General features: G+C 69.2%; 48 protein-coding genes, 1 tRNA gene and 2 pseudogenes. 31 read left to right on the forward strand and 20 right to left on the reverse strand.

Translation table 11 applies throughout. From position 1 onward, the window contains the following. Positions 1-321 precede the first annotated feature (321 nt). From GT354_RS24945 to GT354_RS24955, 3 genes are all read left to right on the forward strand, one after another. Positions 322-954, forward strand: a complete 633-nt coding sequence (locus GT354_RS24945; protein WP_161358609.1) for a hypothetical protein — start codon at positions 322-324, stop codon at positions 952-954. Positions 955-1941: 987 nt separating this feature from the next. Then, a complete protein-coding gene (locus GT354_RS24950; RefSeq protein WP_161358610.1) occupies positions 1942-3072 on the forward strand; it encodes a hypothetical protein in 1131 nt (376 codons plus the stop codon). 184 nt (positions 3073-3256) lie between these two features. Beyond that, positions 3257-4174, forward strand: coding sequence for an aminoglycoside phosphotransferase family protein (locus GT354_RS24955; protein WP_161358611.1), 918 nt, complete (start codon positions 3257-3259; stop codon positions 4172-4174). Between the two features lie 8 nt (positions 4175-4182). Here GT354_RS24955 and GT354_RS24960 read toward each other — a convergent pair whose 3' ends face one another. Beyond that, entirely contained in the window at positions 4183-5562 is a 1380-nt protein-coding gene (locus GT354_RS24960) for a hypothetical protein (RefSeq protein WP_161358612.1), read from the reverse strand. 218 nt (positions 5563-5780) lie between these two features. Here GT354_RS24960 and GT354_RS24965 point away from each other — a divergent pair, with 218 nt between their 5' ends. The 4 genes and pseudogenes from GT354_RS24965 to GT354_RS24980 all read left to right on the forward strand — a co-directional run. After that, entirely contained in the window at positions 5781-6275 is a 495-nt protein-coding gene (locus GT354_RS24965; protein ID WP_161358613.1) for a hypothetical protein, read from the forward strand. Further along, complete coding sequence (locus tag GT354_RS24970) at positions 6265-6510, forward strand: hypothetical protein (protein WP_161358614.1); 246 nt, start codon at positions 6265-6267, stop codon at positions 6508-6510. Before GT354_RS24965 ends, GT354_RS24970 begins: the two co-directional genes overlap by 11 nt. Positions 6511-6523: 13 nt before the next feature. Beyond that, positions 6524-6829 carry a hypothetical protein gene (locus GT354_RS54465; RefSeq protein ID WP_237535424.1) on the forward strand — a complete coding sequence of 102 codons (306 nt, stop codon included), beginning with the start codon at positions 6524-6526 and terminating at the stop codon, positions 6827-6829. 205 nt (positions 6830-7034) lie between these two features. Next, positions 7035-7202 (forward strand): annotated as a pseudogene (locus GT354_RS24980) (excisionase family DNA-binding protein); the annotation flags it as partial. A 525-nt stretch (positions 7203-7727) separates the two neighbouring features. On the opposite strand, the gene GT354_RS54470 reads toward GT354_RS24980, so the two are convergent. Continuing rightward, the gene (locus tag GT354_RS54470; protein WP_237535425.1) at positions 7728-7997 is read right to left on the reverse strand and encodes a hypothetical protein; all 270 of its coding nucleotides are present in this window, start codon (positions 7995-7997) and stop codon (positions 7728-7730) included. A 423-nt stretch (positions 7998-8420) separates the two neighbouring features. Next, positions 8421-8491, reverse strand: a tRNA-Gly gene (locus GT354_RS24990). Between the two features lie 118 nt (positions 8492-8609). Between GT354_RS24990 and dcd the strand changes: the two genes are divergently transcribed. Together dcd and GT354_RS25000 are read left to right on the forward strand one after the other, a co-directional pair. Next, positions 8610-9197: a dCTP deaminase gene (dcd, locus tag GT354_RS24995; protein WP_161358616.1), complete on the forward strand. Its 588-nt coding sequence runs from the start codon at positions 8610-8612 to the stop codon at positions 9195-9197. Between the two features lie 126 nt (positions 9198-9323). Then, positions 9324-9821: a phosphoribosyltransferase gene (locus GT354_RS25000; RefSeq protein ID WP_161358617.1), complete on the forward strand. Its 498-nt coding sequence runs from the start codon at positions 9324-9326 to the stop codon at positions 9819-9821. On the opposite strand, the gene GT354_RS25005 is transcribed toward GT354_RS25000, so the two are convergent. From GT354_RS25005 to clpB, 4 genes are all read right to left on the reverse strand, one after another. Then, positions 9797-10411 (reverse strand): bifunctional DNA primase/polymerase, encoded by a 615-nt coding sequence (locus GT354_RS25005; RefSeq protein ID WP_161358618.1) that lies wholly within the window; start codon positions 10409-10411, stop codon positions 9797-9799. The genes GT354_RS25000 and GT354_RS25005 overlap by 25 nt on opposite strands. 306 nt (positions 10412-10717) lie before the next feature. Then, entirely contained in the window at positions 10718-11677 is a 960-nt protein-coding gene (locus GT354_RS55905) for a Yip1 family protein (RefSeq protein ID WP_161358619.1), read from the reverse strand. Positions 11678-11933: 256 nt separating this feature from the next. Then, a complete protein-coding gene (locus GT354_RS25015; RefSeq protein WP_161358620.1) occupies positions 11934-14162 on the reverse strand; it encodes a heterodisulfide reductase-related iron-sulfur binding cluster in 2229 nt (742 codons plus the stop codon). 358 nt (positions 14163-14520) lie between these two features. Continuing rightward, positions 14521-17220: an ATP-dependent chaperone ClpB gene (gene clpB / locus GT354_RS25020; protein ID WP_237535426.1), complete on the reverse strand. Its 2700-nt coding sequence runs from the start codon at positions 17218-17220 to the stop codon at positions 14521-14523. A 178-nt stretch (positions 17221-17398) separates the two neighbouring features. On the opposite strand from clpB, the gene GT354_RS25025 reads away from it, so the two are divergent. Then, positions 17399-18064: a nucleoside/nucleotide kinase family protein gene (locus GT354_RS25025; RefSeq protein WP_161358621.1), complete on the forward strand. Its 666-nt coding sequence runs from the start codon at positions 17399-17401 to the stop codon at positions 18062-18064. 53 nt (positions 18065-18117) lie between these two features. Here the strand turns inward: GT354_RS25025 and GT354_RS25030 are convergent, their stop codons facing one another. From GT354_RS25030 to dnaK, 5 genes are all read right to left on the reverse strand, one after another. Beyond that, positions 18118-19956, reverse strand: coding sequence for a TIGR03767 family metallophosphoesterase (locus GT354_RS25030; protein ID WP_161358622.1), 1839 nt, complete (start codon positions 19954-19956; stop codon positions 18118-18120). Positions 19957-20092: 136 nt separating this feature from the next. Continuing rightward, complete coding sequence (locus tag GT354_RS25035; protein WP_161358623.1) at positions 20093-20554, reverse strand: helix-turn-helix transcriptional regulator; 462 nt, start codon at positions 20552-20554, stop codon at positions 20093-20095. Between the two features lies 1 nt (position 20555). Next, the gene (gene dnaJ, locus GT354_RS25040; RefSeq protein ID WP_161358624.1) at positions 20556-21728 is read right to left on the reverse strand and encodes a molecular chaperone DnaJ; all 1173 of its coding nucleotides are present in this window, start codon (positions 21726-21728) and stop codon (positions 20556-20558) included. A 119-nt stretch (positions 21729-21847) separates the two neighbouring features. After that, a complete protein-coding gene (grpE, locus tag GT354_RS25045) occupies positions 21848-22429 on the reverse strand; it encodes a nucleotide exchange factor GrpE (RefSeq protein ID WP_161358625.1) in 582 nt (193 codons plus the stop codon). Beyond that, positions 22426-24270: a molecular chaperone DnaK gene (dnaK, locus tag GT354_RS25050; protein ID WP_161358626.1), complete on the reverse strand. Its 1845-nt coding sequence runs from the start codon at positions 24268-24270 to the stop codon at positions 22426-22428. Before dnaK ends, grpE begins: the two co-directional genes overlap by 4 nt. 333 nt (positions 24271-24603) lie before the next feature. Between dnaK and GT354_RS25055 the strand changes: the two genes are divergently transcribed. The 3 genes from GT354_RS25055 to GT354_RS52760 all read left to right on the forward strand — a co-directional run bounded on the left by GT354_RS25055 (position 24604) and on the right by GT354_RS52760 (position 28024). Beyond that, entirely contained in the window at positions 24604-25716 is a 1113-nt protein-coding gene (locus tag GT354_RS25055) for a hypothetical protein (protein WP_161358627.1), read from the forward strand. Between the two features lie 223 nt (positions 25717-25939). Next, positions 25940-26773, forward strand: coding sequence for a hypothetical protein (locus tag GT354_RS25060; RefSeq protein ID WP_161358628.1), 834 nt, complete (start codon positions 25940-25942; stop codon positions 26771-26773). A gap of 42 nt (positions 26774-26815) precedes the next feature. Then, positions 26816-28024, forward strand: a complete 1209-nt coding sequence (locus GT354_RS52760) for a hypothetical protein (protein ID WP_202512262.1) — start codon at positions 26816-26818, stop codon at positions 28022-28024. 135 nt (positions 28025-28159) lie between these two features. On the opposite strand, the gene GT354_RS25070 is transcribed toward GT354_RS52760, so the two are convergent. Beyond that, positions 28160-28522, reverse strand: a complete 363-nt coding sequence (locus tag GT354_RS25070; RefSeq protein ID WP_161358629.1) for a cupin domain-containing protein — start codon at positions 28520-28522, stop codon at positions 28160-28162. A gap of 137 nt (positions 28523-28659) precedes the next feature. On the opposite strand from GT354_RS25070, the gene GT354_RS25075 reads away from it, so the two are divergent. Then, positions 28660-29748: an RNA ligase (ATP) gene (locus GT354_RS25075; RefSeq protein ID WP_161358630.1), complete on the forward strand. Its 1089-nt coding sequence runs from the start codon at positions 28660-28662 to the stop codon at positions 29746-29748. Between the two features lie 69 nt (positions 29749-29817). After that, complete coding sequence (locus GT354_RS25080; protein ID WP_161358631.1) at positions 29818-30312, forward strand: YbjN domain-containing protein; 495 nt, start codon at positions 29818-29820, stop codon at positions 30310-30312. A 70-nt stretch (positions 30313-30382) separates the two neighbouring features. Here the strand turns inward: GT354_RS25080 and GT354_RS25085 are convergent, their stop codons facing one another. Then, positions 30383-31540: a pyridoxal phosphate-dependent aminotransferase gene (locus tag GT354_RS25085; protein ID WP_161358632.1), complete on the reverse strand. Its 1158-nt coding sequence runs from the start codon at positions 31538-31540 to the stop codon at positions 30383-30385. A 268-nt stretch (positions 31541-31808) separates the two neighbouring features. Here GT354_RS25085 and GT354_RS25090 point away from each other — a divergent pair, with 268 nt between their 5' ends. From GT354_RS25090 to GT354_RS25100, 3 genes are all read left to right on the forward strand, one after another. Then, positions 31809-32315 carry a DUF2617 family protein gene (locus GT354_RS25090; protein WP_161358633.1) on the forward strand — a complete coding sequence of 169 codons (507 nt, stop codon included), beginning with the start codon at positions 31809-31811 and terminating at the stop codon, positions 32313-32315. Positions 32316-32510: 195 nt separating this feature from the next. After that, positions 32511-32936: a DUF350 domain-containing protein gene (locus tag GT354_RS25095; protein WP_161358634.1), complete on the forward strand. Its 426-nt coding sequence runs from the start codon at positions 32511-32513 to the stop codon at positions 32934-32936. A gap of 306 nt (positions 32937-33242) precedes the next feature. Beyond that, a complete protein-coding gene (locus GT354_RS25100) occupies positions 33243-34766 on the forward strand; it encodes a polyamine aminopropyltransferase (protein WP_202512263.1) in 1524 nt (507 codons plus the stop codon). 41 nt (positions 34767-34807) lie between these two features. Here GT354_RS25100 and GT354_RS25105 read toward each other — a convergent pair whose 3' ends face one another. Continuing rightward, on the reverse strand, positions 34808-35980 hold the full coding sequence (locus GT354_RS25105; protein ID WP_161358653.1) for a peptidoglycan bridge formation glycyltransferase FemA/FemB family protein: 1173 nt from the start codon (positions 35978-35980) through the stop codon (positions 34808-34810). 179 nt (positions 35981-36159) lie between these two features. On the opposite strand from GT354_RS25105, the gene murJ reads away from it, so the two are divergent. The 4 genes from murJ (at position 36160) to GT354_RS25125 (ending at position 40585) form a co-directional block, all read left to right on the forward strand. Further along, positions 36160-37941, forward strand: a complete 1782-nt coding sequence (gene murJ, locus GT354_RS25110; RefSeq protein ID WP_346012159.1) for a murein biosynthesis integral membrane protein MurJ — start codon at positions 36160-36162, stop codon at positions 37939-37941. A gap of 57 nt (positions 37942-37998) precedes the next feature. Then, entirely contained in the window at positions 37999-38721 is a 723-nt protein-coding gene (locus GT354_RS25115) for an SRPBCC domain-containing protein (protein WP_161358635.1), read from the forward strand. 11 nt (positions 38722-38732) lie between these two features. Next, the gene (pyrE, locus tag GT354_RS25120) at positions 38733-39272 is read left to right on the forward strand and encodes an orotate phosphoribosyltransferase (protein ID WP_161358636.1); all 540 of its coding nucleotides are present in this window, start codon (positions 38733-38735) and stop codon (positions 39270-39272) included. A 326-nt stretch (positions 39273-39598) separates the two neighbouring features. After that, complete coding sequence (locus tag GT354_RS25125) at positions 39599-40585, forward strand: LPXTG cell wall anchor domain-containing protein (protein ID WP_161358637.1); 987 nt, start codon at positions 39599-39601, stop codon at positions 40583-40585. 217 nt (positions 40586-40802) lie between these two features. On the opposite strand, the gene GT354_RS25130 is transcribed toward GT354_RS25125, so the two are convergent. Then, positions 40803-41468: a VTT domain-containing protein gene (locus tag GT354_RS25130; RefSeq protein WP_161358638.1), complete on the reverse strand. Its 666-nt coding sequence runs from the start codon at positions 41466-41468 to the stop codon at positions 40803-40805. A 121-nt stretch (positions 41469-41589) separates the two neighbouring features. Between GT354_RS25130 and GT354_RS25135 the strand changes: the two genes are divergently transcribed. Beyond that, positions 41590-42957 (forward strand): FAD-dependent oxidoreductase, encoded by a 1368-nt coding sequence (locus GT354_RS25135; protein WP_161358639.1) that lies wholly within the window; start codon positions 41590-41592, stop codon positions 42955-42957. Between the two features lie 7 nt (positions 42958-42964). On the opposite strand, the gene GT354_RS25140 is transcribed toward GT354_RS25135, so the two are convergent. From GT354_RS25140 to GT354_RS25150, 3 genes are all read right to left on the reverse strand, one after another. Then, positions 42965-43984, reverse strand: coding sequence for a hypothetical protein (locus GT354_RS25140; protein ID WP_161358640.1), 1020 nt, complete (start codon positions 43982-43984; stop codon positions 42965-42967). Continuing rightward, positions 43981-44610: a SigE family RNA polymerase sigma factor gene (locus GT354_RS25145; protein WP_346012160.1), complete on the reverse strand. Its 630-nt coding sequence runs from the start codon at positions 44608-44610 to the stop codon at positions 43981-43983. Before GT354_RS25145 ends, GT354_RS25140 begins: the two co-directional genes overlap by 4 nt. 124 nt (positions 44611-44734) lie before the next feature. Further along, positions 44735-45394: a hypothetical protein gene (locus GT354_RS25150; RefSeq protein WP_161358641.1), complete on the reverse strand. Its 660-nt coding sequence runs from the start codon at positions 45392-45394 to the stop codon at positions 44735-44737. Positions 45395-45847: 453 nt separating this feature from the next. On the opposite strand from GT354_RS25150, the gene fbaA reads away from it, so the two are divergent. Both fbaA and GT354_RS25160 read left to right on the forward strand, forming a co-directional pair. Beyond that, positions 45848-46870 (forward strand): class II fructose-bisphosphate aldolase, encoded by a 1023-nt coding sequence (gene fbaA, locus GT354_RS25155; protein ID WP_161358642.1) that lies wholly within the window; start codon positions 45848-45850, stop codon positions 46868-46870. Between the two features lie 79 nt (positions 46871-46949). Beyond that, on the forward strand, positions 46950-47366 hold the full coding sequence (locus tag GT354_RS25160) for a DUF3151 domain-containing protein (RefSeq protein WP_161358643.1): 417 nt from the start codon (positions 46950-46952) through the stop codon (positions 47364-47366). A gap of 56 nt (positions 47367-47422) precedes the next feature. On the opposite strand, the gene GT354_RS25165 is transcribed toward GT354_RS25160, so the two are convergent. Then, the gene (locus GT354_RS25165) at positions 47423-48370 is read right to left on the reverse strand and encodes a diacylglycerol kinase family protein (RefSeq protein ID WP_161358644.1); all 948 of its coding nucleotides are present in this window, start codon (positions 48368-48370) and stop codon (positions 47423-47425) included. A gap of 124 nt (positions 48371-48494) precedes the next feature. On the opposite strand from GT354_RS25165, the gene GT354_RS25170 reads away from it, so the two are divergent. The 6 genes and pseudogenes from GT354_RS25170 to GT354_RS25195 form a co-directional block, all read left to right on the forward strand. After that, positions 48495-49787, forward strand: a complete 1293-nt coding sequence (locus tag GT354_RS25170; protein ID WP_161358645.1) for an adenylosuccinate synthase — start codon at positions 48495-48497, stop codon at positions 49785-49787. 153 nt (positions 49788-49940) lie between these two features. Next, positions 49941-51293 carry an aspartate aminotransferase family protein gene (locus GT354_RS25175; RefSeq protein WP_161358646.1) on the forward strand — a complete coding sequence of 451 codons (1353 nt, stop codon included), beginning with the start codon at positions 49941-49943 and terminating at the stop codon, positions 51291-51293. A 349-nt stretch (positions 51294-51642) separates the two neighbouring features. Further along, complete coding sequence (locus tag GT354_RS25180; protein WP_161358647.1) at positions 51643-52374, forward strand: GntR family transcriptional regulator; 732 nt, start codon at positions 51643-51645, stop codon at positions 52372-52374. A gap of 83 nt (positions 52375-52457) precedes the next feature. Beyond that, the gene (locus GT354_RS25185; protein ID WP_161358648.1) at positions 52458-53060 is read left to right on the forward strand and encodes a hypothetical protein; all 603 of its coding nucleotides are present in this window, start codon (positions 52458-52460) and stop codon (positions 53058-53060) included. Between the two features lie 98 nt (positions 53061-53158). Continuing rightward, a complete protein-coding gene (gene purD, locus GT354_RS25190; RefSeq protein WP_161358649.1) occupies positions 53159-54427 on the forward strand; it encodes a phosphoribosylamine--glycine ligase in 1269 nt (422 codons plus the stop codon). Positions 54428-54710: 283 nt separating this feature from the next. Further along, positions 54711-55232, forward strand: a pseudogene (locus GT354_RS25195) (hypothetical protein); the annotation flags it as partial.

The raw sequence follows: 55232 nt of genomic DNA on the forward strand, positions 1-55232 counted from the left end.
TCCGGCACGGCTCCGGCACGCCAGGCGTAGCGGGCCCGGGAACGACGAAGGCCCAGTCCACGGATCATGTCCGTGACCTGGGCCTTCTCACACGAGCGGGCGACGAGAATCGAACTCGCGTTCTAAGCTTGGGAAGCGCCGTTCCCGCAATGCTCGCGAACGCACCCTGACCAGCTCCGCATTCTCGCCTGCGTTGCCGGCTCGACGGTCCGCCAGTACCCCCTGATGACCGCAGATCCCAGCCCGTTCCGGCACGCATCTGGCACGGGCGAGGCCCGGTTTCTCTTGCCGCAGCGCTGATGAAACTGAGAACGTGCTTGAGTGAGTGCTTGGGGGAATTTCGCAATCCAGACCGCTGGGCCCCTGTTAGGCGTTCTTGTCGGCGGCGCGATTGCGGCGATGGTGGCGCGCTGGCAGACGGCCAAGACTCTGACCACGCAAGCCTGGTTGGCATCGAGCCAGCAACTTGCGGACGCACGGTTGGCACGAGCAGAACGAGATCACGAGCGAGCCGTCAATGCATCTAATCGGCTCCTGGAACGGCTGGCGGACCTCTACTCCTGGCTGCCTTCCCTGCCGGACGTCTCCGAGGACGTACCCAGGCTGAGTCCTCAAGCCCGCGAAAACTGCTCGACGGCGCTGGCAAGCATTCGGCGCGGGATGCATACGGAGATCTTCTTGATCCCGGAGCCTGCTGCGCGCGAGCGCTATCGCATTCTGGTGCAACTCGCCTACGACGTCGCGTGGCGTGGGGTAGGTCGAGGTAATCATGAGCGCCAAATAAGAGACGTCACAAACTACCTGCGCTACGTGCAGCACTCCCTTGAAGCCGTCATCGAGGGAAAGCCTCTACCTGAGTTGGCTTCTCCGCCGGTACTGGATCGGGCTGACCCCACTGCGTGGCAGCCCCCAAACCTTCCCCCTCACTGGGGTGATCCGGCGGACGGCAATTAGACCAGATGACAGAGCTACGCACATGGTTCCGGAGCGGGTGTGAGCGCCTTCCCAAAACCGCCGTCTGACCTGCACAGGAACGCATCGGGAGCCCACCAAATCCCAAGATCATTACACGCATGCTGCACAACCAGTCAGCTGCCCCCAAAACCCAACCAAGGAACCCGGTCCACGGCATGCCGGGGACCGGGTGGCATGCCGTGGCTTATGCGCGCGGGTCACGCAACCCGACCAATAACCCGGGTGTTCGGCAACCGCGACCCGCCCTCCAAGGCCCAGCACCAACGTCCGTCCTACGCAACGAGTGCGCCCCGGTCGCGGCCAAAGGTCGCGTCGCCGGCCCCCAGCCGGCTCGCAGCGCAGCTGCGAACTCCTGTCCGCATCCGGTTAGTTGCTGGCTGCGGAAGACCTAGCTTGGAAGGCTTGCCCGCGATCTTGCTTGCAACCTGGGCAAGCCCCCACGTTGCGCGGGACGTTCGCTCATCCCCTGAGTGCCCGTCAGACCCCCTGGGCCGCGCCCCGTTCTGGTGCGCATCTGGTGCGGGTGTCGGACTTGCCTCTTTCCGCAAGTGGGTGGTTGGTCTCGGGGTTCCCTCCCGGACAGGGCGAGAATGAGGCTACTCTGCGCGATCCGACAGACAGCAGAGAGCCACGATTGCGAAGACCACGCAACCAATGGTCCGCAGGTCATCTGTGCTTCGCTCTTGTGCGACGGCCGCAAGTAGAACGGCCATCGTGACGTAGGACCAACTGCGATGTTTGTGCTGGCCTTCGGGACTATTCATGTGTCACTCGCTTGTCACTTCATGGTGGATGAACAACTTCCCCAAGGAAACCCGTCCGGCGAAGAGCATGCGAGCTGATCGGACGACTTCGGTATTCTCCGGACATATATCAAGGCGTTGACCTAGGATGTTGCCTGTCCTCCGGACGTGCTCGGACGTCCTCGGACATGGCCGGACAGAGTCGGACACTCAGAAGCAGGGGATGTCGATGGTTGGAAGCATTGCCGCACAGTTACAGGATCTGCGAATCCGTGCAGGCAATCCTTCAATTCGGCTCATTGCACAGCTTACTTCTAAGCGGGGAAGGCGCCACGCAATGGCTCGTTCGACAATTCAAGACAAACTCGGGGGTCGGAGTCCGGTAAATCTCTCCGAGGCTTTATCCATCATCGAAGCATTTGCGGATTACGCGATCTCGATCGGAGCACCTCTTTCTGAGCAAGAGATCGACTCGCACCTCTGGCGCGAGAGGATTTCTGCGCAGCCGGGAGTAAAGACAAAAGAAGAATTATCGGTCAGGGCATTGGTAGTTCCTGAATCGATACCGATAGCTTGGGATTTGCATCCGTTTCGCATGGCTGGCATGGATGATTTGGTGCACTTGATTGAGACCTCAAAAGATGCACCGATTGCGAACTGGCTGCCGGACGTGATTGCCACAATGAGACAAGCACAGATGACCATCGCAGAAATGCTGGAACGAGCCGCTCGCGATCATCCGCGAGGTATCGTTCAGACTGCTGCTGCCTTGAATAAAAGATTCCCACCGCGCATTTCAGGGGAACCCTGGAATCAGACTGTTCGGGTCGATGGCGCGGTGAACGCTTTTTTGAGGAACGCCGCGAGATTCTATGGCGTTGAGGCTGCTCCAATTATTGTCGCTGGTCTGCGACTGGCAGAGGCGAGCGAGTGTGTCAACTGTTTTGAAGTGTCGATAGGTTCGTGGCACCTTCCCGGGGGCATTTATAGGTGCATCGAGAATCTTCGGAAAGCCGGATTTCCCAATGATGCAAACTCTGTGCTCACTGCAGTCGGGGAAAGCCGTAAGTCGGATCGCATCCTGGAAGTCTTGGTCTTTTTTGCCGAGAAGGGAGCTGTGAGCGATGTCGTGATAATTCTTAAAGGCATCGGGAGCGGAGGGCCTGGCAATATGGCTGCGGTAATCAATGGGATGGAGGTCACTAATTACAAGAATATTGACTCCGCCGTACAAGAGATGATCCGTGGAATTCCCTACAACAAGCACTCTGACTATGCGCAATTCTTTGCTGCCGTGGGACGTCAGGAGATTGCAGATCGGGTGATGCTCGCAAGGGATGAGCCTCCGTTCTGATACACCTACGGCAGGCCGCTTGGGGACGCGCCGTGACCGGCGGCCACGCCGCATGCGCGGCGTGGCCCCGGGCGGCGTGCGTAGCGCGTCGCCCTTGATCTAGTAGAGCCAAATTCGGCAGTGGTGCGTTGAGTTGCGCTGGATGATTGGCAGGTCGGAGGCTCATTGCGGGTAGCTTCGCGGTATGGCGGATGGCGGGGTGTCTGGAGCCGGTGGGGCGTTCACTGCGGAGCATGCTCGGGAGGTGTTGGGCTCGGCTTGTGCTGTGGCCGGGCTGAGTGCTGAGGGGGCGTCCTTGTTGCGGCTTGGGGAGAACGCCGTTTTTCGGTTGGGTGAGCCGGTTGTGGTGCGGGTGGCTCGGTCTTCGGAGCGACTTGGTGAGCATGAGCGGACTGTGGCTGCGGCTCGGTGGCTCGCTGAGGTGGGGTTCCCGGCGGTGCAGGTTGTGTCGCGGGTTCGGCAGCCGCTCGTGGTCGATGGGCGAGTGGTGACGTTCTGGGAACTCGTGGCCGAAGAGGAGCGGTTCGCGGGTGTCGTGCCGCTGGCTGAGTTGCTGCGGCGGTTGCATTGGTTGGAGGAGCCTGCCTCGTTGGGGTTGCCGTATCTGGAGCCGTTGGCGGCGACCTGGGGGCGGATCGACGCCGCGGCGGGGCTGGGTGACGGTGATCGGGCGTTTCTTCGGCAGCGGGCCGAGCAGGTGCGGAAGCGGTACGACGCTTTGGAGTTTGTGCTTCCGTTCGGACTGGTGCACGGGGACGCGAACGTCGGGAACGCGCTCGTTGATGAGGCTGGGCGGGCGGTGCTCATCGACTTGGATGGGTTCGCGCTGGGGCCTCGGGAGTGGGACTTGGTCCTGACCGCGTTGTACTACGAGCGGTACGGGTGGCACACCCGGGCCGAGTACGACGCGTTCGTGAACGCGTACGGGTTCGATGTCATGAACTGGTACGGCTACCCGGTCCTGGCGGACGTGCGTGAGTTGATGATGACCGTGTGGCTGACGCAGAACATGACCGGTGACGCCGACGTCACGGCGGAGGTCGAGCGGCGCATCTCGGATCTGCGGTCCGGTGGGGACCGACACGGCTGGAAGCCGTTCTAGAGACTGGGTCAGCCTGCGGCTTGCTGCCACATGCGGTAGCCGGCGGCCTCTTCCAGGAATTCGGCAACTGTGGTTGAGGCGCTGTGGGCGTCCAGCTTCTTGCGGAAAGCGGCCAAGTAGGAGACGCACCGGGCGGACTTGAGTTGGCGGCCGATGGTCAGGGCGTTCAACGCCGTTCGGCATGCGCGTTCGGGTTCGTCGGCGGTGAGGTGGGCTTCGGCCAGGACCATGGTCGCGAAGAAGTCGCTGCGGATGTAGCGGCCGTCCGTGCCGCCGAGACACAGTTCCGCGTAAGTGGTGGCCTGTTGGGCCTGGCGCATGTCGCGGAAGCAGTGGCCGAGTTCGGCGGACAGCTCCGCTTGGTCGAAGTAGCCGATCCACTCCGGGTCTTCGCCCGGGTTGTTGCGCTCGAAGATCGTGGTGGCCCGGGTCAGGGCGGCGTTGCAGGCTGCGTGGTCGCCGAGGCGGGAAAGGGCTCGGGCTTCCATCGCGAGGAACTGGGCGGTCAGAGTCGGGGTCGCGTGCCCTGTGGTGCCCAGTTGCGCGGCGCGGGCGAGGTTGGCGGCCTCGGTGAAGCGGCCGAGGTAGGTGGCCTGATGGCTCATCGCCGACAGGATGCTCCCGGCGAGACGGCGGTCCTCCGCGGTCTGGGCAAGGCGCAGGGCTTGGATGAAGTAGCGCTGGGCCAACCCGTGGTGGCCGCTGTCGTAGCTCATCCACGCGGCGAGCAGGGTGGCTTCGGCGACCGTGGCGAACAGAGCGCGGCCTACGGGCTCCGTGCTGCGGGCGGTCAGTAACTCGGCAACGTCGCCGTCCAGGTATTGGATCAAGGCTCGGCGGCCGTGTCCGCCTCCGAAGCGGTTGTCCAGATCGGCGTACACGTCGACGGTCGCGCGGACGGTTTCGACGTCTGAGGCACCCACTTGTACGGGCGTTCGGGAATTCGGCAACTGCTCTCGTCGGTCGGAAACCAGCCACGCGAGCGGAGCCGCGTTCCAGGCAGCCGGATCGGGGGACAGGCCCTGCACGTCGCTGTCCGGTGAAAGGTCCGCGTGCCACAACGCCGTTAGGGTCTCGACTCCATCTGCGGGCGTGGTGGGGTAGGCCGTTCCCGGGGCTTCCGGCATGGCCGGGACTTCGGCCAACCCCAGACGGTGGGCCGGTTCGCCGTAGACCTTCGTCAGGAGCGCGACGTAGTCGGCCGGATAGGTCTGGCCGTTCTCCCACCGGGCGATGCTCCGCAACAGTGATGTGTCGGTTGGCAGCGATCGCCCTTCCTGCGCGGCGGCTTGGCGCAGGGCGTAGATGAGCCGCGGCTTCTTCCAACCGCGCCGGTCACGGGCAGCGCGTAGAAGATCGGCTTGATACGGCGTGGTGCCGGACACCACGAATCGCCTCCCCAGAAGCGGCGCCAGATCCAGTCATCATGCTCGCGCATACGAAGTGTCGTCAAAGGGTCGCAATCAGTTGATCACGCAGGAGGGATGACGCGAGGTGGCAAGGCGTGTCATCCCCTGTCACCCCTTGCCGTCTGCCTCGGACCGCTGCTGCCGGCGCACCTTGGTGATGTCCGGTCGGAGCGACCGGCGAACTTGGGGAGATGAACATGACGCTTCGACAGGAGAGTGAGTCCGCTGGCGCATGGCTGCTTGCGGCCATCAGCAACGCTGAGGCGGCACAACACCCTCGCGAACCGCGGGTGTGGGCAGCTGGCCATGTCTTCGACGCTGTCGTTGTTGCGGACCGGTTGGGTGTCGAAGCCGTGGACTGGTACCGGCGCCTCGGTACCGAGGCGCCGCCGTGCGCGATCGACCACTACGCACGGAAGGTCGCCTTCCTCATCGCGCCGGTCGGAGAGCCTTTCTTCGCGGGTGTGTTGACGGTGCTGCGCGGAGACCTGCCGTACCGATACCTCTCGACCGGCGGATACCTGATCGTTCCGGGCCCCGGGGTCGAGACAGGCGATCGATACCAATGGCTCAACAAACCGGCCGAAGAGTCCATCCTCGACCGTGACAGCGTCGCAATGCTCGCCGGCCACCTGCTCATCGCATCCCGCAACCTTTCCGCCGCAGCCGAAGGCACCGACGATGCAGGGTGACCCGGACGCGGCCTCCTGGTCGCCTATCGACACCACGGCTTGGTACCAAGCGCGGTCTGCCGTCGCAGCCTTGCGGGACGTCCTGATCGCCGCCGGCCTCGCCGAGCACTTCCCCCACCTGCGCGCGGACGTTAACGCGTTCGGGCACGGCTTCGTCGAACTCGGCCGCACGACACCGGAAGCCGCTCATCGACTCGCCGAACTCCTTGCCGCGGCTACGACCGACCCCACCTGAAGGGAGAACCGCCATGCGCCCCGCCCCTGACAACGCCCGCGCCTGCGCACCGCCTGCCGAAGAACTGCGCGCCAGCATCCCCTACGTCCGTGGCCGGCGCACGGCCAACAACGCCACGCTCGAACTCGCCGCACGGCTGACGACCGCCGGCCTGGTCGACGGCTTCGGAGCGCTCAAGGCGGAAGTGAACGTCCACGGTGACGGCCTGGTCAACCTCGGCCCCATCCCTGCCGACGCAGTCCACCGCCTTGCCACGCTCCTCGCCAATGGCCTCTGCGCCGAGCTCGGCCACTTGGCCGCACACGACGAAGCCGCCTGATCCTCAACGCATCACCCGACCGAATTCGGCAACGGCCGCCACAGGCCGCCTCGCACCGACCAAACGCCCAACGGTGCCGAGACAAGACAGCCGAGGGTCCCCTCTCATACAGGCCCCATCAGGAAGCGACTTGACCGCCCTGACCTGCGAGGGGAGTTGATCCCGTGATCAACAAGACCGGACGGCTCCTGACCGTCCCCCAACCGCCGACCGGCTCAACGTCGGCGAGCGCTTCGTCCGTCGCCTCATTGCAGAGCGACGCATCACCTTCGTTCGGATCGGCCGCCACGTCCGCATACCGACGGACGCGGTCGAAGCCCTCATCTCAGCCGGACGCGTCGAATCCGACACGACGCACAGCCAGGCCGCTTGATGCCCAACAACAAAGGAAGGCGTCGTCGCTTCGGCGCGGTCCGGCAACTGCCGTCCAAGAAGTGGCAAACGCGGTACCCAGACCCGACCAGCAAGTTGATCAACCCGGACCGGACCTTCGTCACCAAGACTGCCGCTGAAGAGTGGCTGACCGACACCGAGTCGGAGATGCGGCGCGGCGACTGGGTCGACCCACGCGGCGACACGGTCTTCGGTACGTTCGCCACGGCCTGGATCAAGGAGCGGCCGAACCTCCGGCCGTGCTCTCGTGAGCTGTACAGCATCCTGCTCCGACTTCACCTGAAGCCCACGTTCGGCAACGCGGCACTCTCGGCGATCAAGGAAGCCGACGTGCGCCGCCGGCGTGCCACGCGCCTGGAAGGCGGCCTTGGCCTGTCCCCCACCGCCAAGGCGTACCGACTCATGCGCCCAGTCATGAACACCGCCGTGGACGACGGCCTGATCGGCCGGAACCCCTGCCGTATCAAGGGTGGAGGCGACGAGAAGGCCCCGGAGCGGCCGACCCTCACCATCGGACAGGTTCTTCGCCCTCGGGGACGGTGTAGGTCCCCGCTACCGAGCCCTCGTCCTCCTCGCCGCCTTCGGCTCCCTGCGCTGGGGCGAACTTGCCGCTCTCCGACGCGATCACGTGGACCTCGACGCGGGCACGATCCGCATCGACGTCTCCGCCATCGAAATGAGCAACGGAAAGCGTGTCACCGGCCCGCCGAAGTCGGCCGCCGGCAAGCGAACCGTCACTATCCCCGCGCCGATCCTCCTCGACCTGCGTCGGCACATGAAGTGGTTCGCCGAGAAGGAGTCGGACGGCCTGTTCTTCGTCGGCCCGAAGGGTGCGGCCCTACGCCGCTGCAACTTCACCGGGTGTGCGACGCGGGAGCCGTCACCTCGGCGTGACCGATATTCACTTCCACGATCCACGCCATACCGGGAACGTCCTCGCCGCCGAGACCCGCGCCACTCTCCGAGAGCCGATGGACCGCATGGGGCAGTCAACGTCCTGCGCAGCCCTGATCCACCAACACGCCCGCGCCGACCAAGACCAGGCCACCACCAAACGCAACCGCGAAGCGGATCAAGAAGCCCCCGCCCCGAGATCATCGCCAGTCCGGCACGGCTCCGGCACGCCAGGCGTAGCGGGCCCGGGAACGACGAAGGCCCAGTCCACGGATCATGTCCGTGACCTGGGCCTTCTCACACGAGCGGGCGACGAGAATCGAACTCGCGTTCTAAGCTTGGGAAGCTCATGTTCTACCATTAAACTACGCCCGCAGACGGACGCCCTTTGGGCGGCCTGCCCCGTCACTCTACCGGATGGGTCGGCGTGGTTGCAGCCAGGATTCGCGGGACCGTTTGGGTGGATCAGGGCGGCTGCGATTACCCTTTCTCCGTGCTTCTATCGGACAAAGACATTCGCGCGGAGATCGACCGCGGTCGGGTTCGGATCGACCCCTACGAGCCGGCCATGGTTCAGCCGTCGAGTGTGGACGTCCGACTTGATCGGTTTTTTCGGGTCTTCGAAAATCACAAGTATCCCCACATCGACCCGGCGATCGAGCAGCCGGACCTGACTCGGATGATCGAGCCGCCCGAGGGCGAACCGTTCATCCTGCACCCCGGTGAGTTCGCGTTGGGATCGACGTACGAGGTCGTCTCGCTGCCGGACGACGTGGCGTCTCGACTTGAGGGCAAGAGTTCGCTCGGGCGGCTCGGGCTGCTGACGCACTCGACGGCCGGGTTCATCGATCCCGGGTTCTCGGGGCACGTCACGCTCGAACTCTCGAACGCCGCGACGCTGCCCATCAAGCTGTGGCCGGGGATGAAGATCGGCCAGTTGTGCATGTTTCGGCTGTCCTCGCCCGCCGAGTTCCCCTACGGGTCCTCGGTGTACGGGTCGCGCTACCAGGGGCAGCGTGGGCCCACGCCCTCGCGTTCGTTCCAGAACTTTCATCGGACGGACGTGCGCGGCGAGCGCTAGTCGGTGCTCGGCCCGACGCGGTGCCGACCGGCCGGGCCGGTCCCCGGGCCCGGTCCCGGTTCCGCCCCGCTCCCGTTTCCCCATCCGGCCACAGGCGCCGAGAACAGCAGATAGGCATACCCGGACATGAGCGAAGTGCGCGAAAACCTCACCTGGCCCCTCTTCGGCCAGGCCACGCGTGAGCTGGCCACTCAGGTGGCGAACGACGGGTACGAGCCCGACATCATCCTGTCGATCGCCCGCGGTGGGGTGTTCGCGGCCGGCGCGCTCGCGTACGCGCTCGACGTCAAGAACCTGCACCTGGTCAACGTCGAGTTCTACACCGGCATCGGCACCACGCTCGACATGCCGGTCATGCTCGCGCCGGTGCCCGACGTGGTCGACTTCTCCAACAAGAAGGTGCTGATCGCGGACGACGTCGCCGACACCGGCAAGACGTTGCTGCTCGTGCGGGACTTCTGCGAGGGCAACGTCGCCGAGGTGCGCTGCGCGGTCGTCTACGAGAAGCCGCAGTCGCTCGTGAAGTGCGAGTACGTGTGGAAGCACACCGACGACTGGATCAACTTCCCGTGGTCCGTGCTGCCGCCCGTCGTACAGCGTCAGGGCCAGGTCCTCGACGCCTGAGTGCTGAACCGGATCAACGCGCCCAGGACGTCGACCGCGCCCGGCAGGCCGCGTTCGATCGGGTCGGGCGGCACCGCCCACCGGGTCAGCCCCCCGCACGCGGTGGAGGACGGCGGAGCCGGTACGAAGTGGCCCACCGCGTGATGGCGGACGTCGAACCGGGCCCGGTCGTTGTGGTCGACCGTGTACCAGTACAGGTTGCGCGCGCCTGGGTTGACCAGGAACAACAGCCGCTCGCTGGGTAGATGCAGGACCGGCCCCGACGGCAGGCCGAGCAGTTCCAGTTGGCGGATCGCCGCGTAGCCGACCGCGGCCGGCGCGTCCAGTACGTCGAACTCCAGGCCGCTCGCGAGCAGGACCGTGTACGGCTTGTTGCCCCACCACTCCCATACGTCGTCGGTGGACCGCGTGGCCCGGGTCAGACCCGGTTCGGCGGCGGGATGCGCGCCCGGATCGGGGCACTCGGCGTCTCCGCACGAGCAGCGGCCGTCCTCGACATACGCGCCGGGGAGTACCGGCCACCCCCGATCCACGACGTAGAAGAGAGCCGCCGCCTGGAGCGCGGCGCGGGTGCGTTGCCGCACAAGCATGTCCGATCCGTTCCTCACGACTTCCGCGACCTCGACGAGATGTCGGGTGCGGATACGTGTACTGCTACGAGTACACCGCCGGGAACGGTCGCGGAGAAGATCCGCAACGCGGCTTCACCGTGCCGCTTGTGGTCCGGGTGGTCCACTGCCGGCACGGTTCGGCCGCGGACTGACGTTGCGTCAGGTGTCGTTCAGTCGGAGATCACGTCGCGATTCGCATCCGCGGCGTGATCCGCGTCGCGATCACCGCGTCGTGATGCGTGTCGCGATGTGCTTCGCGATCGACGATGGGACTCGCGACACGACTCACGACGTGAGTGGGAGCTTGAGGACCAGGAGCAGCGCGATCAGTTCGACCGCGACGCAGCCGAGCGCGCGCGGCCATGGCAGTTCGTGCACCCGAATCATCAGCGCGGTCAGCAGCCAGGCCGTCAGCACGAAGGACGCGATGCCGATGCCCGCCACGATGGGGTTGTCGTCGGGCGCGAACATCGCCACAAGCAGGCGCGGCGCGTCCGCGATCCAGACCACGAGCATCGACAGCGTGATGAACGGCATGGGCGAGCCGTTGCCGCCGAACTGGGTGGCCAGCGCGTGTGACACGAGGCCCAGCAGCGCGCAGAACGCCGGGACCATGACGATGACCATGCCGAGCGCGGGCACGCTCGTGCCGAGTGTCGAGTCGACGATCTCCTTGCGGGAGGCGTCGTTGGCCAGCAACGCCAGTACGCCGCCGATCGCGGACATGATCAGGGCCGGCCACCACGCCGCCTGGTCGCGGACCTCGTCCATGGTGCGCAGCGGGCGCACGACGAGGCCGCTCAGGATCTCTTTCCAGTGCAGGTATCGCGGCGGCGGCGCGTTGTACTGCGGCGGCGCCTGCTGCCGGTAGGGCTGCGGCGGGACCGCGGGCGTGACCGAGGTGTACTCCTCGGGCGGCGCGCCGTAGACGTAGATGCTTGTCTCGTCCGGAAGCGACAGCGGGCCGTAGCTCTGGTCGCCACCCGAACCGCCCGAACCGCCCGGCCCACCCGAGCCGCCTTGCCCGCCCTGCGGCGGCGGTGGGCCCTGTTGCCCGTAACCCTGCGGCGGAGGCGGCGGAACCTGCTGCCCGTAGCCGTGCGAAGGCGGCGGTGGAACCGGCTGCCCGTAACCCGGTTGGCCACCGTACTGATTGCCGTAAGCCCCGCCCTGCTGAGGTGGGTAACCCTGGCCGGCAGGCGGGGGCTGTTGCCGGTACGGGTCGTAGGGTCCATTGCCAGTCACACCAATGACGGTACCGGCTGTAGGAGCTGTGGTGTCGTCCCGGAACGGTCGTAATTCAGGCACAAAACCGGGCCGGGAAGCGGGACGAAACGCCGGGCGAGACCCAGGTCGACCCTCGGTACGACCCCCAGGACGACCCTCAGTACGACCCCCAGCCTCTCGCAAACGCCGATCGCCGCCGGCCCCACCGGGACCGACGGCGATCAACAACGTCTCGACCTACCTACCTACTTACCTACCAAGCGAGCGAGCGATCTCACTTCGCCTCGGCGTCCTCCAAGACCTCCTCGGCCGCAGGCGGCTCCGGCAGCTTGACCGACTGAAGCAGGAGTTGCGCGACGTCGACGACCCGCAGGTCCTCCTTCGCCTCGCCCGCCTGCTTCTTGGCGTTGATCGAGTCGGTGAACATCACGAGGCAGAACGGGCACGCGGTGGAGACGATGTCGGGATTCAGCGACAGCGCCTCGTCCATGCGCTCGTTGTTGATCCGCTTGCCGATCCGCTCTTCCATCCACATCCGCGCACCGCCGGCGCCGCAGCAGAAGCCGCGCTCCTTGTGGCGGTGCATCTCCTCGTTTCGCAGACCCGGCACGCGCGCGATGATCTCGCGCGGGGGCGTGTAGATCTTGTTGTGCCGACCGAGGTAGCAGGGGTCGTGGTAGGTCACCAGGCCGTCGACGGGGCCGACCGGCAACAGCCTGCCCTCGTCGAGCAGGTGCTGGAGCAACTGCGTGTGGTGGATGACCTCGAAGTGGCCCTCCAACTGCGGATACTCGTTGGCCAGCGTGTTGAAGCAGTGCGGGCACGTGGTGACGATGCGCTTCTTCGGCGCGTCCTCCAGCGCGGCGTTGAGCGTCTCGACGTTTTGCGCCGCGAGCATCTGGAAGACGACCTCGGAGCCGAGTCGGCGCGCCGAGTCACCGGTGCAGGACTCCTCCTTGCCGAGGATTCCGTACTTCACGCCGGCGATGTCGAGCAGCTCGGCGAAAGCCTTCGTGGTCTTCTTCGGGCCGTCGGCGAGCGCGCCCGCGCAGCCGACCCAGTACAGGTACTCCAGCTCGGCGGGCTCGATGTCCTGCCCGACGATCGGGACCTCGATGCCGGTGGCCTTCTTGAGCTCCTTGACCCAGTCGAGCCGGGCCTTGGTGGCCACGCCCCACGGGTTGCCCTTGTTCTCCAGGCCCTTGAGCATCGTTGCCGCCTCGGAGGGGAACGCGCTTTCGATCAGTACCTGGTAGCGGCGCATGTCGACGATGTGGTCGACGTGTTCGATGTCCACCGGGCACTGCTCGACGCACGCGCCGCAGGTCGTACACGACCACAGCACGTCCGGGTCGATGACGCCGTTTTCCTCGGCGGTGCCGATCAGCGGGCGCTCGGCCTCGGCCAGCGCCGCGGCCGGGACCTTGGCGAGCTGCTCCGGGGTGGCCTTCTCGTTGCCCTCTTCGTCCTTGCCACCACCGGCGAGGAGGTACGGCGCCTTGGCGTAGGCGTGCTCGCGCAGCGACATGATCAGCAGCTTCGGGGACAGCGGCTTGCCGGTGTTCCACGCGGGGCACTGCGACTGGCAACGCCCGCACTCGGTGCAGGTGGAGAAGTCGAGCAGGCCCTTCCAGGAGAAGTGCTCGATCTGGCTGACGCCGAAGACCGCGTCGTCCTTGGGGTCCTCGAAGTCGATGACCTCGCCGCCGGACGTCATCGGCTGGAGCGCGCCGAGCGCGACCGCGCCGTCGGCGTTGCGCTTGAAGTAGATGTTGAAGAACGCCAGGAACCGGTGCCAGGCCACACCCATGGTCGGGTTGAGGCCGATGGTGATCGCCCACGCCATCGAGATCACGATCTTGATCGTCGCGACGAGGTAGATCAGGTTCTCGAGCGAGCCCTCGGAAAGGCCGCCGAACGCGGATACCAGCGGGTAGCTGACCCAGTAGCCGGGCTCGTACGCGTCGACTCCCGCGAGCGCGCCCTCGAGGCCGCGCAGCAGCATGATGCAGACGCCGACCGAGCCGACGACGAACTCGACGAAGTACGCCTGGCCGAAGTTGGATCCGGCGAACCGGCTCTTGCGGCCGGCCCGACGCGGGTGGGTCAGCTGACGGATCGCGATCAGCACCAGGATGCCGACGATGGTCATCAGGCCCATGAACTCGCTGAAGACCTCGAACACGTCCCAGTGCCCGAGTCCCCACAGCGCGAACTCGGGCGAGAACAGCTGCCCGTACGCGTTGACCAGGGTCAGGAACAGGGCGCCGAAGCCGACCATGACGAACCAGTGCGCGGCGCCGACGATGCCCCAACGGAGCATGCGGGTGTGGCCGACCGTCTCGGTGAGCATCGTGCCCAGACGCTTGCCGGCCTCACTGGTCCGGCCGCGGACGGGCTGCCCGAGTTTGACGAACGAGAAGATGTAAGCGGCGGTTCTCCCGAGAAGGGCGAACCCGATCACGCTGATGACCAGCGAGATCACGATCGCTGCGAGCTGCATGGGCGTTCGGCTCCTCCGGTGGGACGTCCCTTCCGGGGCGTGTATCGGCCGACAGCGTACGGCCGTGCGGGCATCTTACCCACTGGTAACTTAACCACTACAGGGATGATATCTGTCACGCCGACGCTACCGGCTTGGGGGTTTTTGTCCCCGTCGTCCGGCGCTGGGCGATCTTGTCTTGTCGCGCGGATCACCACGCGGATCACCACCTGGATCACCACGCGGATCACCGCCCGGCCACCCGCGCGGCAGACGCTCCGCCATTTGTATGACGCACCGTCAGATCCGTACCCCGCATGCTCCCACGTCATGACGCCGGGACCTCAAAGAGGTCCCGGCGTCACGGTTTTCCACCCGATCAGAGCGTCTTCGTCGGCTGCCCGCCCGGCTGCCCACCCGGCTGCCCGGACTGCCCGCCGGCCTGCCCGCCAGGCTGCGATCCGGCCTCCCGCCCGGCCCGCCCGCTCGGCTCGACGGCCAGCGTGTCACCCGCCTCGTCGAGGTCGACCACGACCGTGTCGCCGTCCGCGACCTCGCCCGCGAGCAGTTCGCGGGCGAGCTTGTCGCCGATCGCGGTCTGGATCAGCCGGCGCAACGGCCGCGCTCCGTACGCCGGGTCGTATCCGGTCAGCGCGAGCCACTCACGAGCCGCGTCGGTCACCGTCAGGGTGATCCGGCGGTCCTTGAGCCGGGCGCCGAGCCGGTCCACCTGGAGGCCGACGATGTGCGCGAGTTCGGCCGTGTCGAGCGCGTCGAAGAGCACGATGTCGTCGAGCCGGTTGAGGAACTCCGGCTTGAACGAGGTCCGGACGACCTCCATCACCAGGTCCCGCTGCTGCTGCGTGGTGAGGGCGGGGTCCACCAGATACTGCGAGCCCAGGTTCGAGGTCAGGATCAGCACCACGTTGCGGAAGTCGACCGTGCGTCCCTGACCGTCCGTCAGGCGCCCGTCGTCGAGCACCTGGAGCAGGACGTCGAACACCTCGGGGTGGGCCTTCTCGACCTCGTCGAGCAGCACCACCGAGTAGGGCCGACGGCGCACGGCCTCGGTGAGCTGGCCGCCCTCCTCGTAGCCGACGTAACCGGGCGGGGCACCGACCAGGCGAGCCACCGAGTGCTTCTCGGCGTACTCCGACATGTCGATCCGCACCATCGCGCGCTCGTCGTCGAACAGGAAGTCGGCGAGCGACTTGGCCAACTCGGTCTTGCCTACGCCGGTGGGGCCCAGGAACAGGAACGAGCCGGTCGGGCGATCCGGGTCGGCGATGCCCGAGCGGGCCCGGCGCACCGCGTCGGAGACCGTCCCCACGGCGGCCTTCTGGCCGATCAGCCGGCGGCCGAGTTGCTCCTCCATGCGCAGGAGCTTGCCGCGCTCGCCCTCCAGCAGGCGACCGGCCGGGATGCCGGTCCAGGACGAGACCACGTCGGCCACGTCGTCGGGGCCGACCTCCTCCTTGACCATCGCGGGACCGTTGTCGCCCTGGTCGCTCTCGCTCGCGGCCGCCTCGGCCAATTCGCGCTCCAGCGTCGGGATCTGCCCGTACATCAGCTTCGACGCCGTCTCGAAATCGCCGTCGCGCTGGGCCCGCTCGGCCTCGCCGCGGGCCGCGTCCAGTCGCTCCTTGAGCTCGCCGACCCGGTTGAGGCCCGCCTTCTCCTGCTGCCAGCGCGCGGTCAGCCCGCTGAGCTGTTCCTGCTTGTCCGCGAGGTCCTTGCGCAGCCGCTCCAGGCGATCACGGCTGGCCGCGTCGGTCTCCTTGGACAGCGCCATCTCCTCCATCCGCAGCCGGTCGACCGCGCGTTGCAGCTCGTCGATCTCGACCGGGGAGGAGTCGATCTCCATCCGCAGGCGCGACGCGGCCTCGTCGACGAGGTCGATGGCCTTGTCGGGAAGGAAGCGCGCGGTGATGTAGCGGTCGGACAAGGTGGCCGCGGCGACCAGGGCGGAGTCGGCGATCTGGACCTTGTGGTGGGCCTCGTAGCGGCTCTTGAGCCCGCGCAGGATCGCGATCGAGTCCTCGACGCTCGGCTCGCCCACGAAGACCTGCTGGAAGCGGCGCTCCAGGGCCGGGTCCTTCTCGATGTGCTTGCGGTACTCGTCGAGCGTGGTCGCGCCGACCAGGCGCAGTTCGCCGCGCGCGAGCATCGGCTTGAGCATGTTGCCCGCGTCCATCGTGCTGTCACCGGTGGCGCCGGCGCCCACGACGGTGTGCAGTTCGTCGATGAACGTGACGACCTGGCCGTCGCTTTGCTTGATCTCGTTCAGCACGGCCTTGAGCCGTTCCTCGAACTCGCCGCGATACTTGGCGCCGGCGACCATCGCGCCCAGGTCGAGCGAGACGAGCTTCTTGTCCCGCAGCGACTCGGGCACGTCGCCCGCGACGATGCGGCGCGCGAGGCCCTCGACCACGGCGGTCTTGCCCACGCCGGGCTCGCCGATCAGGACGGGGTTGTTCTTGGTTCGCCTCGACAGCACCTGGACCACGCGCCGGATCTCCGAGTCGCGGCCGATCACCGGGTCGAGCTTGCCCGCCCGGGCCTCCTCGGTGAGATCGCGGCCGTACTTCTCCAGCGCCTGGTAGGTGCTCTCCGGGTCCTGCGAGGTCACGCGCGTGCTGCCGCGGACCGCCTTGAAGGAGTCGAGCAGTGCCTGCGGGCCGGCGCCCGCGTTGCGCAGCGCCTCGGCGATCGGGCCGGTGCGCCCGGACGCGAGGCCGACCAGAAGATGCTCGGTGGACACGAACATGTCGCCGAGCTTGTCGGCCTGCTTCTCCGCCTCGTCCAGGGCGAGCATCGTCTCGCGCGCGAGCTGCGGAGCGGCCACCGTTGAGCCGGACGCGCTCGGCAGGCGTTCCGAGATATGTGCCGTCTCGACCTTGAGCAGGGGTACGTCGACACCGGCCGCGCCGAGCAGCGGGATCGCGATCCCCTCGGGCTGCTCGAGCAACGCGAGCAGCAGATGCGCGGGCTCCACCTGGGGGTGTCCCGCGGCGGCAGCCTTGCGGATGGCGACCGAAAGGGCCTCTTGGGCCTTGGTGGTGAGCTTTTGTGCATCCATGTGAGGTGTGCGACTCCTTCGCTGCGGGCACGCGCTGTCACGGCCATCATCCCGTCCGTGCCGCGTGTTCGGCGCACTCGACGGCGCGCCCGAACGGGCTACTTGATCGGGACAACGACAACTAAGTTGAGTCTATTCCACTCAACCATGCGTTGTCCGGGATGCCTAGACTGCGGACATGCCAGATGTGTCCGGTGCCCTCGAAACACTCGACGCGCTCGCGGATGCGGCTGTGCGGCTGATTCCCGAAGCGCCCGAGGCCGACCGTGTCGTGCTGGGCCTCGCGGGTCCGCCGGGAGCCGGCAAGTCCACCCTTGCGAGCCGGCTCGTGCGCGCGATCGAGGCGCGCGTGGGCCTCGGCACCGCCGCCTACGTCCCGCTCGACGGCTTCCACCTCTCCAACGTGCAGCTGAAGCGGATCGGCCGGCTGCACCGCAAGGGCGCGGTGGACACGTTCGACGTGTGGGGCTACGCGACGACGCTCGCGCGGGTGGTCCGCGAGGTCGACCACGACGTGTACGTGCCCGACTACGACCGCACGCTGCACGAGCCGATCGCGGCCCGGCACGTGGTCCGTCCCGGGACTCGGATGATCGTGACCGAGGGCAACTACCTGGCCCTGGACGAGCCCGGCTGGACCGAGGCCTACGGCCTGATGACGGAGGTCTGGTACGTGCACGCCTCCGACCGGGTGCGCGACGAACGGCTGACCAGACGCCAACGCCGGGGCGGCCGCAGCCCGGGGGAGGCGATGGCCTGGGTGGCCGGCAGCGACCGCCCCAACGGCGAACTCGTCAAACGCTCGAAATCACGCTGCGCCCGCATCGTCACGGTGGCCTGGTAGCCGACCCGCCGGAGCCCGCTCGTGTTCGACGAGCGTCGATTTCGCCGCCCGGGTCAGCCCGTGAGCCACGCGGGCGCCGGCACCAGGAGCTCCACGTTGCGGTCCTCCACCCGGCCGCGGCGACCGTCGACGGCCGCGTCGGGGCGGTCGCGCTCCTGCCAGTCGTTGCCCGCCAGTTCGCGGGCGAGGGCGGCCAGGGCGAGCGGCGTGTCGAGCTTGCCGCCGTTGGACTCGGGGCCCGCCGAGTCGACGATCGTGCCGAAGATCGAGACCGTGCCGTTCTTGTTGTCGGCGAGCTCCACGATCCGCGCCTGCGACGGCCAGTCGATGTGCGACGCCGTGTTGACCTCCCAGAAGCCGCCGGGTGCCGCGCTGCCCGCCGGGCGGGGATGGGCCTTCACGGCGTTGTCGTGGGTGTGCCCGTTGACCCACAGCACGACGTTGGGAAAGCGCAGGAGCAGGGCCTGTACCTGCGGGCCCAGGACGCGCGCGGGCTGACCGTCGGGGACGGTCTTGTTGACCATCGTGGCCAGGGTGTGGTGGCTGAACAGGACGAACAGCCTGTCCTGGCCGGTGCCCTGGACGACCTTGCCCTGCTCGTCGAGGTAGCTCGAACTGCCCCTGGTCAACTGCTCGTTCAACCACGCGAACTGGACGGGGTCCAGGCAACCGGAGTCCAGGCCGTACTGGTTGACGGTGTCGAGGACGAGGCAACGCACGGCCGGGCCCTGGTCGAACGTGTAGTAGGCGGTGGCCTGGTCGACGTTTTGCTGCGAGAAGCCGTGGCCCTTGGGCAGGCCGGTGGTGTTGAAGTGCTCCTTGATCGTCTGCGCGCGGTCGACCAGGCGGCGGTCCGGGTCGGCGGTGACCTTGCGCTTGGGGCCGGCCATCAACGCGGCGAGCGCGTCGGGCTTGCCGGCTTGCAGGCCCAGCGCGAGCGTGACGAGGGTCTGGCCCGGGGATATGTCGAGCACCTTCTCGTCGCCGACCGCGACCTTGCTCAGCAGCTCACTGACCGGCAGGTTGCCCTGCACGAGACCGTCGTGGTTGCCGTACGCGGTGTACCACGGGGTCTTGAGGCCGGTCGCGTCGAACGGCCGGCGGCACGCGTCGAGCAGGCCGGGGACGGTCGGGTAGCCGTACTGGGCACGCGGGACGTCGTCCTTTTGGCCGGCGGGCGTGCCGTCGGGGTGCCAGTAGCGCTCGTGGTACGAGACCGCGTCCATCGGACCCTCGTACTTGTTGTGGTCACCCGAGTCGGGAGTGACCTTCTTGCCGCCGTCGAGCACGTCGATGTACCAACGCAGTTCGTTGAACTGGATGTTGTCGGTGTTGTCGCCGGTGCAGATGGTGAAGGCGAGCGCCTGACCCAGCGCCGGGCCCTTGCCTATCTTGTTGATCGACTGGACCATCGCCTCGGCGATCTGCGCGGTCAGCACCTCCTGCGGGCGGTAGGCCGACTGGAACGGCAGCAGCTTCGCGAACGGCTGGTCCTTGTCGCTGTGCCGGTCGAGGAAGTCCACCCGCGCGGTCGACTGCGAGTCCTGGATGTGTATGTCGGTGAACTGCGTGAAGGCGACCAGGGGTTGCCGCTTGGTCGCGTCGCCGGTCCCGGCCTCGGGGGCCAGTTCGTCGCGCAGCTTGTACGGCTCGCCGGGCCCCGCCACGATCTTGCGGTAGCCGCCAACGCCGGGCGGGCCGAACACGAGCGTGCGCTCCAGGGTCGTGCCCGCGGGAGCGGCCGGTCCCGCGTTCTGCTTCGGGCCGCCGGACTTGGGCGCGTCGGTCGGCTTGCGGTCGGGCTTGTCCTTGTCGTCGGTACAGGCTGCGACCCCCAGGAGTGCCGCGCTCGCGGCCGAGTACTTCAACAGGTCCCGACGATTCGGCTTCATGCGGTGACCCTAACGACGGGGATTGAGCCGGCTCAAGACGCTTTGGGATGAGACAGCACGACGAAAGAGGGGCGCGGCCGAAGCCGTGCCCCTCTATCGACGGATGTGTCCGTCGGTCCGCGCGTCCGCCCCGAGGTCAGTCCGCGCGCCCGCGCCGCGGCTTCCACACCACGAGCGCACTGCCCACCTGCGGCCGCAACGGGACGAGGTCGCGCCGGTAGGACGCGTGCACCGCGGCTTCGCGCTGCGCACTCGCCGCCGACGCCTCACCCAGCGCGTGTTCCATCTCGGCGACGCGCATGCGCAGCGCGAGCACCTGGTTCTCCAACTCCAGGATCCGCTTGATCCCGGCGAGGTTGATGCCGTCCTCCTGGGACAGCCGCTGCACCTCGCGCAGTTGGACGATGTCACGGGCCGAGTAGCGCCGCCCGCGACCGGCCGTGCGATCCGGCGAGACCAGGCCGAGCCGGTCGTACTGTCGCAGTGTCTGCGGGTGCAGGCCGGAGAGCTGAGCGGCCACCGAGATCACGTAGACCGGAGAGGTCTCGTCGATCTCGAAGCCGCGGCCTCCCAAGCCGCCCATGCCACCCGGTCGCATGTCACGCCCCCTTCGCCGCGTCCAACAGATCGGCTCGGGGGTCGTCCGCCACGGTCGCCTCGCGGAACGCTTCGAGCGCTTCGCGCGCCTTGTCGTTCAGCTGTTGAGGCACCGTCACCTCGATGGTGACCAGGAGGTCGCCCCGAGTGCCGTCCTTGCGTGCCGCTCCGCGCCCGCGCACTCGCAGCGTGCGGCCGTTGCCCGTGCCCGCGGGGAGCTTGAGCGTGACCGGAACGCCGCCCAGGGTGGGCACGGTCACCTCGGCCCCCAGGGCCGCCTCCGGAAACGTGACCGGCACCGTGACCGTGAGGTTGTCTCCCTTGCGGCCGAACAGGGAGTGCGCCTTGACGTGCACGACGACGTACAGATCGCCGTGCGGTCCGCCGCGCTCGCCCGGAGCGCCCTTGCCCTTGAGCCGGATCCGCTGCCCGTCCTGGACCCCGGCCGGGATCCGGACCTGCATCGTGCGCGAACTCTTGGCCCGGCCACTGCCGTTGCACACGATGCACGGGTCGTCCACGATCATGCCGCGGCCCTTGCAGTCGCGGCACGGCTCCGAGAAGCCGAAACCGCCCTGCGGCCGACTGACGTTGCCCGCGCCCGCGCAGGTCGGGCACATCCGCGGGGCGGTGCCCGCGGCCGCGCCCGTGCCGTTGCAGTGCCGACACGGCTCGGAACTGGTCAGCCGGATCGGCACGGTCGCACCGTCCACGGCATCGGCGAACCCGAGGGTGACCTCGGACTCGACGTCGGCGCCGCGGCGCGGCTGCTGCCGCCCGGTCTGGCGCCCGCCGCCGAACAGGCCACCGAAGATGTCGCCGAGACCGCCGGTGTTGCCCGCGCCGCCCTGCTGACCGCCGAAGATGTCGCCGAGGTCGAACGGGAAACCCTGCCCGCCCTGGGCGCCGCCGGGACCGCGGAAGTTGCCACCTCCGCTGCCGAACAGCGTCCGCGCCTCGTCGTACTCCTTGCGCCGCTTTTCGTCGGCGAGCACGTCGTACGCCTCGGAGATCTCCTTGAAGCGTTCCTCCGCCATGGTGTCACCCTTGTTCTTGTCCGGGTGGAACTCGACGGCGAGCTTGCGGTACGCCTTCTTGATCTCGGCGGTACCGGCGTCCTTGGGGACGCCGAGCACCTTGTAGTAGTCCTTCTCCAGGTAATCCTTCGTACTCATGTGCCCCTCGCCGATCCGGCGTCGGCGACGGCGCACTCGAACCGCGAGCGCCCTTCGACGGTTTCACCACATCCGTGCATCGGCGTCCCTCCTCTCCGCGTCTAGTTCTCCGTGACGGTTCAGCTGTCGGCCGCTTCGCCCGACTCCTCCGGACCGCCGTCGGCGTCCGCTGTGGGCTCGGCGACCGCCACGCGCGCCGGACGGATGATCCGCTCGCCGACCTGGTAGCCGGGCTGGAGGATCTCCACACACGTGGGCTCGGTGACGTCGGTCGCGTACGAGTGCAGCAGTGCCTCGTGGATCGTCGGGTCGAACACGTCGCCCTTGGACCCGAAGCCCTGCAACCCCATCTTGGCGACGATCGACTCCAACGACTCGGCGACCGACTTGAAGCCGCCCGCCAGTTCGCCGTGGTCGCGTGCCCGGCCGATGTCGTCCAGCACCGGAAGCAGTTCGCTCAAGACCTTGATGGCGGCCAGTTCGCCCGCCACGTTGCGGTCCCGCTCGACGCGCTTGCGGTAGTTGGAGTATTCGGCCTGGAGCCGCTGGAGGTCGGCCGTACGCTCGCCGAGCTGGTTGCGCAGCTCGGCGAGTTCGGCTGCCCCGGGGGCCGGGGCCGCCGCCGAAGCGGCGGTCCCGGTTTCCGGCTTCGGCTCCGCCTCGTTGGCGTCGTCCGGGACGGCGCCGGTGCCGTCCGTCACGCAGCACCACCCTTGCGGTCCTCGTCGACGATCTCGGCGTCGACGACGTCGTCGTCGGCACCGGCCGCGGCGTCACCCTCGCCCGCACCGGGCTCGGCGCCGGGCTGGGCGTTGGCGTACATCGCGGTGCCGAGCTTCTGGCTGGTGGTGCTGACCTTCTCCGCGGCGTCGCGGATCGCGGCCAGATCCTCGCCCTTGAGGGCGTCCTTGAGCTCGGTCAGCGACGTCTCGACCTCGGCCTGGACGTCGGCCGGGACCTTGTCGCTGTTGTCCTTGATGAACTTCTCGGTGGTGTACACCAGCTGCTCGGCCTGGTTGCGGGTCTCCGCGGCCTCGCGACGCTGGTGGTCCTCCTCCGCGTGCGCCTCGGCTTCGCGCATCATCCGGTCGATGTCGTCCTTCGGCAGGCCGGAGCCGCCGGTGATCGTCATCGACTGCTCCTTGCCCGTGCCCAGGTCCTTGGCGGACACGTGCACGATGCCGTTGGCGTCGATGTCGAAGGTGACCTCGATCTGCGGCAGGCCGCGGGGGGCCGGCGGCAGGCCGGTGAGCTCGAACATGCCGAGCTTCTTGTTGTACGCGGCGATCTCACGCTCGCCCTGGAAGACCTGGATCTGCACCGACGGCTGGTTGTCCTCGGCCGTGGTGAAGATCTCCGAGCGCTTGGTCGGGATCGTGGTGTTGCGCTCGATCAGCTTGGTCATGATGCCGCCCTTGGTTTCGATACCAAGCGACAGCGGCGTGACGTCGAGCAGCAGGACGTCCTTGACCTCACCCTTGAGCACACCGGCCTGGAGCGCGGCGCCGACGGCCACGACCTCGTCCGGGTTGACGCCCTTGTTGGGCTCCTTGCCACCGGTCAGCTCGCGCACGACGTCGGCCACGGCCGGCATCCGGGTCGAGCCGCCGACCATGACGATGTGGTCGATCGCCGACAGCGGGATGCCCGCGTCCTCGATGACCTTCTGGAACGGCACCTTGGTGCGGTCGAGCAGGTCCTGCGTGAGCTGCTGGAACTGGGCGCGGGTGAGCTTCTCGTCCAGGTGCAGCGGGCCCTCGGCGGAGGCCGTGATGTAGGGCAGGTTGATCGAGGTCTCCGTGGAGGAGGACAGCTCGATCTTCGCCTTCTCGGCCGCCTCGCGCAGACGCTGCAGGGCCATCTTGTCCTTGGCCAGGTCCACGCCGTGGGCGTTCTTGAACTGCTGGACCAGGTAGTCGACGACCCGCTGGTCCCAGTCGTCGCCGCCGAGGTGGTTGTCACCGTTGGTGGCCTTGACCTCGACCACGCCGTCGCCGATCTCCAGGAGCGACACGTCGAACGTGCCGCCACCGAGGTCGAAGACGAGGATGGTCTGCTCGTCGGCCTTGTCCAGGCCGTACGCCAACGCGGCCGCGGTGGGCTCGTTGACGATGCGCAGGACCTTCAGACCGGCGATCTCGCCGGCTTCCTTGGTCGCCTGGCGCTCGGCGTCGTTGAAGTACGCCGGCACGGTGATGACCGCGTCGGTGACCTTCTCACCGAGGTAGGCCTCGGCGTCGCGCTTGAGCTTCATCAGGATGCGGGAGCTGATCTCCTGCGCGGTGTACTTCTTGTCGTCGATCGCCACGGACCACGTGGTGCCCACGTGACGCTTGACGGAACGGATGGTTCGGTCCACGTTGGTGACGGCCTGACGCTTGGCCACCTCGCCGACCAGCACCTCGCCGTTCTTGGCGAAGGCAACCACGGACGGTGTGGTCCGCGACCCCTCCGCGTTGGTGATGACGGTCGACTCGCCGCCTTCCAGAACGCTGACGACGGAGTTCGTCGTACCGAGGTCGATACCGACCGCACGTGCCATGATTCGGTTCCTCCGGATGAAGAGTTGAGTGGTATGGGCTCAAGGATGAGCTGTCCGGTCCAACCGGTCAAATCGCTTGAGTATTCCTGACTCAACTTTAGTGCCCCGGAGCCTGTGAGGAGGCGGATCCCGGGATGCCGATCCGCATCGCGGACGCCCGGCTTGATCGAAACGTTGTACGCCTCCGCAGTCTTATTTTGGTGAATGTCGTCACAAAGGCCGCTCCGAATCTCAACGGTCCCGTCACGCACATGGCAGCATGACTGCGCCTGATGCCTCCTGCCTGCCGGCGGATACCAGGCGAAACCAGAGACTTCGTAGGGGGACCACCCGATGAGTGATGGCCACGGTTACCCACCCGTGCCACCTCCGACGCCTTCCGGATCGCAGCCGGGTCAGCCGTCGTATGGGCAACCGGGGCAGCAGCCCGGGCAGGAGCAGTACGGCCGGCCGGCTCCGCTCCCCACACCCGGCGGATACGGTCAGCCGGTCCCGCCGCCCCGGCAGGGCCGGCCCGACCAACAGGGACAGCAGGGTCACCCGGGGACGCAAGGGCAGCCCGGCCAGGGCGGTTTCCGGGAGAGCGGCGCCTACCCGTTCCCGCAGTACAGCCAGTACGGGCACTACCAGCAGTACGCGCAGAACGGGGGCCCCGGCGGTCCACAAGGACCCCAGGGCCCGCAGGGCCCGCAGCGGCCGCGCGGTCGCAGCCGCAAGGCGATCGGCACCTGGATCGCGGTCGTCTCGGGCGGCATCGTCGCGGCGGTGATCGTCGCGCTGCTCGGCTTCGAGGACCCGACCGACAAGAAGGAAGCCTCGGCGCCGGCCGCGGCCACCCCGACGATCGCGGCCACCGGCGGCACCGGCCCGCGCAACGGCGACGTCAGCAGGACGCTCAGAATCCCGAGCCCGCTGCCGGCGATCAGCGGACCGAAGTTCACCGACGTGTCCGTCGACCCGAAGTCGTGGCCCAAGCCGTGCGATCTGCTGACCGACGCCGAGATCACCGCGCTGGCCCCGGGAGCCAAGGTCGTCGGTCGCAAGGCGAGCGAGAGCACTGTCGCCCTCTCGGACTTCTCGGACTGCCGCCTCAAGCTCGATCTGCCGAACCTGAGCAGTCCCGGCGCTCCGGTCGAGGTGCTTCTCCAGTCCACCGGCTTCAAGCCGACGGAGGAGCGCAAGTCGTCCTTCGCCGGCAAGAAGACGGACCGGGAGGCGACTTCGCGCTCGGACCCCGAGCAGTACGACAACATCCGGGGCTCGGATCTCGGCGTCGACGACGCCTATCGCGACAGCGACACGATCGAATTCGTCAAGAACGGCACGGCGCTGAGCGTCAAGGTGACGGGCCAGGTGAAGGACTCGGCGGGCAACGCGGCCAAGCCCCACACCCTGATCCGCGAGTACGGCCCCTCTCTCGTCGCGATCGTCGGGCAAAAGCTCTGATCGGTCCTCGGCCGCGGGATGCGCGGAGTGCCCGATTCCGTCGGGCCCCGCCGGAACCCGTACGTTGTGGACCCCCGTTCCGGGCCGGGGGCCCGGGCGCGGCACCGCATCCCACCGCAGCATCGGCGACACCGCTTTCGCAACACCGCTTTCGCGACACCGCTTTACCGGCGACCACGCATCGGCGCACGGCATCGGCACAGGGCATCAGGAGGACACGGGGATGGTACGAATCGGGAACCCGGGAGGGAACCAGTACGGCGGGCCGCCGCCACCTCGACAGCAGCCGTACGGGCACCCCGGCATGTACCCGCCGCCGCACTACGGCGCGCCGATGCCGCCCGAGCCGCCGCGGCGCAGCAAGCTCAAGCCGATCCTCGGCTGGGTCGGCGTGATCATCGGCGGCGTGGTGGCCACGGTCGCGGGCTCCTACATCGTCGATGCGGTCAACAAGAAGAACGACGACGGCCCCGACAAGGCGCCGCAGGCGGTGAGCGAGAAGGGGGTCGCGTTCCCCGAGGGCTACACCCCGCCGCCGGCGAAGGCGTTCGTCGACGGCCCCAGGTTCCGGGCCACCGGCGACAAGAGCACGTGGCCGGACGCCTGCACGATGCTCACCGACGCCGAGATCCAGAACGCGATCCCGGATGCCAAGATCATCGGTTCCCGCGAGGGCAAGCCGGTGTCGGGCCGCAAGGACTCGTGCACGGTGAACCTGCAACTGCCCAACCTGCAGCAGCCGTCCGACCCGGCCAAGGTGACCGTCTCGATCAAGGCGATCGGCGACGCGGAACCGGTCAAGGCCGCCTACGAGAAGGCGAAGGCCGAGGCCACCTCGCACCCCAACTTCGAGGACCTCGCCAACAAGTTGCTGGTGGACAACGCCTATCGGGACAACTCGACGCTGTTCCTGCTCAAGCCGGGCTACTTCGTGAGCGTCGAGGTCTTGGGCGACATCAAGGACTCGGCCGGCGGGCCGCTCGGGCGCGACGCGTGGACCAAGCAGGTGGGACCCGCGCTCGTGCAGATCCTCAACATCCGGATGACCGCCGAGTGACCCACCGCCACCCCACGCACCGTCATAACGGGGAGTAATGCCATGACAGGCCACTACGACAATCCGCAGTCGGGCAACCAACCGAACCAACCGCCGGGGCCGCCGCCCCAGGGCCCGCCGCCTCCGCCGCCGCAGGGCCCCCCGCCGCAGGGCTACGGGCAGCAACAAGGGCACGGGCAGCAGCAGGGTTACGGACAACCGGGCTACGGACAACCGGGCTACGGACAACAGCAGGGCTACGGCGGTCAACCGAGCCAAGGCGGTCAACCGAGCCAGGGCGGCCAACCGGGCTACCCACAGCAGGGTTACGGGCAGCAGCAGGACTACGGGCAGCAGCAGGGTTACGGACAGCCGAGCTACGGCGGTCAGCAGGGGATGCCCGGGTCGTACGGTCCGCCCCCCGGCTACCCGCCGTCGATGCCCGGCTACGGCCCCTCCGGCGCCCCGCTGCCGCCGCAGCGCAACCGCCGGAAACAGATCATCAGTTGGGTGGCCGCCACGGCCGGTGGCACCGCCGTCGTGGTCGTCGCCGCGCTGTTGATCAACGGCTCCGACGGCAAGAAGAACGAGGCGAAGGCCGCCCCGAGCACCATCGCCCCGCCGTCGGAACGGCGTCTGGACCCGTCCTTCGACCCGAAGGCGACCAAGAGTGGGGGCCCGAGCATCGCCCCGCAGAAGGCCGACACTCGACCGGACGCGCCGCCGGCTCCCAAGAACGGCGATCGGTTCGCGGCGACCGGCGACCCGAAGACCTGGCCCGATGCCTGCGACCTGGTGACGGACGCCCAGATCAAACTGATCGTCCCGACCGCCGGTCGCATCGAGCGTTTCGGCACGGTCGCCTCGGCCGGCTACTGGAAGAAGGAGAACCCACCGATCCGCAGTACCACCTGCACGATCAGTGTGGAATTCAACGACTTCCAGGAGCAGACCACCCCGCTCAAGTTCGAGTCGAGGATCTGGTTCATGGGTGATGCCGACTACGCGAAGTCGCAGTTCACGAGCAAGGTCACGCGTGCGAAGACCGGTCCGGATTTCATGATGTTCAAGGACTACGGCACGGAACTGGGCGGTGACGGCGCCTTCTACAGCGGCGACAGCGTCATGCTGTACAAGGGCGGCGCCCTCGTCGAGTTCGGCAGGAAGTCGGGGGGCAGCGGCGTCGACGCCTCGGGGAAGTTCGTCAAGGCGGTCGATTGGTTGCCGGCCGCGATCCCGAAGGCAGTGCCCGGTATTTCCGCCCAGATCTGATCGAAATCTGATCATGTCTGATCGATCGAGATCGATCGATCCTGCTCGTGCTCCCGGCCACGCCGGACCGGCGTGGCCGGGAGCACGACGTGCACGCGACGCCGCGCCCGGGTGGCCGGGCGGGGCGATCGGCCGCTACTCGTCGCGGTGCACCGTGTCCGGGGCGAAGCCCGGCAGGCACACCGCGACGTAGTCGGCGCCCTCGGCGCCCTTCGTGCTGTAGCGCACCCACTCGCCCGCGGCGGTGTGGATGCCCTGGCCCGCGGCGACCTCGTGCACACCGCCCTCGAACTCGACGGTCAGCACGCCGCGCAGGACGACCGTGTACTCGTCGAACTCGGGCCGTTGGCCGGGCTCCTCCCAGCCGCCGGGGCTGGTCATGTGCGCGATGCTGAGCGCCTCGTCGCCGGTGTTGACCCGGCCGACGTACTCACGAATGGTCTTGGGGATGTTGCCGGCGGCCTCGACGACCGTCGGCTTCTCGATGAAGTTCGGCATGTGCCCCATCCTGTCCCAGCCGTCCCGAAAACCGATGGCGGGCCCGGCCGTGTACTTGGGAACGTGGCACAACCATTGCGGCCGTTGCGGTCGTCGCACGTGTCTCGTGCACCCGGGGGAGCGAAAGGGGCATGCCCATGTCCACACTCAAGGTCACCGTCGAGCGGTTGGTCGTCCACACCCACCCCAACGCCGACGCGTTGGAGCTGGCCCAGGTCGGGCTGTACCGGGCGGTGGTCGCGAAGGGCGCCTACGTCACGGGCGACGTCGCCGTCTACATCCCTGAGCAGGCGGTGCTGCCGGAGGCGTTGATCGAGGAGTTGGGGCTCACCGGGCGACTCGCCGGGGCGGCCAAGAACCGGGTCCGGGCGATCCGGCTGCGCGGCGAGCTGTCGCAGGGCATCGTGTGCCGCCCGGCCGCCCTGCGCGGAACGGACCTGATCGCCGCCCTCGACGGCGACGAGGACTTCGCCGACGCGCTCGGGATCGTCAAGTGGACACCGCCGATCCCGGTGCACATGAACGGCGAGATCGTCTCGGCCGAGGACCTGTTGCGCTGGGTGGACATCGAGAACGTGCGGCGCTACCCCGCGATCTTCACCCCCGGCGAGCCCGTCGTGGCGACCGAGAAGATCCACGGCACCGCGTGCCTCTACACGTACGTGGCCGCGACCGGGGAGAGCTTCGTGTCCTCGAAGGGGTTCGGCGCCAAATCGCTCGGCCTGTTGCGAGACGACAAGAACCTCTACTGGCGGTCGGTGCTCGCGCACCGGGTGCCGGCGGCCGCCGCCGAGTTGGCCCGGCGCTACGACGCCTCCCGGGTCGGGGTGTTCGGCGAGGTCTTCGGACAGGGCGTACAAGATCTCGGCTACGGCGCGCAGGGCCGCTCCGAGTTGCCGGGCTACGCGGCGTTCGACGTGGCGTACGCCGACGCGAGCGGGGCCGTGCGGTGGCTGGACGCCGAGGAGTTCGCCGACGTGCTCGGTGGCCTCGACGTCGCGCTGCCCGTGGTGCCCACGCTCTACCGGGGCCCCTACGTCGAGGCGGAACTGCTCACGCTCGCCGAGGGCCGCGAGACGGTCTCGGGGACGGCGGCCCACCTGCGGGAGGGGATCGTCGTACGCCCGGCCCGCGAGCGCCCCAGCGAGATCCTGGGCGGGCGCGCGATCGGCAAGATCGTGTCCGAGGCGTACCTGACCCGCAAGGGCGGCACCGAGTACGAGTGACGGCTGCCACTGGGCTGAGCCGAATGAGAGAGGATGGCGTCTACACGTCCGGTCTGGAGAGGATTCTTCATGAGCATCGACCCGTCCTCGCTTCCGAGGTCGACCTTCGTTCCGGCCGCGCCGGTCGTCAAGCCGTCCGCGGACCTGATCAATCAGGTTCTCGACGAGCTTCAGGTGAACCATTTCACCGACGAGGAAGGCGACATCTGTGCGCCCTGGGAGGGCTTCCGCGTCTACTTCATGCTGCGCGGCGACAAGCACGAGATCTTTACGGTCCGGATGTTCCTGGACCGCGAGTTCGCGCCCGGCGACCGCCCGCGCCTGCTCGAACTGCTCGACGAGTGGCACCGCCAGTTCTTCTGGCCGAAGGTGTACACCCACGAGCACGAGGGCGCGCTTCGGCTGATCGGCGAGGCGCAGCTCGACTGCGAGCCCGGCATCAACCGCGAGCTGTTCGTGTTCACGACCCGCGCGTGGATCAGCACGTGCATCTCGTTCGGCAACTGGATCAACGAGCAGTACCCCGACCCGAACCCCAAGCCGGCCGACGGAGACGAGGCGTAGGCGATTCACGCGTGTGTGGGGGCCGGCGGGCCCCCACACGCACGCGACCGAGCCGTGGCCGGCCTCGGCTTCAGGCCAGCGTCGCCAGTCGCTTCGCCGCCTCCTCCAGCACCTCGATCCGCTTGCAGAACGCGAACCGCACGAGCGGGCGGCCGACTTCGGTGTCGTCGAAGAACACCACCTCCGGCACCGCGACCACGCCGCACAGCTCGGGCAGCCGGCGGCAGAAGTCGAGCCCGTCCGGGTAACCGAGCGCGGTGATGTCGGTGGTCGTGAAGTAGGTCCCCTGTGGCTCGAACACGGTCAGCCCGGCCGCCTTCAGGCCGCCGCCGAGCAGGTCGCGCTTGCGCCGCAGTTCGTCGCGCAGACCCGTGAAGTAGCTCTCGGGCAGCCGTAGCGCGTGCGCGATCGCCGGCTGGAAGGGCGCCCCCGAGGTGTAGGTCAGGAACTGCTTGGTCGTACGTACCGCCGCGATCAGTTCCCGCGGCGCGCACACCCAGCCGACCTTCCAGCCCGTGAGCGAGAACGTCTTGCCCGCCGACGAGATCGTCACGGTGCGCTCGCGCATACCCGGGAGCGTGGAGATCGGGATGTGCTCGCCGGTGTAGACCAGATGTTCGTACACCTCGTCGGTGACCACGATCAGGTCGTGCTCGATCGCGACCGCGGCCACCGCCTCCAGCTCGGCGCGGGTGAGCACGGTGCCGGTCGGGTTGTGCGGGCTGTTGAGCATCAGCACGCGGGTGCGGTCGGTGACGGCGGCGCGCAGTTCGTCGAGGTCCGGGCGAAAGTGCGGCGGGCGCAGGGTGACGCCCACCCGGCGGGCACCGGCCATCGCGATGCACGCCGCGTAGGAGTCGTAGAACGGTTCGAGCGCGATCACCTCGTCGCCCGGCTCCAGCAGCGCGAGCAGCGTCGCGGCGATCGCCTCGGTGGCGCCGGTGGTGACCAGGACCTCCGAGTCGGGGTCGAAGGTCTGACCGTAGAACCGCTGCCGGTGCTCGGCCACGGCCAGCCGCAGGTCCGGGATGCCGTCGCCAGGCGGGTATTGGTTGGCGCCGTCACGCATGGCCGCGACCGCGGCCTCGATCACCTCGGCCGGGCCGTCGGTGTCCGGGAAGCCCTGACCGAGGTTGATCGCGCCGCTGGAGCGGGCGAGGGCGGACATCTCGGCGAAGATCGTGGTGCCGAGGCCGCCCAGGTGGCGGGCCAGCGGGGGTCGGGTCATCCGTACGGCTCCTTCGAAAAGCTCTGCGTGACCGGGACCGTTCGGCGGCCCGTGCGGGGTTTGTGCTGCGTCCATCCTCGCGCGCCTTCCGTGGCCGGCCGCATGGCGCGGTTCACCTGTTCGTGTCAGCGCCTTTCACCTTCACGGGTGACGACGCTATGGCGTTGTGCGCTTACGGTGAGTTGAGTCCCCTGGTTTGCAGCCGTTTGCCGATCCCGGGAGCCTCCCGTGGGTCTTCCCCGTTGCCCGGACACAGATGAGCGCGAGAATGCACGCCACACTCACCACCTCGTACACCGACACCCGCGCGGAGGACCTGGGCTGGTGCCTGGGCCTGCCGTCGTTGCCCGCCCTGGCGGAGCGAACGGTCGAACTCGGAGGGTTGAAGCTGGAGTTGCGCCTGCTCGGCGCATCGCATCAGATGATGATCGATCCCGCGTCGGGGGGTCTCGAACCCGTCTCCGAGACGGTCGCGTGCGTGCCGGGCGCGGCCACGCCGTTGCCCGCGCGGGCGGCGACCAGGCTCGGCCGCTGGGAGTACGAGTTCACCGCGCTCACCCAGTCCTTCGCCGACGAGGACTTCGTGGCCCGGGTGCGCGAGATCGTCACGCTCGCGTCCGGCCACACCCACGGATTGATCGGCGACTACCCCGGGCTGCCGTACGCGGTGACCGCGATGGTGGTCGAGCGGTGCGAGGCCGGTGCGGTCTGGTCCACGTGGCACACGTATCCCCAGGAGCGGCGGATCGTCAGCACCCGGAGCCGCGCGATGTGATCCGACGCCGGCGGGTGATCCGACAGCGCGAAGAGGATCCGACACCGGGCGTGATCCGACAGCGCGATGAAGATCCGACACCGGGATGTGACTGCGATGTGACGTCGCAATCCGACATCGCGATCTGACGATCCGACAGAATTACCCCCCGTCGGGTGACACGGCCTGCACGACGGCGATGGGGGACACGACGGCATGTTCAGGGATCTCGCGGAGGGTGTCGGCTATGCGTTCGCGTACGGCGGTGTCGGCATCGTGCTCATGGTGCTGGGCTTCGTGCTCGTGGACGCGCTGACGCCCGGCAATCTCGGGCAGCAGATCTGGATCGAGCGCAACCGCAACGCGGCGCTCGTACTGTCCTCCGCGCTCCTGGGCGTCGGGATGATCGTCACCACGGCGATCGCGACGGCCTACGAGGAGTTCGGCAAGGGGCTCGCGTCCACGGCGGTGTTCGGCGTCACCGGGTTGATTTTGATGGGCATCGCGTTCCTGGTGATCGACCTCGTGACGCCGGGTCGGCTCGGGGCCACGGTGGTCGAGCGCGAGCCGCATCCGTGCGTGTGGGTGACGGCGTCGACGCAGGTCGCGATCTCGGCCATCGTCTGCGCCTGTATTGCGTGAACGCGCGAGGTCAGGGGTGTCCTCAAACGCCGGACGGGCTGTTTTCGGGTTGTTTGGCGTCTTGCGTTCGGCGGTGGGGGTGTTTCGGGTGTCCTCAAGCGCCGGACGGGTTGGGGTTGGGGTGTCTTGGGTTCGGCAGTTCGGGTGTGATCTGGGGTTTCCTTGGACGCCGGGTGGGGTTGTTCGGTGTTCGGGGGTCGTCGGATCGGGTGAACCTCGGGGGCGTTCGGTGGGGTGGGCGGGGGCGGGACCTAGCGTGTTGGGGTGAACTCACCCGCTCCGGTGCGTGTGCCGGTGGAACGTGCCGTGGAGCGGAGTGCGGCGATCGCCGCCAGGCCCGCGCGGTGGGTGGTGATGCTCGCGGTGCTGGTGTGTGCCGCGTGTGGGCTCGTGTACGAACTGGCGCTCGCGGCCCTGGGCGGCACGCTCGGCGGCGACCCCGTGGTGGAGACCTCGATCGTGCTGTCCGTCATGGTCTTCGCGATGGGCTTGGGCGCCCTCGCCGCCAAACCGCTCGCGCGCCGGGCCGCCGCCGCGTTCGTCGCCGTCGAGATCCTGCTCGCGGCGGCCGGCGGGATGTGCGCGACCGCGCTCTACGCGGCGTTCGCGTGGTACGACGTCTACCGCTGGCCGATGATCGCGGTCGCCGCCGTGCTCGGGTTGCTGATCGGGGCCGAGATCCCGCTGCTGATGACGCTCGTGCAGCGGATCCGGCCGCAGGAGGCGGGCAGTGCGGTCGCCGACCTGTTCGCGGCCGACTACGTGGGCGCGCTGATCGGCGGACTGCTGTTCCCGTTCCTGTTGCTGCCGCACCTGGGGCAGCTGCGCACCGTCGTGCTCGCGGGCGTGGTCAACGCCGTCGCGGGAGTGCTCGTCGTGCTGTGGCTGTTTCGCGCCGACCTGTCCGCGCGGCTGCGCCTGGGGCTGTACGCGGCGGTCGCCGCCGTGTTCGCGCTGCTTGCCGGCACCTGGCTGTACACGCCCGCGTTCGAGCGGGCCGCCCGAAACGCGTTGTACGACGGCGACGTGGTCTCGGCCCGCGACGGCGTCGTGGTCGTCCACACGAAGGCGGGACCCGAGTTGTACGTGGACGGCGAACGTCGCGTGTCCGCGAGTGCGGGCAACGAGGCCGCGCAGGCGCTCGTGCACCCCGCGATGGCCGGGCGGCACGACCGGGTGCTCGTGCTCGGCGGGGGCGACGGGCTCGCGCTGCGTGAAGTGCTGCGCTACCCGGCGGTGCGCGACGTCGTCGTCGTGGTCGCCCGCGCCGCCGAGACCGCCCCGGCGCGTACCGACCCGGCGCTGCGCGCGCTCGCGGGCAACGCGTTCGCGGACCCGCGGGTGCGGGTCGTGGTCGAGGACGCGTTCGCGTGGGTACGCGCGGCGCGGGACCGCTTCGACGTCGTGGTGGCCGATCCGGCCGCGCCGAGCACGGGCAGTGCCGCGCGGCTGTACACACAGGAGTTCTACGGGCTCGTTCGTGGCGTGCTGCGCCCGGCGGGTCGGCTCGTGGTGCACGCGCCGGCGCCCGACACGCATCGGCGGGCGTACTGGTGCGTGGACGCTGGCCTGCGGGCGGCGGGACTGGGCACGGTGCCGTATCGGGTGACCGCGCCTGGGCCGGTCGAGCGGGGATACGTGCTCGCGGCGGTCGCGGCGCCGGCGGGTCTGCGCGCGGCGGACGACGCGCCGGACCCGGCGGTCGTACCGTTTCTGACCCCGGAGCGACTCGGCCACGCGACGTGGTTCCCGCCGGGCTCCGAGCGGCTCGACGTGCCGGCGGCCACCCTGACCCGACCGCGGATCGCCGACTACGACCGCGAGCCCTGACCGGGGCGTCGACGCACCGACGCGGAGCGGACCGAGCGGGCTCACCTGATCGACAGGTAGGTGCGAAATGCCTTGTGCAGCGCGGGCACCACCGGGAACTCCCACTCGCCCAGGTTCTCCACCACCCGGCCGTTCGTGCCCAGTTTCCAGCGCAGCACCCCGAACAGCCGGTCGTCGGGGTCGATCACCGGGCTCACCCCGCGCATGTCGTACACCGCGATCCCGCGCTCGTGCACGTCCTGGATCAGCCGCCACTGCAGCGCGTGGCTCGGCCGCACGCCCCGGCCGTGGTCGGTGGACGCGCCGGTTTGGTACCAGACCCGCGAGCCTGCGCTGATCAGCGTGTGCGCGGCGAGCAACCGGCCCTCGGAGCGCGCGAGGTAGAGCCGCATCCGACCCCGCGACTCGGCGTTGAGCGCCCGGTACTGGCGTTGGTAGTAGGGGAGTTCGCGGCCGAGTCGGAAGCCGTTGCGACGTTCGGTCGCCTGCAGCAGTTCGAAGAACGCGGGCAGATCCTCGTAGTCGCCGAGCGCGATGTCCACGCCCGACTTGCCGGCCTTGGCGATGGCGCGCTTCCACTCGGTGTTGAAGCCGGCCCTGACCTCGTTCGCCGATCTGCCCTCGAACGGCACCTCGAACGTGTATCTGGGCTGTGCGTCCGCGCCGTCGCCCGACGTACGCCAGCCCAGGTCGCCCAGTCGCAGCGCGACGGTGGCGCCGAGTGGGTCGATCTCGTCGGGGGTGACCCGATCCAGATGCTTGAGGCCCTGGCGGACCGCGTCCTTGACGGTCTGCGCCCGCCAGCGCCGATGCGCGAGCGGCGGCCCCATCCGCACCGTGAACACGTGCCGCGCGCGCATGTGCTCGATCAACGGGTCGAGCCAACGGCGGGGGTTGGGATCGGTCCAGTCGATCACCGGGCCCTCGGGCAGATACGCGAACCAGTACGGCACCTTGGGCGCCTTGCGGTAGAGCACGAGCGCGGCGCCCACCACGGTGCCGTTCGCGTCGAACCAGCCGAGGCCCTCGCTGCGCCAACCCTCCTTGACCACCGCCCACGACGGGTACTGCAGGAAGCCGGCGTCACCGCGCCCGTCGAGGTGCGCGAGGTGTTCCTCGGGCGTCAGCCGGGCGACTCGCAGCGCCGGGTGCGGTACGGCGATCGGCGGCGCGGCGGCCGGGGCGTTCGGGCTCGTCGGCGCCGTCAGCAACATGACCACGGACATCTCCTCGGGGACACAGGGGCGCGGGGATGGCCCCGCACCCCTTTAGAAGCCCGTGGCGAGCGGGTTACGTCACCGCCGAAATCACCTGCAACGAAAGTGGGTTTCGGGGGATTCATATAAGGGGGACTGCGTCTCGAACCCCGATCGTGACCGGATGGGAGTGATTTGTGAGCCATGTCGTCTCGGCTCGGTCGCCCGGCAGCCATGCCCGAGGAGACGATGCGGAGACCGTCGGCGAGTCCGAGCCGCAGGGTGGGGCCGAGGCGATCGGGGCCGGCGCGAAGGCGTCGAAGTCCCGTACACGTGACGGGGTGCTGCGCGGCGGCGCGAACCTCGCGCTCGGATCCGTCGTCTCGCGGCTGACCGGATTCGCCCGCAGCGCGATGATCGTCGCGGCGCTGGGCACGGGTCTGTTCGCCGACGGCTACAACGTCGCCAACACCGTGCCGAACATCTTGTACATCCTGCTGATCGGCGGCGCGCTCAACTCCGTGCTCGTGCCGCAACTCGTGCGCGCGGCCCGCCGCGACGCCGACGGCGGGGCGGGCTACACCGACCGACTGCTGACCGCGGTCGGCACCCTGCTGCTCGTGCTCACGCTCGGCGCCGTGCTCGCGGCACCCGCGATCGTGTCGGCGTACTCCGACTACGACGGGGCGCAACGCGAGTTGACCATCGCGCTGACCCGCATGTGCCTGCCGCAGATCTTCTTCTACGGCGTGTTCGCCCTCGTCGGCGAAGTGCTCAACTCACGCGCCCGGTTCGGTCCGATGGCATGGACGCCGATCCTCAACAACGTCGTGGTGATCGCGGTGTTCGGGGCGTTCCTGGTGGTCGCGCACGACGTGCGGGACGCGCACGGGATCACCCCGGAGCAGGTGCGGCTGCTCGGGCTGGGCACGACGCTGGGGATCGTGGTCCAGGCGTGCGCGCTCGTGCCCTTCCTGCGGGCGGCGGGGGTGCGCTGGCGGCCGCGCTTCGACTGGCGCGGGCACGGACTCGGCGCGCCGTTGCGGATGGCCGGGTGGGCGGTGGCCATGGTCGGGGTGTCGCAGTCGGGCTACTGGCTGGTGACCCGACTCGCGGTCGAGGTGTCCGACCAGGCGACGCGGGCCGGGGTCCGGCACGGCGTGGGCTACACCGCCTACTCCAACGCGCAATTGCTGTGGATCGTCCCGCACGGTGTGGTGACCGTGTCGATCGCGACGATGTTGATGCCGCGGTTGAGCCGGGCCGCGGCGGACGGGCGGCCGGCGGCCCTGCGCGACCTGATCTCGCGCGGGCTGCGACTGAACGCGCTCGTGATCGTGCCGGTGTCGTTCCTCTTCCTGTCGCTCGGCCCGCAGGTGACGGCCGTGGTGTTCCAGCACGGCATCACCACCGAGGCCGACACGCGCGCGATGGGCTGGATGCTGACCGCGTTCGCGCCGGGATTGATCGCCTACTCGGCGCAGTACGTCATCCAGCGCGGCCTGTACGCGGTACAGGATGCCCGCACCCCGTTCTGGGGCAACGTCGCGTCGACCGCGTGCGGGGCGGTCCTGGCGGTCGTCGCCTACCACACGCTGCCGGCACCGTGGGCCGTCACCGGGATGGCCGCCGGCTACAGCGTCGCGCAGGTGGCCGGCCTCCTGTGGCCGGCGATCGTGCTGCGCCGGCGGCTGGGCGGCTTCGACACGCTTCGGGTGGTCCGTACCCACCTCGGCCTGGCCATCGTCTCGGCCGCGGCCGGCGGTGGCTCGTGGGTGTTCGCGCGCTGGTGCGCCCACATGTGGGGCACGGGCCCGGGGGCCGCGTTCGCCGCGCTCGCCGGCGGCGTGGCGCTGTTCGTCGCGCTCACCGCGCCGGTCGCCTACCCGCTCTCCAAGCGCCTGCGGCCGCCGCCCCGGACGCCGGCCCCGGCCGCGCCGACCCCCGACGCGCCGTCCGGCCGGCACCGTAGGGCGTGACCGAGCGAGCCGGTACATTCCGCGTGACAGTCGCGGAACGCAAGGAACGGAGAGCGGATGCAGTACGAAGTCGTCGTGCCGATCCCGGTCCGACCGATATGGGACACCTTCCACGACGCCGAGCGGCTCGCCCAGTGCATCCCCGGCCTGCTGCTCGACGAGCCGGCCCGGACCGGCGCGGAGGGGCCCGAGCTGACGGGCCGCTGGAAACTGCGCGTGGGCGCGAACACGGTCACCTACCGGGGCACGCTTCGGCTGCGTGACGCCGGCGACCCGCACGCGCTGGCGGTCGTCGTCGACGGGGGCGAGGTGCGCGGGTCGGCCCGGGTCGGCGCCGAACTCGTCGTGCGCCTGTACGACGAGCGGCTGCCCGACGAGGACGACGACGCGACCGGCGAGACCCGGATGGTCATCGACGCCACGTTGCGGCTCGACGGCGCCGGTCGCACCGCCGAGTTCGCGACCGAGCGCCTGGACGCGGCGTTCGCGCGCGCGGCCGATCTGTTCGCGGCGGCCCTCGCCGAGGAACTCGCCCCACCCGTCGAGGAGGACGCGGTGTTCGAGCCGGTCGCGACGACGGCTCAGGAATCGCCGTCGTATCTGCGACCGCGCCCGACGCCCCGGCCCGTGCACGTGTCCGCCCTCGAACCCGATCTGTGGTCGCGGGTGGGCCGGCCCGCCGGCCGCGATCCGCGCCGGATCGTCCGACTGCTCGTGCCCGCCCTCGGCGTGCTGATGGTGTGGCGCCTGGTGCGCCGCCGACGCCGGCGGGCCGGTTAGGCTCCCATGCCATGAGCTCCGACCGCGATGTGCTTCTCGACCAGATCAAGACCAAGGCCGTCGTGCACGGCCGCGTCGTCCTGTCGTCCGGCAAGGAGGCCGACTACTACGTCGACCTGCGCCGGATCACCTTGGACGGGCAGGCCGCGCCGCTGGTGGGCAAGGTCATGCTGGAGCTCACCGCCGACCTGGACTTCGACGCCGTCGGCGGGCTGACCCTGGGCGCCGACCCGGTCGCCGCCGCGATGCTGCACGCCGCCGCTGCGCAGGGCCGTGCGCTCGACGCGTTCGTGGTTCGCAAGACCGGCAAGGCGCACGGCCTCCAGCGCCGCATCGAGGGTCCCGACGTCAAGGGCCGGCGGGTGCTCGCGGTCGAGGACACCTCCACCACCGGCGGCTCGGTGCTCGACGCCGTCGAGGCGTTGCGCGAGGCCGGCGCGGAGGTCGTCGCGGTCGCGGTGATCGTCGAGCGCGGCGCGGCTCCCGCAGTGGAAAAGGCGGGCCTGGAGTACCGGGTCGCGTACCACCTGGAAGACCTCGGCCTGAATTAGATTCGACCCCGTTCGTGCATTTCGACGACGGCCGCACCGTGTGATGCCTTACGCATTCATCGGTGCGGCCGTTGCTTTTTTCGCGGTCTCGGATATTGTCGGATCAGTTCCGGTGCCGACGGATCCCGTCGGCCGGACTTCCCGGGGGGGAAGTGTGAATTCGTTCCGTATGAGGTTTCGTGCGTCCTCGCTGCCCTGTGGCGGCTGAGCCGGCCCGCGCCCAAAAGGACGTAGACACCGCAAGCCTTTTCCCCTCGGGCCGCCGGGCCGGTTCCCCGTCCGGTCCGGCGGCCACCCCATTTCACTCTTCCCAAGAGGGTTTCCGTATGCAGCTCCGCCGCAGTCTCGCCGCGACCGCCGTTGCCGCGATGGTTTCCTCGGTGGCTCTTTTCGCGGCACCCGCCGCGATGGCCGTCGAGAGCACCCCGCCCGCGACGCCCTCCACGACGGCCTCGCCGTCGACCGGCGCGTCCACGACCCCGTCCACCTCCGCCCCGGCCACCCCGGCCAAGCCGGACACGGACAAGCCGGCGGACCGGCCCGCGACTACGCCGCCGGCTACGCAACCGCAGGTCAAGTCGGATGCCAAGGCCCCGTCGGGGCAGGCCGAGACGTGGCCGAACCCCGAAAAGGGAAACGGTCCCGCCATCAAGCTCGTCGGCCTGCCCGGCAGCTTCGTCGCCGGTGGGGACGCCGCCTCGTTCAAGGCGTCCATCACCAACGACAAGGGGAAGGACCTGGAGTTCATCCCCACGCTGGTCATCATGAACGACGCCGGCAGTCTGCGCGGCTCGCACCTCAAGCTGGAGTACAAGGACCCTAAGACCGGGCAGTGGCGGTCCGCGCACCTGGAGGACGTCGAGGAGCGCGGCGGCAACGCCGTCGGCGCGGCCCTCGGGGACGACGAGGACGTGCTGTGGCAGCTCAAGTCCAAGGCCACGGTGGACATCGAGCTGCGCCTGGCCTTCACGGACAAGGCACCGGTCGGCAAGAGCCTGGCCTTCTACTTCGCCTTCTCCGGTGCCGCGAACGGGTCCGACTTCTACACCTCGATGAGCGACGGCTACATCTTCACGATCGCCGCTCCCGGCAAGACCGTGCCGAAGACGGAGTACAAGCCGAAGCCGCCGGCCCAGCCCACGAAGAAGCCTGCGGCCAAGCCCGCCGGCAAGCCCGGTAAGGAGCTCGCCGCGACCGGCGCCGACGACAGCAACACCCCGGTGCTGATCGGTGCCGCCGCCGGTACCGCGCTCGTCGCGGGTGCGGGCTTCCTGGTCTTCTCGCGTCGCCGCAGGAACGGTAGCGCCGCCTGACGGCAGTCACCGTTCACCCCAAGCCACCCTGTCTCCGGTCCCCGTCCGGAGGCAGGGTGTTTTTTTGCTCCGGAATATCCCCTCGCCGAGCTGCGACGCACGACGCCGATAAAAGGTTGTACGGGTTATCGTTTCGATCCCGATAATTCCGGGAGAACGATCCGGAACGCAGAAAAGCGGCGGTGCGCCATGCGCACCGCCGCTCTCGAATGTCGATTCAGTGACCCGAGGAAGCGGCTTCTCGCTTTGCCTCACGCTTGCTGCGGACGACCTCGATGATGATCGGCAGCAGCGAGATCAGCACGATGACGAAGACGCCCGGCAGCAGATACTTGTCGATGCTGTCGCCGATGCTGTCGCCCAGCTTGTAGCCGAGCAGGATGATGCCGTCGGTCCACACCAGGCCGCCGACGACGTTCCACACGAAGAACTGCCGGGCGGGCATCTCCAGGACGCCCGCGACGGGGTTCAGGAACGTGCGCACGATCGGGATGAAGCGGGCGAGTACGACGGCCTTCGCCGGACCGAACTTCTCGAAGTACTGCTCGGCCTTGGTGACGTATTCGGCCTTGAACAGCTTCGAGTCCGGTTTGCTGAACATCTTCGTGCCGAACCTGGCCCCCAGGAAGTGACCGAGTTGGGCGCCCGCGATGGCGCACACCGGTGCTCCCACGAGCAGCCAGGGCAACGAGATGGACGTGCCGACGATCTGTTCCGCCGACGAGGACGCGGCGACGCCGGCCAGAAACAGCATCGAGTCGCCCGGGAAGAAGAACCCGACGAGCAGGCCGGTCTCCGCGAAGACGATGGCGAGGATGCCGATGAGACCGAACGTCGAGATGAGCGACGTCGCATCGAGGACGTTGACAGCTTGGAATTCCACCTTTGGAGGGTAGTGCGCGCGAAGCGCGTCTCGTCACCCGTCCCCTCCCCGGAGCCCGCATCATTACGAGGTCGGTACTTGGCGGTGGCCCGAACGGGCGCATACAGGACAGGGGAACCGCGTGGGCAACGAGCGGCTCGTAGTGATCGGCGGGGACGCAGCGGGGATGAGCGCGGCCTCCCAGGCGCGGCGTCGACGCGGTGCGGACGACTTGGAGATCGTCGTCGTGGAGCGCGGTCGGTGGTCGTCGTACTCGGCCTGCGGCATCCCCTACCTGGTCTCGGGGGCGGTCGACGGCTTCGACGCGTTGATCGCCCGCAGCCCGGAGGAACACCGCAAACGCGGTATCGACCTGCGGATGGGCGTCGAGGCCGAGGGCATCGACCGGGACCGCCGCGAGATCACCGTGCGCGACCTGGCGAGCGGTCGAACCGATCGGATCGGCTTCGACCACTTGGTGCTCGCGATGGGTGCGGTGCCGATCCGGCCGCCACTGCCGGGCATCGACGCGCCCGGCGTGCACGGCGTGCAGAATCTGGAGGACGCCCGGGTGCTGATCGACTACCTGCGCCCCGACCAGCGCCGGGCGGTGGTGATCGGCGGCGGCTACATCGGCGTCGAGATGGCCGAGGCGCTGATCCGGCACGGCCTGGAGGTGACCGTCGTCGACCGGTCCGCGCAGCCGATGTCCACCCTCGACCCCGACATGGGCGCGCTCGTGCACGAGGCGATGGAGGGCATGGGCATCGACGTCGTGACCGAGACCGAGGTGGTGGCGATCGAGGTGGTCGACGGCCGCGCGAGCGCCGTGCTGACCGCCGACGGGCGCTATCCCGCCGATGTGGTCGTGCTGGGTCTGGGAGTGCGCCCCAACACCGCGCTCGCGCGTGACGCCGGCCTGCCGCTGGGCGCGAGCGGAGGGCTGAGCACCGATCTGCGGATGCGGGTCACCGCCGACGGCATCTGGGCGGGCGGCGACTGCGTCGAGGTGCTCGACCTGGTCTCCGGCCGCCGCCGGCACGTCGCGCTGGGCACGCACGCGAACAAGCACGGCCGGGTGATCGGCACCAACATCGGCGGTGACTACGCGACCTTCCCCGGTGTCGTGGGCACGGCCGTCAGCAAGGTCTGCGACCTGGAGATCGGCCGCACCGGGCTGCGCGAGAAGGACGCCGCCGCCTCCGGCTTCGAATTCGTCACCGCGACCATCGAGTCCACGGGCCGGGCCGGCTACTACCCGGGCGCACGCTCGATGACCGTCAAGATGATCGCGGAGCGGATCACCGGCCGGGTTTTGGGCGTCCAGATCGTCGGCCGCGACGGCGCCGCCAAGCGCATCGACACCGCGGCCGTCGCGCTCACGCACCGGATGACGGCCGAGGACATGACCTCCCTGGACCTCGGCTACGCGCCGCCCTTCTCGCCGGTGTGGGACCCGATCCTGGTCGCGGCGAGAAAGGCGGCGCAGAAGGTGGCCGAGGGGCGTTGACGAGAGGTCAGCCGCCCGTCCACTTCTTCGGCGCGTAGCCCGACAGGTCCAGCGTGGACACGATGCGGTCGATGCCGGCGTCGACCCGGGCGTTCGTGGAGGTGGCGAACACGGTGACCCCCTGGTCGGCGATCACCCAGACGCGCACCTTGAAATCCTGGCCCTGGGCGCAGGTGACCGCGACTTCCCGATAGACGGCGGAACGACCCCCGACGGTGCGGTTCTGCTTGCCTGTCGACGTCGAGGTGACCCCGTCGGCGGTCCGCGGGTTGTAGAAGGCACCGTCCTTGGCGCAGGTCAGCTGAGTGGCCCACATGGAGGGGTTCTCGTCGATCGCGGCGTAGGGCCACGCGTTCGGATCGTCGACGTCGTCGGCGCGCAGGCTCACGGTGTTCAGGTCGCATTCCCCCGCGCCCGTCGGCCCGAAGCACCGCTTGTAGGAGCGTTCGGACGTGGCCGGCGGCGCGGTCTGCTCCCGCCAGTCGGCCTCCGTCCTCACCTTGATCCCTCGTGCGTCGGTGATCCTGGTGGGCTGCGTGCTCGGGGGCGTGGTCGTCGGGGGCCGGGTCGTCGTCGGTGACGACGGACGGCGCGAACTCGGCGAGGTGGCCGGGGGCGACGTGCCCGGGGAGGTGGTCGCGGCGGTGGCGGGTGCGACGGGCGTCGTCTCCGGTGGGGCCTCGGTGGAGGCTTCCGCGCCGGCGACCGGCGGCACGGTCACGCTCTCGTCGGGTGGGACGCTCGCGTTCGGAGCCGGCGCCGAGGCGACCGCCGTGGGCAGTCGGGCCGGGGCGCTGTCGTCCGTGCTCGGGGTCGAGACCAGTGATACCGCTCCGTACGCGGCGGCGATCGTCGCCACGATCGCGAGTGGTATCCCGATCGTTCGTAGTCGGTTGCCGGACGCGGGTTCCGCGACCGGCGGAGCGGGGGCACGCAGCGCTCCGGTGGTGATCTGCTCGGCACGCGCCGACAGCGCGGCACGCAGCAGATCCTCCAAGGGCGTGTCCTGTGGGCCTCGTTCGGTCACGACTGCTCGTCCTTCATGATCTTCTCGAGGGCGTCGAGCGCGCGGCTGGCGGTCGACTTCACCGTGCCGCGCGAGAGTCCGAGGACGTCGGCTATCTGCGCTTCCGACATGTCGGACCAGTAACGCAGGACCAGGACTTCACGCTGCCGAGGGGCCAGCCGCCGAACCGCCGCGAGGACCTGCGCATGTTCTTCCGACAGGACCACGGCGTCCTCGGGAGAGGAGGCGTCGGGTTCGTGCGGGGTGATGTACGCACGAGCGGTGCGCCGGCGCCGCAGCACCGATCGGGACAGGTTGACCACGGACGTGCGCAGGTAGGCCAACGCGTTCTCGACGTCGTCCAGATCCTCGCCGAAGCGCTTGTACAGCGCGGTGAACGCGTCCTGGACGACCTCCTCCGCGGTGCCGAGGTCGTCGACCAGCAGGATCGAGAGTCGGACCATGCCCAGCCGCTGGGCGTGGTAGAGCTCGGTCAGCGTCGGACGGGCCGGCGGTTCGTCCTCCCCGCCTCCGCGAAGAGCGCGAAAGCGGGAGCGGCGCGGCGTGGCCGAATCCGTGGCCGCGCCCGTCGACGGGACGGGCGACAGCCGGTCGCCCCCGAATTCCGGCATGCTCAGCAGTGCCACGGCCCCGCCGCCCCCTTACGGTCGTGAAACACCCCGCCCACCGTGTTCCAACTGTTGAGACTCCCGAGCGTGGGAAAGGTTGCGTCTGCGACCGAAGAAGTTCCGACGCCAGATCAGTTCGGGCTCAGCGTGGTGACGGCTCGGCGCCCGACGAATCGGGGCCGGTCGACGGCGGCTTGGTGTCGTGGGGCTCGGTGCTGCCGTGGGGCTCGGTGGTCGTCGACGGGGCGGCGGACGTGGGTGCCGCCGTCCCGCTCGGCCGCGGCGTCGAGGTCGCCGAACCGCTCGGCTGTCCGGTCGGAGCCGCCGTGCCGCTCGAACGAGGGATCGGCGGCGGCGTGTTCGTGCTCGCGTTCGAGTGCCCGGACGTGAACGTGGGCGAGGTCGTCGAGCGGCGCAACGGCGCGCTCGTACCCGGCGGGGTGCTCGCCGGCTCCGGCGGCGACTCCGGCGTCGCTTCGGCGGGGGCTGCCGGGCCTCCCGGGGCCTGCGTTTCCCGGTTCGCGGAGGCACCCGCCGTCGGCGAGGCCCCCGGACGCTGCGGGGAGCCGTTGTACGAGTCGGGCGCCCCGGTCAGTGTCACCGCGGCGAGCGCCGCGGCGGCCGCGACGAACACGGCCAGTGGCGCCGTGATCGTGAGCCACCGGCTTCGGGACGATCCCACCCCGCCGACCGGTGGGCCGAGCGGCCGCAGATCGGGTGCGGTGATCGAGTCCGCACGGGCGCTCAGCGCCGCCCGCAGCAGTTCCTCCATCGGTTCGTGGCACTCATGGCGTTCGGTCACGACTCTTCGTCCTTCACGGTTCTTCGAGGGCGGCGAGGGCAGGACTCGGCGTGGACTCCACGGTTTCACGGGCGGGTCCGAGGGTCCGGGCAGACTGTCCCCCACCGGAACGGGCCGGTCGAATCAGGCAATCGCACCGCCTTCTCGCGTCCGTTGTCGTGGCCGCCCGAGTGAGTGCGACCTACTCTTAGGACGCGTGTCGGGAACGGAAGTTGCGCCGGGGGAACCGACGATTCGGCGAATGCGTCCGATAGTGGGTCCCGAATCAGGACGCCGAGCGGCCGTCACGGACCTGACGGGTCGTCAGGTCATCGGAACTCTCCGCCGAACGGGGTGGGCGGGATGCTGTGTCGACAGATCTCGTCTGCCAGGATGGGCGGGAAGCGGGGATACGGCCATCCGTGTCCGAAACCCTCATATCACCGCCTTGCTTGAGCAACGAGGAGCAGACGCATGCCCATCGCAACTCCCGAGGTCTACGCCGAGATGCTCGACCGGGCGAAGGCCGGTCGGTTCGCCTACCCGGCGATCAACGTGACCTCCTCCCAGACCCTGAACGCCGCGCTGCGCGGCTTCGCCGAGGCGGAGAGCGACGGCATCGTCCAGGTGTCCACGGGCGGCGCGGAGTTCCTGTCCGGCACCACCGTCAAGGACATGGTCGTCGGCTCGGTCGCGTTCGCCGAGTACGCGAAGGTGGTCGCCGAGAAGTACTCGGTGAACATCGCGCTGCACACCGACCACTGCCCCAAGGACAAGCTCGACGGGTTCATGCGCCCGCTGGTCGACATCTCCGCCGCGCGCGTGGCCAAGGGCCAGGACCCGCTGTTCCAGTCGCACATGTGGGACGGCTCGGCCGTACCGCTCGACGAGAACCTCACCATCGCCCGTGAGTTGATCGCCAAGTGCGCCGCCGCGCGGATCATCATGGAGCTGGAGATCGGCGTCGTCGGCGGCGAGGAGGACGGCGTCGACAACGAGATCAACGACAAGCTCTACACGACCCCCGAGGACGCGCTCGCCACCGTCGAGGCGATCGGTCTGGGCGACAAGGGCCGCTACATGCTCGCCGCGACCTTCGGCAACGTGCACGGCGTGTACAAGCCGGGCAACGTCAAGCTGCGCCCGAGCATCCTCAAGGACATCCAGGACGCGGTCGCCGCGAAGTACGGCACCGAGAAGCCGTTCGACCTGGTCTTCCACGGCGGTTCGGGCTCGCTGCTCGAAGAGATCCGCGAGGCGCTGGACTACGGCGTCGTCAAGATGAACGTCGACACCGACACCCAGTACGCGTTCACGCGCCCGGTCGCCGACCACATGCTCCGCAACTACGACGCGGTGCTCAAGGTCGACGGCGAGGTGGGCAACAAGAAGCTGTACGACCCGCGTTCGTACGGCAAGGCCGCCGAGACCGGCATGGCCGACCGGGTCGCGCTCGCGTGTCACAACCTGCGTTCCGCCGGCACCAGGCTCAAGTAGCCGCCGCGGCGACACCCGTTCGAGGAAGCCCCCGCCCGACGGCGGGGGCTTCCTCGCGTGATGGGCGATCATGGGTGTCATGACGATCGATCAGAACCTTTTCGGTGGACCCGACCCCACCTACCTGCCCGAGGAATCCGAGCCGCTGTCGCTGCTCGTCGACGGCGTCGACCCGGCCGAGGTCGCGGCGAAGTTCCCGACCTTCTCGCTCGCGTGGGCCGAGCTCGCCGACGCCGCGTTCGCCAAGGGCAACGTGATCGAGTCCTACGCGTACGCCCGCGTCGGCTACCACCGCGGTCTCGACGCGCTGCGCCGCTCCGGCTGGCGCGGCCACGGCCCCGTGCCGTGGGAGCACGAGCCCAACCGCGGCTTCCTGCGCTCGCTGCACGCGCTCGCCCGCGCGGCCGGCGCGATCGGCGAGGAGGAGGAGTACACGCGCTGCACGATCTTCCTGCGCGACAGCAGCCCCGCGGGCGCGGACGCGCTCGAAAACTGACCGAACCGGGGGCCGGCCCGCCGCCCGGCCGCCTCACGTGACCTACGAGACCCGACCTACGACACCTGCGCGGGCACGAACAGCCGCCAGCCGGTCGGCCGCACGGTCCACGTGCGCAGCCTTACCGGCCCGGTCGCCAAGCCGTCCGCCGCGTAGGTGAAGTCGCGACCACACACCGTGATCTCGTGCGCGCGCAACTCGACCAACGGCTCGCGGATCGGCGCGCCCTGCGCCGGTCCGCCGAGACCGAACCGGTTCGCCCCGGGATGGCCGGTGATCATCACGCTGGCCGTCCCGGCGCCGTGACCGTTGCCGTTCGCGCTCCCGTTCAACGTGACTTCCGTCATCTTCACGCGCGGTGCGGCCGATCCGTCACACCCCAGATGCACGGACAACACGGGGCGATCCATGTCGGCTACGACACACCCGTCGGCCTCGATCCGCAGGCGGTGTCCCGAGGGTCCGACCGCGGCCCCGACGGTGGTCGACACCGTCCGCATCGCGTGGTCGACCAGGCCGCGCCAGCCCCATCCGGAAGCCGGTTTCGCGGGCGCCGAGCGCCGCATTCCGACCCCGTGACCGATCCGGACCGAACGCAGGGCGAGGCCGCCCAGATCGTCCGACATCAGGTCGAAGGAACGTTCGTTCTCCCCGAGTGCTACGCGCGCGGCCTTGTCCGGCTCCGCCGGAAGCCCCAGGGCATCGGCCAAACCGTGCCCGCCTCCGGCATCCACCGGCACGATTCCCAGGGGTGTGTCCCCGAGTTCCCCACGGCGGTCCAACATACGTGCCACGGCGTGCACTCCCGCGTCCGTGCCGATCACCACGACACGCCGACGACCCCGACGCGCGAGAGCGCGTTCGAGGTCGGCCTTGTCCGTGGGAATGACGATCTTGCTGGGGGCGCAGGCCCGCAGAACATCGAGCGCGACCCGGACGGATTCGCCGTCCGCGGAGCGAGCCGCAGGGTCCGTGATCACGAGCAGCGAGCGCTCGGCCGACACCGGTCGTCCTTCCTCAGGTAACCTCTCCCCGCAAGAGCCCCTTGCCGCGAACCGCGTCAAGGGGCTTGGACCGTCCGGGGCTCCCGTTGTCAAACATGCCCCGCCTGGAAGGGGTGTACGCCTCATGCCCGCACTCGTACTCGTCGGCGCCCAATGGGGAGACGAGGGCAAGGGAAAGGCTACCGACCTGCTCGGCGGATCGGTCGACTACGTCGTCCGATACCAGGGCGGCAACAATGCCGGCCATACCGTTGTCATCGGTGATCAGAAGTATGCCCTTCACCTTTTGCCCTCCGGCATCCTCACTCCCGAGTGCACGCCGGTCATCGGCAACGGCGTCGTCGTCGATCCGGGGGTGCTGCTCCACGAGATCGGCACGCTGGTCGAACGCGGTATCGACACGTCGAAGCTGCTCATCTCCGGCAACGCGCACCTGATCACGCCGTACCACCGGACCCTGGACAAGGTGACGGAACGGTTCCTCGGCAAGCGCAAGATCGGCACCACCGGGCGCGGCATCGGCCCGGCCTACGCCGACAAGATCAACCGCGTCGGAATTCGCGTCCAGGACCTCTTCGACCCGGGGATCCTGACCCAAAAGGTCGAGAGCGCGCTCTCGGACAAGAACCAGATGCTGGTCAAGATGTACAACCGCCGCGAACTCGCGGTCGAGGCGATCGTCGAGGAGTACCTCGGCTACGCCGAGAAGCTCAAGCCGTACGTGACCGACACCACGCTGGTGCTCAACCAGGCGCTGGACCGGGGCGAGGTGATCCTGCTCGAAGGCGGCCAGGGCACGCTGCTCGACGTCGATCACGGCACGTATCCGTTCGTGACGTCGTCCAACCCGACGGCGGGCGGCGCGTGCGCCGGCTCGGGCATCGGGCCGACCAAGATCACCGGTGTGATCGGGATCCTCAAGGCGTACACCACCCGCGTGGGCGCCGGACCGTTCCCGACCGAGCTGTTCGACGAGGACGGCGAGGCGTTGCGCCGGATCGGCCACGAGCGCGGTGTGACCACCGGTCGTGACCGGCGCTGCGGTTGGTTCGACGCGGTCGTCGCCCGCTACGCGACCCGGGTCAACGGCCTCACGGACTTCTTCCTCACGAAGCTGGACGTGCTCACGGGCTGGGAACGGATCCCGGTCTGCGTCGCGTACGACATCGACGGCGTCCGTCACGACGAACTGCCGATGTCGCAGACCGACTTCCACCACGCGAAGCCGATCTACGAGACCCTCCCCGGCTGGACCGAGGACATCACCGGCGCCAAGACCTTCGACGACCTCCCGCGCAACGCGCAGCTGTACGTCAAGGCCCTGGAAGAGATGTCCGGCGCCCCGATCTCGGCGATCGGCGTGGGCCCCGGCCGCACGCAGACGATCGAGATCAACAGCCTCCTCCGGGGCAAGTAGCGCGAACGATCTTGGAGTCGGGGGCACTCGAACATCCCGCCGTCGCCTTCGACTCCAAGATCGATTCCCGAGCTGACACAGTGTCGGCCCACCGGCCCCACGCGTGACAACGTGCCGGTTCGGGGGGCGTTTGTCCGGGCTTAGGGTGGCCGCATGAGCACTCTGGACCCGGCGGCCGGGAAGGCCGTCTACGACGCCGACCGCGCCCATGTCTTCCACTCCTGGTCCGCACAGGGGCTCATCAGCCCGCTGGCCGTCGCGGGAGCCGAAGGTTCCTATTTCTGGGACTACGACGGCAACAGGTACCTGGACTTCGCGTCGCAGCTGGTCAACACCAACATCGGGCACCAGCACCCCAAGGTCGTCGCGGCGATCAAGGAGCAGGCCGACAAGCTGTGCATGATCCAGCCGGCCTTCGCCAACGACGCCCGCAGCGAGGCCGCGCGCCTGATCACCGAGCTCGCCCCCGGTGACCTCAACCGCGTGTTCTTCACCAACGGCGGCGCCGAGGCGGTCGAGAACGCGGTCCGCATGGCGCGGCTGCACACCGGCCGGCACAAGATCATGTCGACCTACCGCTCGTACCACGGCGCCACCGCCAACGCGATCGCCCTCACCGGCGACCCGCGCCGCTGGCCGAACGAGACCGGCGTGTCCGGCATCGTGCACTTCTGGGGCCCCTACGCCTACCGCTCGGCGTTCCACGCCGACAGCGAGGCGCAGGAGTGCGAGCGCGCGCTCCAGCACCTGGAGAACACGATCGTGTTCGAGGGCGCCCAGACGATCGCCGCGATCGTCCTGGAGAGCGTGGTCGGCACCGCCGGCATCCTGGTGCCGCCGGCCGGCTACCTCGCCGGGGTCCGGGCGCTGTGTGACAAGTACGGGATCCTGTACATCGCCGACGAGGTCATGTCGGGCTTCGGCCGCACCGGCGAGTGGTTCGCGGTGGACAACTGGAACGCCACGCCCGACCTGATCACCTTCGCCAAGGGCGTCAACTCCGGCTACGTCCCGCTCGGCGGCGTGATCGTCTCGGACCGCGTCTACGAGACCTTCCGCGAGCGCCCCTACCCCGGCGGCCTGACCTACTCGGGTCACCCGCTCGCGTGCGCCGCCGCCGTCGCCACGATCAACGCGATGCGCGACGAGAAGATCGTCGAGAACGCCAAGTCGCTCGGCGAGAACGTGATCGGCCCCGAGCTGCGCGCGATGGCCGAGCGGCACCCCTCGATCGGAGAGGTGCGCGGCCTGGGTGTCTTCTGGGCGATCGAGCTCGTGAAGAACAAGGCGACCCGCGAGCCGCTGGTCGCCTACAACGCCGCCGGTGCCGCCGCGCGGCCGATGAACGAGTTCACCGCCGCGTGCAAGGCGAAGGGCCTGTGGCCGTTCGTCAACATGAACCGCACCCACGTGGTTCCGCCGTGCACCAGCTCGGAGGGCGAGGTCAAGGAGGGCCTGGCCATCCTCGACGAGGCGCTGACCGTCGCGGACTCGTTCTGCGAGTGACGTCCCGCCGGTGACCTTCGGCCGGTGACCTTGAGCCTGTCATCTCCGGCCCGTCGCCTTTGGCCCGTGCCCTTCGGCCGGTGACCGTGGCCAGAGGTCTCGTCGAACGCCGCCGCCCCAAGCCGTCGCAGCCGCCGTACCCGCACCCCGACCGGTGCGGGTACGGCTTTTTCGCGCTCCCGGACGCGAATCGGCCCTTGCGCGCGGGGAGTCCGACGTCGCGAGCGACATCGGATGGCCAAGCATTGCTCCCCAAATCGGATATCCGTTCATATGATCGACTCGATCGACTTGATCGGACGGGTGCCCGTCGGCGCGACGGTGCCGACGGCCGGCGAGATGAGACCGCGTGCAGACGGCAACAGACAGTGTTTTAGACACCGGTCTGCGCTTCGGCCCCGCCGGTTCGACGGGTGACCCGCGGGAGAGCGGCCCCCTTCGGCGGACCAGCCTGCGCCAGGAGATCGCCGACGTACTCAGCGACGACCTCGTGACCGGACGACTTCCCGCCGGCACCTCGCTCACCGTCAACGAGACCGCGCAGCGCTTCGGGGTCTCCGCGACCCCCGTGCGCGAGGCGCTGATCCAACTCGCCGCGCACGGACTGCTCCAAGGCGGCCACCACCGCGGCTTCCAGGTGTGCCGCTTCACGTGGACCGACTTCGCCGAGATCGTCGAGTCCCGCCGACTGCTGGGAGTTCCGCTGATCGGACGGGTCGCGCGCACCGCGCCCGACGAGGCGATGGCGAGCCTGCGCACGCTCGGCGACCGGCTCGACGCCGCGCGCTGGAACGGCGACGTGTCCGACGTGGCGCTGCTCGACCGTCGCTACTTCGGCGAACTCGGCCGCTGGAGCGGCAACGGCCGGCTCGCCGACGTGCTCGCGGTACTGCGCGTACAGAGCTGGATGTTCATCGTCCCGCACCTGCGCGACGCGCCGCCGACCACGTCGGGGTGGGGCCGCTACCGCGAACTCGCCGACCGGGTCGCGCGCCGCGACGCCGAGGGCTCGATGGCGCTCATGCGCGACTACACGGCGGCCGGCCGCCGGATCGCGCAGCAGTTCGCGGGCGCGGGCTGACGGACGACCGACCTGCGGGCGGTACGGTATCGCGCGTACCGCCGCGCGGACCGCGCGCGCCCAACCCGATCGGGAGTCGAACCGTGGATTGTGACGTCTGGCTCGTTCCGCTCGTGGACGCGCTGTGTCACAACCCGGAGAACCCGTTCCGCGACGAACTCGCCGCCTACGACGCCACGCTCGCCGGCAACGGCCTGCCCACCGTGCCGGTACGGGCCTGGCAACCGGGTACCGCCGAGGTCCGGCTCGCCGGGGCGTTCGATCACGAGTCGCTGCACTACCTGCGCCGGGCCTACCTGTTGCACCGCACCGGCTTCCCGGTGACGCCGGTGGAACGGCTCGGCGACGACTACGACCGACTCCTCGAAACGTTCGAGGCCGCGGCCGAACACTCGCACCTGGTCTGGCATTACGACCACGCCGGCGCCTACCTGCCGATCGACTTCCCGCAGCCGCTCGTGGACGAACCGCTGCCCGAGGACGGCGGCCCGCTCGGGTCGAGCCTGGGCATGCTGCGCGAACTCGAGGACCTCGCGCCGTACATCGGCGTGGACCTGCTCGATCCACCCAGACCCACGCCCACGTACGACGCCGCGCCCTTCGCGCGAGAACGCTTCGTGTGGGCGACCCTGTACGCCGCGGCGCAGGAGAGTGTGACCCTCGGCGCGATGGTCGTGTTCGCGTGAGCCGCCCGGCGGGTGAGCCGGGGGCGTGGCCCGGCGTGCCCGCGCATTCCGTTTCGCCCGTGTTCGGCGCGCCCGACGCTCACCACTAGGCTGCCCGTGTGAAGGTCCTCGTGATTGGCAGCGGTGCCCGTGAGCACGCGCTGTGCCGCTCGCTCTCCCTCGACTCCGCGGTCTCCGCCGTCTACTGCGCTCCCGGCAACGCCGGCATCGCGCAGGTGGCCGAGCTCCGCCCGGTCGACGCCCTCAACGCGGGGGCCGTCGCCGACCTCGCGCAACAGCTCGACGCCGACCTCGTCGTCGTCGGTCCGGAGGGGCCGCTGGTCGCCGGCGTCGCGGACGCCGTGCGCGCGCGGGGCATCGACTGCTTCGGTCCGTCCGGCACCGCCGCACGGCTGGAGGGCTCCAAGGCGTTCGCCAAGGAGGTCATGGCGGCCGCGGCCGTGCCCACCGCGCGCTCCTACCTGTGCACGACCCCCGAGGGGGCCGACCACGCGCTCGACGCGTTCGGGCCGCCCTACGTGGTCAAGGACGACGGCCTCGCGGCCGGCAAGGGCGTCGTGGTGACCGACGACCTCGACGCCGCGCGCGAGCACGCCGCGTCGTGCGGCCGGGTGGTCATCGAGGAGTTTCTCGACGGCCCCGAGGTCTCGCTGTTCGTCCTGTGCGACGGCGAGAGCGTGCTGGCGCTCCAGCCGGCGCAGGACTTCAAGCGGGTCGGCGACGACGACGCGGGCCCCAACACCGGCGGCATGGGCGCCTACACCCCGCTGCCGTGGGCGCCCGAGGGCCTGACCGAGGAACTGCTGCGCACCGTCGCCCAGCCGACCGTGGACGAGATGCGGCGGCGCGGTACCCCGTTCTCGGGCGTGCTCTACATCGGGCTCGCGCTCACCTCGCGCGGCCCGCGTGTGATCGAGTTCAACTGCCGCTTCGGCGACCCCGAGACGCAGGTCGTGCTCGCGAGCCTGGCCACCCCGCTCGCCGGCGTGCTGCACGCGTCCGCGACCGGTCGGCTCGCCGAGCTCGAACCGCTGCGTTGGCGGGAGGGCGCCGCCGTCACGGTGGTCGTCGCCGCCGAGAACTACCCGGGCACCCCGCGTACCGGCGACCCGATCGAGGGCTTGGCCGAGGCCGCGAAGGTGCCGGGCACCTACGTCCTGCACGGCGGCACCCGGCGTGGCGAGGACGACCACGTGCTGTCCTCGGGCGGCCGAGTGCTCTCGGTGACCGCGACGGGCGACACCCTGGAGCACGCCCGCGAGCGCGCGTACGAGGCGGTGGGGCTGATCACCCTGCCCGGCTCGCACCACCGCACGGACATCGCGGCGAAGGCGATCAAGGGCGAGATCACCGTCACGACCGGCTGAACCCTCGTCGGTCGGTCCGTCCGAAGCCTCCGTCCGAACCGTCCGTATCCGGCCTGGTGGACAAGGCGTGAACCACGTCGTCGTCGGCTCAAACCCACACAGCCGTCCGGCCCCGGATCTCACTCGCAGGGATGGTGTTCGGCCCGAAGGGGCTGAACACCCGAACTCGTCGCATTATCGTGCGAGCACCGCGGGTCGTGTTCGACGACCCGGACGAGCGATCCCCGGATCCAGGATCGGATGGGGGCGAGTGCACGTGGGCGAGCCGGCGGAACCACTGGCGATGGCCGAAGCGCGCGCCCGGGCGCGCGCTGTCCTGTGGGTGCGCAACGGCGCCCTGCTGGGCGCCCTCACGGCCGTGGGACTGCTGTTGTACGGGGCGGGCCGCACCTTCGGCGAGGGCGCCGCAGGCACGCTGCTCGCCGCTCTCGCGGGGGCCATCACCGTCGTCCTGGCGTGGGTCGTGCTCGACCTGGCCCTCGTGCGCAGGATCGGGGTGCCCTCGATCTCGCTGGCCCCGGCGCAGGCTCCCGAGCTGCACGAGATCGTGCGGGGGCTCGCGACCGAGCTGGACGTGCCGCTGCCCGACGGAATCCGGCTGTGCCCCGAGTGCGACAGCTGGCTGGAACCCGACGCCCGACGCTCGCGCGGCACGGTGCTCGTGGTCGGCGCCCCGTTCCTGTGGTGGCTGCGGGTGGGCGAGCTGCGCGCGCTGCTCGCGCCCGTGGTGGCCGGTACGGCGGCGTCCGCCGACCCGGCCGTCGCGGCGGCCCGCCGGTGGGTGCGGCGGCTGGACGCGGTCGGC

The organism is Streptomyces sp. SID3343 (assembly GCF_009865215.1).
Classification (GTDB): Bacteria; Actinomycetota; Actinomycetes; order Streptomycetales; family Streptomycetaceae; genus Embleya.

What these genes read in the sequence shown, in the direction of transcription:
- GT354_RS24950 (WP_161358610.1), top strand. Translation starts at nt 1,942, where the DNA reads ATGTCGATGGTTGGAAGCATTGCCGCACAGTTACAGGATCTGCGAATC.
- GT354_RS24955 (WP_161358611.1), top strand. Translation starts at nt 3,257, where the DNA reads ATGGCGGATGGCGGGGTGTCTGGAGCCGGTGGGGCGTTCACTGCGGAG.
- GT354_RS24965 (WP_161358613.1), top strand. Translation starts at nt 5,781, where the DNA reads ATGACGCTTCGACAGGAGAGTGAGTCCGCTGGCGCATGGCTGCTTGCG.
- GT354_RS24970 (WP_161358614.1), top strand. Translation starts at nt 6,265, where the DNA reads ATGCAGGGTGACCCGGACGCGGCCTCCTGGTCGCCTATCGACACCACG.
- GT354_RS54465 (WP_237535424.1), top strand. Translation starts at nt 6,524, where the DNA reads ATGCGCCCCGCCCCTGACAACGCCCGCGCCTGCGCACCGCCTGCCGAA.
- GT354_RS25000 (WP_161358617.1), top strand. Translation starts at nt 9,324, where the DNA reads ATGAGCGAAGTGCGCGAAAACCTCACCTGGCCCCTCTTCGGCCAGGCC.
- GT354_RS25005 (WP_161358618.1), bottom strand. Translation starts at nt 10,411, where the DNA reads ATGCTTGTGCGGCAACGCACCCGCGCCGCGCTCCAGGCGGCGGCTCTC.
- GT354_RS25015 (WP_161358620.1), bottom strand. Translation starts at nt 14,162, where the DNA reads ATGCAGCTCGCAGCGATCGTGATCTCGCTGGTCATCAGCGTGATCGGG.
- clpB (WP_237535426.1), bottom strand. Translation starts at nt 17,220, where the DNA reads ATGGATGCACAAAAGCTCACCACCAAGGCCCAAGAGGCCCTTTCGGTC.
- GT354_RS25025 (WP_161358621.1), top strand. Translation starts at nt 17,399, where the DNA reads ATGCCAGATGTGTCCGGTGCCCTCGAAACACTCGACGCGCTCGCGGAT.
- GT354_RS25030 (WP_161358622.1), bottom strand. Translation starts at nt 19,956, where the DNA reads ATGAAGCCGAATCGTCGGGACCTGTTGAAGTACTCGGCCGCGAGCGCG.
- GT354_RS25035 (WP_161358623.1), bottom strand. Translation starts at nt 20,554, where the DNA reads ATGCGACCGGGTGGCATGGGCGGCTTGGGAGGCCGCGGCTTCGAGATC.
- dnaJ (WP_161358624.1), bottom strand. Translation starts at nt 21,728, where the DNA reads ATGAGTACGAAGGATTACCTGGAGAAGGACTACTACAAGGTGCTCGGC.
- dnaK (WP_161358626.1), bottom strand. Translation starts at nt 24,270, where the DNA reads ATGGCACGTGCGGTCGGTATCGACCTCGGTACGACGAACTCCGTCGTC.
- GT354_RS25055 (WP_161358627.1), top strand. Translation starts at nt 24,604, where the DNA reads ATGAGTGATGGCCACGGTTACCCACCCGTGCCACCTCCGACGCCTTCC.
- GT354_RS25060 (WP_161358628.1), top strand. Translation starts at nt 25,940, where the DNA reads ATGGTACGAATCGGGAACCCGGGAGGGAACCAGTACGGCGGGCCGCCG.
- GT354_RS52760 (WP_202512262.1), top strand. Translation starts at nt 26,816, where the DNA reads ATGACAGGCCACTACGACAATCCGCAGTCGGGCAACCAACCGAACCAA.
- GT354_RS25070 (WP_161358629.1), bottom strand. Translation starts at nt 28,522, where the DNA reads ATGCCGAACTTCATCGAGAAGCCGACGGTCGTCGAGGCCGCCGGCAAC.
- GT354_RS25075 (WP_161358630.1), top strand. Translation starts at nt 28,660, where the DNA reads ATGTCCACACTCAAGGTCACCGTCGAGCGGTTGGTCGTCCACACCCAC.
- GT354_RS25080 (WP_161358631.1), top strand. Translation starts at nt 29,818, where the DNA reads ATGAGCATCGACCCGTCCTCGCTTCCGAGGTCGACCTTCGTTCCGGCC.
- GT354_RS25085 (WP_161358632.1), bottom strand. Translation starts at nt 31,540, where the DNA reads ATGACCCGACCCCCGCTGGCCCGCCACCTGGGCGGCCTCGGCACCACG.
- GT354_RS25090 (WP_161358633.1), top strand. Translation starts at nt 31,809, where the DNA reads ATGCACGCCACACTCACCACCTCGTACACCGACACCCGCGCGGAGGAC.
- GT354_RS25095 (WP_161358634.1), top strand. Translation starts at nt 32,511, where the DNA reads ATGTTCAGGGATCTCGCGGAGGGTGTCGGCTATGCGTTCGCGTACGGC.
- GT354_RS25105 (WP_161358653.1), bottom strand. Translation starts at nt 35,980, where the DNA reads ATGTTGCTGACGGCGCCGACGAGCCCGAACGCCCCGGCCGCCGCGCCG.
- GT354_RS25115 (WP_161358635.1), top strand. Translation starts at nt 37,999, where the DNA reads ATGCAGTACGAAGTCGTCGTGCCGATCCCGGTCCGACCGATATGGGAC.
- pyrE (WP_161358636.1), top strand. Translation starts at nt 38,733, where the DNA reads ATGAGCTCCGACCGCGATGTGCTTCTCGACCAGATCAAGACCAAGGCC.
- GT354_RS25125 (WP_161358637.1), top strand. Translation starts at nt 39,599, where the DNA reads ATGCAGCTCCGCCGCAGTCTCGCCGCGACCGCCGTTGCCGCGATGGTT.
- fbaA (WP_161358642.1), top strand. Translation starts at nt 45,848, where the DNA reads ATGCCCATCGCAACTCCCGAGGTCTACGCCGAGATGCTCGACCGGGCG.
- GT354_RS25160 (WP_161358643.1), top strand. Translation starts at nt 46,950, where the DNA reads ATGACGATCGATCAGAACCTTTTCGGTGGACCCGACCCCACCTACCTG.
- GT354_RS25170 (WP_161358645.1), top strand. Translation starts at nt 48,495, where the DNA reads ATGCCCGCACTCGTACTCGTCGGCGCCCAATGGGGAGACGAGGGCAAG.
- GT354_RS25175 (WP_161358646.1), top strand. Translation starts at nt 49,941, where the DNA reads ATGAGCACTCTGGACCCGGCGGCCGGGAAGGCCGTCTACGACGCCGAC.